The sequence below is a fragment of the Nonomuraea basaltis genome, from assembly GCF_005893125.1.
GTDB classification, from domain to species: Bacteria; Actinomycetota; Actinomycetes; order Streptosporangiales; family Streptosporangiaceae; genus Nonomuraea; species Nonomuraea basaltis.
In genome coordinates this window covers 1-54,977 of the sequence record NZ_VCJS01000037.1, presented here as the reverse complement: position 1 = coordinate 54,977, position 54,977 = coordinate 1, and the positions used below count along the sequence as shown (strand labels likewise).

At 70.2% G+C, this 54,977-nt stretch carries 60 protein-coding genes and 1 pseudogene (1 of these 61 running past the window's edge); 28 read left to right on the top strand and 33 right to left on the bottom strand.

Annotation, left to right across the window (positions count from 1 at the left end):
• The 3 genes from EJK15_RS19475 to EJK15_RS19465 all read left to right on the top strand — a co-directional run.
• Positions 1-1,005, top strand: the 3' portion of a protein-coding gene (locus tag EJK15_RS19475) for an alpha/beta fold hydrolase (protein WP_138711867.1). It extends 27 nt beyond the left edge of the window; only the last 1,005 of its 1,032 coding nucleotides appear in the window; its start codon lies beyond the left edge, outside the window; its stop codon occupies positions 1,003-1,005.
• Between the two features lie 126 nt (positions 1,006-1,131).
• Positions 1,132-1,701, top strand: coding sequence for a DUF1097 domain-containing protein (locus tag EJK15_RS19470; protein WP_138711866.1), 570 nt, complete (start codon positions 1,132-1,134; stop codon positions 1,699-1,701).
• Between the two features lie 266 nt (positions 1,702-1,967).
• Positions 1,968-2,825, top strand: a complete 858-nt coding sequence (locus EJK15_RS19465) for a glutamate ABC transporter substrate-binding protein (RefSeq protein ID WP_138711865.1) — start codon at positions 1,968-1,970, stop codon at positions 2,823-2,825.
• A gap of 34 nt (positions 2,826-2,859) precedes the next feature.
• Here the strand turns inward: EJK15_RS19465 and EJK15_RS19460 are convergent, their stop codons facing one another.
• Positions 2,860-4,317 (bottom strand): serine hydrolase domain-containing protein, encoded by a 1,458-nt coding sequence (locus EJK15_RS19460; RefSeq protein WP_138711864.1) that lies wholly within the window; start codon positions 4,315-4,317, stop codon positions 2,860-2,862.
• A 228-nt stretch (positions 4,318-4,545) separates the two neighbouring features.
• Here EJK15_RS19460 and EJK15_RS19455 point away from each other — a divergent pair, with 228 nt between their 5' ends.
• Positions 4,546-5,232: a permease prefix domain 1-containing protein gene (locus tag EJK15_RS19455; RefSeq protein WP_138711863.1), complete on the top strand. Its 687-nt coding sequence runs from the start codon at positions 4,546-4,548 to the stop codon at positions 5,230-5,232.
• A 208-nt stretch (positions 5,233-5,440) separates the two neighbouring features.
• On the opposite strand, the gene EJK15_RS19450 is transcribed toward EJK15_RS19455, so the two are convergent.
• Entirely contained in the window at positions 5,441-6,154 is a 714-nt protein-coding gene (locus EJK15_RS19450) for a spermidine synthase family protein (protein ID WP_138711862.1), read from the bottom strand.
• Positions 6,155-6,276: 122 nt separating this feature from the next.
• Entirely contained in the window at positions 6,277-6,495 is a 219-nt protein-coding gene (locus EJK15_RS19445; protein ID WP_138711861.1) for a hypothetical protein, read from the bottom strand.
• A gap of 257 nt (positions 6,496-6,752) precedes the next feature.
• Between EJK15_RS19445 and EJK15_RS19440 the strand changes: the two genes are divergently transcribed.
• Positions 6,753-7,154 carry a MerR family transcriptional regulator gene (locus tag EJK15_RS19440; RefSeq protein ID WP_138711860.1) on the top strand — a complete coding sequence of 134 codons (402 nt, stop codon included), beginning with the start codon at positions 6,753-6,755 and terminating at the stop codon, positions 7,152-7,154.
• A 266-nt stretch (positions 7,155-7,420) separates the two neighbouring features.
• Positions 7,421-8,881: a glycoside hydrolase family 6 protein gene (locus tag EJK15_RS19435; protein ID WP_138711902.1), complete on the top strand. Its 1,461-nt coding sequence runs from the start codon at positions 7,421-7,423 to the stop codon at positions 8,879-8,881.
• 58 nt (positions 8,882-8,939) lie between these two features.
• Here EJK15_RS19435 and EJK15_RS19430 read toward each other — a convergent pair whose 3' ends face one another.
• The 6 genes from EJK15_RS19430 to EJK15_RS19405 form a co-directional block, all read right to left on the bottom strand.
• The gene (locus EJK15_RS19430; protein ID WP_138711859.1) at positions 8,940-9,701 is read right to left on the bottom strand and encodes an IclR family transcriptional regulator; all 762 of its coding nucleotides are present in this window, start codon (positions 9,699-9,701) and stop codon (positions 8,940-8,942) included.
• 15 nt (positions 9,702-9,716) lie between these two features.
• Positions 9,717-10,667: a PDR/VanB family oxidoreductase gene (locus EJK15_RS19425; RefSeq protein ID WP_138711858.1), complete on the bottom strand. Its 951-nt coding sequence runs from the start codon at positions 10,665-10,667 to the stop codon at positions 9,717-9,719.
• Positions 10,664-10,888, bottom strand: a complete 225-nt coding sequence (locus EJK15_RS19420; RefSeq protein ID WP_138711857.1) for a hypothetical protein — start codon at positions 10,886-10,888, stop codon at positions 10,664-10,666. Before EJK15_RS19420 ends, EJK15_RS19425 begins: the two co-directional genes overlap by 4 nt.
• A gap of 5 nt (positions 10,889-10,893) precedes the next feature.
• Positions 10,894-11,955 carry an aromatic ring-hydroxylating oxygenase subunit alpha gene (locus EJK15_RS19415; RefSeq protein WP_138711856.1) on the bottom strand — a complete coding sequence of 354 codons (1,062 nt, stop codon included), beginning with the start codon at positions 11,953-11,955 and terminating at the stop codon, positions 10,894-10,896.
• Positions 11,956-12,057: 102 nt separating this feature from the next.
• Positions 12,058-13,164: an NAD(P)-dependent alcohol dehydrogenase gene (locus EJK15_RS19410; RefSeq protein WP_138711855.1), complete on the bottom strand. Its 1,107-nt coding sequence runs from the start codon at positions 13,162-13,164 to the stop codon at positions 12,058-12,060.
• 19 nt (positions 13,165-13,183) lie between these two features.
• Positions 13,184-14,665 carry an aldehyde dehydrogenase family protein gene (locus EJK15_RS19405; protein WP_138711854.1) on the bottom strand — a complete coding sequence of 494 codons (1,482 nt, stop codon included), beginning with the start codon at positions 14,663-14,665 and terminating at the stop codon, positions 13,184-13,186.
• Between the two features lie 146 nt (positions 14,666-14,811).
• Between EJK15_RS19405 and EJK15_RS19400 the strand changes: the two genes are divergently transcribed.
• The gene (locus EJK15_RS19400) at positions 14,812-15,288 is read left to right on the top strand and encodes a MarR family winged helix-turn-helix transcriptional regulator (protein ID WP_240777064.1); all 477 of its coding nucleotides are present in this window, start codon (positions 14,812-14,814) and stop codon (positions 15,286-15,288) included.
• Here EJK15_RS19400 and EJK15_RS19395 read toward each other — a convergent pair.
• From EJK15_RS19395 to EJK15_RS19375, 5 genes are read right to left on the bottom strand one after another with little or no spacing between them, the layout of a single operon-like run.
• Complete coding sequence (locus tag EJK15_RS19395; protein WP_138711853.1) at positions 15,285-16,805, bottom strand: acyl-CoA synthetase; 1,521 nt, start codon at positions 16,803-16,805, stop codon at positions 15,285-15,287. The genes EJK15_RS19400 and EJK15_RS19395 overlap by 4 nt on opposite strands.
• Before the next feature lie 13 nt (positions 16,806-16,818).
• Entirely contained in the window at positions 16,819-18,156 is a 1,338-nt protein-coding gene (locus EJK15_RS19390) for an MFS transporter (RefSeq protein ID WP_240777063.1), read from the bottom strand.
• Between the two features lie 28 nt (positions 18,157-18,184).
• Positions 18,185-18,643 (bottom strand): MaoC family dehydratase, encoded by a 459-nt coding sequence (locus tag EJK15_RS19385; protein WP_138711851.1) that lies wholly within the window; start codon positions 18,641-18,643, stop codon positions 18,185-18,187.
• On the bottom strand, positions 18,640-19,527 hold the full coding sequence (locus EJK15_RS19380; protein ID WP_276615407.1) for an amidohydrolase family protein: 888 nt from the start codon (positions 19,525-19,527) through the stop codon (positions 18,640-18,642). Before EJK15_RS19380 ends, EJK15_RS19385 begins: the two co-directional genes overlap by 4 nt.
• 1 nt (position 19,528) lies before the next feature.
• Positions 19,529-20,434, bottom strand: a complete 906-nt coding sequence (locus tag EJK15_RS19375) for an SDR family oxidoreductase (RefSeq protein WP_138711850.1) — start codon at positions 20,432-20,434, stop codon at positions 19,529-19,531.
• Positions 20,435-20,814: 380 nt separating this feature from the next.
• Between EJK15_RS19375 and EJK15_RS19370 the strand changes: the two genes are divergently transcribed.
• Positions 20,815-21,657, top strand: coding sequence for a PaaX family transcriptional regulator (locus EJK15_RS19370; protein ID WP_206060967.1), 843 nt, complete (start codon positions 20,815-20,817; stop codon positions 21,655-21,657).
• A gap of 36 nt (positions 21,658-21,693) precedes the next feature.
• Here the strand turns inward: EJK15_RS19370 and EJK15_RS19365 are convergent, their stop codons facing one another.
• Positions 21,694-22,158: a hypothetical protein gene (locus EJK15_RS19365; RefSeq protein WP_138711849.1), complete on the bottom strand. Its 465-nt coding sequence runs from the start codon at positions 22,156-22,158 to the stop codon at positions 21,694-21,696.
• Between the two features lie 137 nt (positions 22,159-22,295).
• Here EJK15_RS19365 and EJK15_RS19360 point away from each other — a divergent pair, with 137 nt between their 5' ends.
• The 4 genes from EJK15_RS19360 to EJK15_RS19345 all read left to right on the top strand — a co-directional run bounded on the left by EJK15_RS19360 (position 22,296) and on the right by EJK15_RS19345 (position 25,096).
• Complete coding sequence (locus tag EJK15_RS19360) at positions 22,296-22,637, top strand: BON domain-containing protein (protein ID WP_206060966.1); 342 nt, start codon at positions 22,296-22,298, stop codon at positions 22,635-22,637.
• Positions 22,638-22,664: 27 nt separating this feature from the next.
• Entirely contained in the window at positions 22,665-24,029 is a 1,365-nt protein-coding gene (locus EJK15_RS19355) for an acyltransferase family protein (RefSeq protein WP_206060965.1), read from the top strand.
• Between the two features lie 57 nt (positions 24,030-24,086).
• Entirely contained in the window at positions 24,087-24,503 is a 417-nt protein-coding gene (locus EJK15_RS19350; protein WP_206060964.1) for an SPW repeat protein, read from the top strand.
• 167 nt (positions 24,504-24,670) lie between these two features.
• Positions 24,671-25,096: a CBS domain-containing protein gene (locus EJK15_RS19345; protein ID WP_138711847.1), complete on the top strand. Its 426-nt coding sequence runs from the start codon at positions 24,671-24,673 to the stop codon at positions 25,094-25,096.
• Positions 25,097-25,189: 93 nt separating this feature from the next.
• On the opposite strand, the gene EJK15_RS19340 is transcribed toward EJK15_RS19345, so the two are convergent.
• On the bottom strand, positions 25,190-25,774 hold the full coding sequence (locus tag EJK15_RS19340; RefSeq protein ID WP_206060963.1) for a TetR/AcrR family transcriptional regulator: 585 nt from the start codon (positions 25,772-25,774) through the stop codon (positions 25,190-25,192).
• A gap of 193 nt (positions 25,775-25,967) precedes the next feature.
• Between EJK15_RS19340 and EJK15_RS19335 the strand changes: the two genes are divergently transcribed.
• The 4 genes from EJK15_RS19335 to EJK15_RS19320 all read left to right on the top strand — a co-directional run bounded on the left by EJK15_RS19335 (position 25,968) and on the right by EJK15_RS19320 (position 28,422).
• Positions 25,968-26,435, top strand: coding sequence for a CHRD domain-containing protein (locus EJK15_RS19335; protein WP_138711845.1), 468 nt, complete (start codon positions 25,968-25,970; stop codon positions 26,433-26,435).
• A 106-nt stretch (positions 26,436-26,541) separates the two neighbouring features.
• Positions 26,542-26,790, top strand: coding sequence for a hypothetical protein (locus EJK15_RS19330; RefSeq protein ID WP_138711844.1), 249 nt, complete (start codon positions 26,542-26,544; stop codon positions 26,788-26,790).
• A 93-nt stretch (positions 26,791-26,883) separates the two neighbouring features.
• Positions 26,884-28,035, top strand: a complete 1,152-nt coding sequence (locus tag EJK15_RS19325; RefSeq protein WP_206060962.1) for an alginate lyase family protein — start codon at positions 26,884-26,886, stop codon at positions 28,033-28,035.
• A gap of 6 nt (positions 28,036-28,041) precedes the next feature.
• Positions 28,042-28,422, top strand: a complete 381-nt coding sequence (locus EJK15_RS19320; protein ID WP_138711843.1) for an FG-GAP repeat domain-containing protein — start codon at positions 28,042-28,044, stop codon at positions 28,420-28,422.
• A gap of 196 nt (positions 28,423-28,618) precedes the next feature.
• On the opposite strand, the gene folP is transcribed toward EJK15_RS19320, so the two are convergent.
• The gene (gene folP / locus EJK15_RS19315) at positions 28,619-29,494 is read right to left on the bottom strand and encodes a dihydropteroate synthase (protein ID WP_240777062.1); all 876 of its coding nucleotides are present in this window, start codon (positions 29,492-29,494) and stop codon (positions 28,619-28,621) included.
• 400 nt (positions 29,495-29,894) lie between these two features.
• Between folP and EJK15_RS70700 the strand changes: the two genes are divergently transcribed.
• Positions 29,895-30,119, top strand: a complete 225-nt coding sequence (locus EJK15_RS70700; protein WP_171074409.1) for a DUF397 domain-containing protein — start codon at positions 29,895-29,897, stop codon at positions 30,117-30,119.
• Between the two features lie 14 nt (positions 30,120-30,133).
• The gene (locus tag EJK15_RS19305) at positions 30,134-30,505 is read left to right on the top strand and encodes a hypothetical protein (RefSeq protein ID WP_138711841.1); all 372 of its coding nucleotides are present in this window, start codon (positions 30,134-30,136) and stop codon (positions 30,503-30,505) included.
• Positions 30,506-30,508: 3 nt separating this feature from the next.
• On the opposite strand, the gene EJK15_RS19300 is transcribed toward EJK15_RS19305, so the two are convergent.
• The 6 genes from EJK15_RS19300 to EJK15_RS19275 all read right to left on the bottom strand — a co-directional run bounded on the left by EJK15_RS19300 (position 30,509) and on the right by EJK15_RS19275 (position 36,958).
• Positions 30,509-32,809 (bottom strand): xanthine dehydrogenase family protein molybdopterin-binding subunit, encoded by a 2,301-nt coding sequence (locus EJK15_RS19300; RefSeq protein ID WP_138711840.1) that lies wholly within the window; start codon positions 32,807-32,809, stop codon positions 30,509-30,511.
• Positions 32,806-33,774: an FAD binding domain-containing protein gene (locus tag EJK15_RS19295; RefSeq protein ID WP_138711839.1), complete on the bottom strand. Its 969-nt coding sequence runs from the start codon at positions 33,772-33,774 to the stop codon at positions 32,806-32,808. Before EJK15_RS19295 ends, EJK15_RS19300 begins: the two co-directional genes overlap by 4 nt.
• Positions 33,771-34,268, bottom strand: a complete 498-nt coding sequence (locus EJK15_RS19290; protein ID WP_138711838.1) for a (2Fe-2S)-binding protein — start codon at positions 34,266-34,268, stop codon at positions 33,771-33,773. The genes EJK15_RS19295 and EJK15_RS19290 overlap by 4 nt, the downstream gene beginning before the upstream one ends.
• Positions 34,269-34,400: 132 nt before the next feature.
• Positions 34,401-35,024: a DUF305 domain-containing protein gene (locus EJK15_RS19285; RefSeq protein ID WP_138711837.1), complete on the bottom strand. Its 624-nt coding sequence runs from the start codon at positions 35,022-35,024 to the stop codon at positions 34,401-34,403.
• A gap of 81 nt (positions 35,025-35,105) precedes the next feature.
• Positions 35,106-35,516, bottom strand: a complete 411-nt coding sequence (locus tag EJK15_RS19280; RefSeq protein ID WP_138711836.1) for a DUF6153 family protein — start codon at positions 35,514-35,516, stop codon at positions 35,106-35,108.
• Positions 35,517-35,677: 161 nt separating this feature from the next.
• Entirely contained in the window at positions 35,678-36,958 is a 1,281-nt protein-coding gene (locus EJK15_RS19275; protein WP_206060960.1) for a BtrH N-terminal domain-containing protein, read from the bottom strand.
• Positions 36,959-37,418: 460 nt separating this feature from the next.
• Here EJK15_RS19275 and EJK15_RS19270 point away from each other — a divergent pair, with 460 nt between their 5' ends.
• From EJK15_RS19270 to EJK15_RS19250, 5 genes are all read left to right on the top strand, one after another.
• Positions 37,419-38,942, top strand: a complete 1,524-nt coding sequence (locus EJK15_RS19270) for a sensor histidine kinase (protein WP_240777065.1) — start codon at positions 37,419-37,421, stop codon at positions 38,940-38,942.
• Positions 38,943-39,006: 64 nt separating this feature from the next.
• Positions 39,007-39,429, top strand: coding sequence for a roadblock/LC7 domain-containing protein (locus EJK15_RS19265; protein ID WP_138711834.1), 423 nt, complete (start codon positions 39,007-39,009; stop codon positions 39,427-39,429).
• Positions 39,426-39,782, top strand: coding sequence for a DUF742 domain-containing protein (locus tag EJK15_RS19260; protein WP_138711833.1), 357 nt, complete (start codon positions 39,426-39,428; stop codon positions 39,780-39,782). The genes EJK15_RS19265 and EJK15_RS19260 overlap by 4 nt, the downstream gene beginning before the upstream one ends.
• Positions 39,763-40,371 (top strand): GTP-binding protein, encoded by a 609-nt coding sequence (locus tag EJK15_RS19255; protein WP_138711832.1) that lies wholly within the window; start codon positions 39,763-39,765, stop codon positions 40,369-40,371. The genes EJK15_RS19260 and EJK15_RS19255 overlap by 20 nt, the downstream gene beginning before the upstream one ends.
• Positions 40,368-41,630, top strand: coding sequence for a cytochrome P450 (locus EJK15_RS19250; RefSeq protein WP_138711831.1), 1,263 nt, complete (start codon positions 40,368-40,370; stop codon positions 41,628-41,630). The genes EJK15_RS19255 and EJK15_RS19250 overlap by 4 nt, the downstream gene beginning before the upstream one ends.
• A 117-nt stretch (positions 41,631-41,747) precedes the next feature.
• Here the strand turns inward: EJK15_RS19250 and EJK15_RS72825 are convergent, their stop codons facing one another.
• The gene (locus EJK15_RS72825) at positions 41,748-42,170 is read right to left on the bottom strand and encodes an RNA polymerase sigma factor (RefSeq protein ID WP_206060959.1); all 423 of its coding nucleotides are present in this window, start codon (positions 42,168-42,170) and stop codon (positions 41,748-41,750) included.
• A gap of 198 nt (positions 42,171-42,368) precedes the next feature.
• On the bottom strand, positions 42,369-43,652 hold the full coding sequence (locus tag EJK15_RS19240; protein ID WP_206060958.1) for an RNA-guided endonuclease InsQ/TnpB family protein: 1,284 nt from the start codon (positions 43,650-43,652) through the stop codon (positions 42,369-42,371).
• Positions 43,653-43,706: 54 nt separating this feature from the next.
• Here EJK15_RS19240 and tnpA point away from each other — a divergent pair, with 54 nt between their 5' ends.
• Positions 43,707-44,138, top strand: coding sequence for an IS200/IS605 family transposase (gene tnpA / locus EJK15_RS19235; protein WP_138711830.1), 432 nt, complete (start codon positions 43,707-43,709; stop codon positions 44,136-44,138).
• A 44-nt stretch (positions 44,139-44,182) separates the two neighbouring features.
• Here the strand turns inward: tnpA and EJK15_RS19230 are convergent, their stop codons facing one another.
• Positions 44,183-44,443: a YciI family protein gene (locus EJK15_RS19230; protein WP_206060957.1), complete on the bottom strand. Its 261-nt coding sequence runs from the start codon at positions 44,441-44,443 to the stop codon at positions 44,183-44,185.
• Between the two features lie 157 nt (positions 44,444-44,600).
• Entirely contained in the window at positions 44,601-45,443 is an 843-nt protein-coding gene (locus EJK15_RS72820; protein ID WP_206060956.1) for an Rv1678 family membrane protein, read from the bottom strand.
• A 248-nt stretch (positions 45,444-45,691) separates the two neighbouring features.
• On the opposite strand from EJK15_RS72820, the gene EJK15_RS19220 reads away from it, so the two are divergent.
• Both EJK15_RS19220 and EJK15_RS19215 read left to right on the top strand, forming a co-directional pair.
• Positions 45,692-46,000: a MiAMP1 family antimicrobial peptide gene (locus EJK15_RS19220; RefSeq protein WP_138711829.1), complete on the top strand. Its 309-nt coding sequence runs from the start codon at positions 45,692-45,694 to the stop codon at positions 45,998-46,000.
• Between the two features lie 139 nt (positions 46,001-46,139).
• Positions 46,140-47,165 (top strand): hypothetical protein, encoded by a 1,026-nt coding sequence (locus EJK15_RS19215; RefSeq protein WP_138711828.1) that lies wholly within the window; start codon positions 46,140-46,142, stop codon positions 47,163-47,165.
• Positions 47,166-47,317: 152 nt separating this feature from the next.
• Here the strand turns inward: EJK15_RS19215 and EJK15_RS19210 are convergent, their stop codons facing one another.
• Together EJK15_RS19210 and EJK15_RS76330 are read right to left on the bottom strand one after the other, a co-directional pair.
• Positions 47,318-47,863 carry a hypothetical protein gene (locus tag EJK15_RS19210; protein ID WP_138711827.1) on the bottom strand — a complete coding sequence of 182 codons (546 nt, stop codon included), beginning with the start codon at positions 47,861-47,863 and terminating at the stop codon, positions 47,318-47,320.
• Positions 47,864-48,020: 157 nt separating this feature from the next.
• Positions 48,021-50,771: an ATP-binding protein gene (locus tag EJK15_RS76330; RefSeq protein ID WP_276615406.1), complete on the bottom strand. Its 2,751-nt coding sequence runs from the start codon at positions 50,769-50,771 to the stop codon at positions 48,021-48,023.
• A gap of 132 nt (positions 50,772-50,903) precedes the next feature.
• Here EJK15_RS76330 and EJK15_RS19200 point away from each other — a divergent pair, with 132 nt between their 5' ends.
• Both EJK15_RS19200 and EJK15_RS19195 read left to right on the top strand, forming a co-directional pair.
• On the top strand, positions 50,904-51,488 hold the full coding sequence (locus EJK15_RS19200) for a LysE family translocator (RefSeq protein ID WP_240777061.1): 585 nt from the start codon (positions 50,904-50,906) through the stop codon (positions 51,486-51,488).
• Between the two features lie 19 nt (positions 51,489-51,507).
• Entirely contained in the window at positions 51,508-52,047 is a 540-nt protein-coding gene (locus tag EJK15_RS19195) for a TetR/AcrR family transcriptional regulator (protein ID WP_138711824.1), read from the top strand.
• 17 nt (positions 52,048-52,064) lie between these two features.
• On the opposite strand, the gene EJK15_RS19190 is transcribed toward EJK15_RS19195, so the two are convergent.
• The 4 genes and pseudogenes from EJK15_RS19190 to EJK15_RS19175 all read right to left on the bottom strand — a co-directional run.
• Positions 52,065-53,261 (bottom strand): hypothetical protein, encoded by a 1,197-nt coding sequence (locus EJK15_RS19190; RefSeq protein ID WP_138711823.1) that lies wholly within the window; start codon positions 53,259-53,261, stop codon positions 52,065-52,067.
• Between the two features lie 9 nt (positions 53,262-53,270).
• The gene (locus EJK15_RS19185; RefSeq protein WP_138711822.1) at positions 53,271-53,651 is read right to left on the bottom strand and encodes a RidA family protein; all 381 of its coding nucleotides are present in this window, start codon (positions 53,649-53,651) and stop codon (positions 53,271-53,273) included.
• Positions 53,652-53,661: 10 nt separating this feature from the next.
• Positions 53,662-54,726 (bottom strand): alanine racemase, encoded by a 1,065-nt coding sequence (locus EJK15_RS19180; protein WP_240777060.1) that lies wholly within the window; start codon positions 54,724-54,726, stop codon positions 53,662-53,664.
• A 53-nt stretch (positions 54,727-54,779) separates the two neighbouring features.
• Positions 54,780-54,977, bottom strand: a pseudogene (locus EJK15_RS19175) (D-aminoacylase); the annotation flags it as partial.

Below are 54,977 nucleotides of genomic sequence, written 5' to 3'. Positions count from 1 at the left end.
GGCGACTTCACCACCCAGCACGGTGCCACCCTCCGCGGCGCCTTCCTGACCTACAAGACGTACGGCGAGCTCAACGAGGACAAGAGCAACGTCATCGTGTACCCCACTTGGTACTCCGGGCGGCACTGGGACAACGAGTGGCTCATCGGACAGGGCATGGCGCTCGACCCTGACCAGTACTTCATCATCGTTCCGAACATGCTCGGCAATGGCCTGTCCAGCTCGCCGAGCAACACCCCCGCCCCCTACGACCGGGCGCGATTCCCCGACATCACGGTCTACGACCAGATCGTGGCGCAGCACCGGCTGGTGACCGAGGTGTTCGGTATCGAGCGCGTGGCCCTGGTGACAGGCTGGTCCATGGGCGCGGGGCAGACCTACCAGTGGGCGGTGAGCCACCCGGAGATGGTCGAGCGGATCGCCCCGTTCTGCGGCTCACCGCGTACGAGCATCCACAACTTCGTCTTCCTGGAAGGCGTCAAGTCCGCCCTGATGGCCGACTCCGTCTTCGCCGGCGGCTGGTACGGCGAGCAGTGGCCGACCACCGGACTGCGCGCCCTGGCCCGGGTCTACGCCGGATGGGGCTTCTCCCAGGCCTTCTACTGGGAGAAGGCGTACGAGCAGCTCGGCTACACCTCCCTCGAGGATTTCCTCGTGGGCTTCTGGGAGGGGTTCTTCCTCGACGGCCGGGACCCGAACAACCTGCTCACCATGCTCTGGACCTGGCAGAACGGCGATGTCGGTCGCACCCCCGGCTTCGACGGCGACACCGAGGCCGCCCTCGCCTCCATCAAGGCGACCTCGATCGTGATGCCCGCGGAGAAGGACCTCTACTTCCCGCCGGAGGACGAGGCCTGGGCGGTGGGCCACATGACCAACGCCGAACTCCGCGTGATCCCGGGCATCTGGGGCCACTTCGCCGGCCACGGCAGCAATCCGAAGGACACCGCGTTCATCGACGAGGCCCTGCGTGAGCTGCTGGCCAAGCCGGGTGGCCTGGACTGAGGCCGGCGGCGTCGCGCGCCGCGGTCCGTGCCGGCGGCCAGCACACGCCGCCGGCACCGCCACCCCGCATCCTTGATCCACATACCTCTCCTGTACCAGCAAGCCCTCCGCATTGGAGCCCCAGTCATGCGCATCCGCCTGCCTCATGAGGTCAGTGCCTCGATCGTCGCCTTCGCCACCGTCTTCCTCGCCATGAGTCCGCTCAATCTGCCGACCTGGGCCATCTTCATCACCTGGGCCGGCACCTTCCTCCTCGGCGGCCCGACCAAGGCCAACGCGGTGAAGCTGATCAGCGCCACCACCGCCGGGGCGGGATTCGGCGTGGCCGCCATCCTGCTCAACCGCGCGACGGGTGACATGTTCGGCAGCGGGGCGTTCGGCCAGACCATAGCCCTGGGGCTGGTCATCTTCGTCGTCAACGGCACGCTGCTGGCGACCGGCCGTCTTCAGGTGCTCTCCCTCATACCCGGCATGTTCTTCGGCTTCGCGTCACTGTTCGCCACCTACTTCGGCGGGTTCGGCTTCGCCTCCGGCAATCTGGCCGCCGCCTTCGTCAGCTCTGCCGCGATGAGCGCCCTCGGCCCGCTCTGTGCCTTCCTGGGCCTGCGGCTGATGTTCGCCCCCTCCGAGCAGCCGGAAGAGCGCGAACCCCAGAGCGCATCGCCCTCGGCCTCGCAGGCCACCGCCGGCGGCTGACAGTGACCCCAGCCACATGCCCTGGCTAGGTGGATGACAGACAGAACACGATCGTCGAAGAATCGTGCGGCCGCGCCTGCGGGAAGAAGCAGCCACGCGGCCGCGAGATCGGTCGCCGGGTCGCCGGTGCAGAGCTCACCGAAGCGCAACAGGGTTGGACATAGCCATACGAACACCCAAGGTCCCGTTTACGTCATTTGTGGCACGCTCCATAGATTGAGCCTGTGGAGGGCGACTTTCCCTCGTAGATGGAGATAGAGGCCACCATGCTGATGCGTCGAACAGGGGCGGTGCTCGCCGCCGCGGCCATGACGCTTGGCCTGGCCGCATGTGCTGACGCAGGCGAGTACTCCAGCGTCGAAGAGAAGATCAAGGATGGCGGGGAAGTAACCATCGGCACGAAGTGGGACCAGCCGCACCTGAGTCTGAAGCAGGGTCCCGGCGAACCGGAGGGCTTCGACGTCGACGTCGCCAGGTACATCGTGAAAGAGCTTGCCGACGGCCAGGACGTGAAGATCACCTGGCGGGAGTCGCCGCAGGCGAGCCGCGAGGCGCTGCTCCAGAACGGCACGGTGGACATGATCATCGCGTCGTATTCCATCACCGCCGCGCGCCAGAACTACGTGACCTTCGCGGGGCCGTACGTCATCGCCCACCAGGACACCATGGTGCGCGCCGACGCCGCCCACATCGCCAAGGCGACCGACCTGATGGGCAAGCGCATCTGCCAGGTGCCGGGCTCCAACTCCTACAAGCGGATCACCGAGTCGCCCCCGGACGGCCAGCTCGGCCTGCCCGCCGTGCTCGTCGGCGCGAACAGCTACTCCGAGTGCGTGCAGAAGCTCATCAGCGGCGACCTCGACGCGGTCACGACCGATGACATGATGCTGGCCGGCCTCTCCAGCCACAACCCGGACAAGTACAAGCTGCTGAAGGACCCGTTCACCGACGAGAGGTACGGCGTCGGGCTGAAGAAGGGCGACACCGCCACGTGCGAGGCGGTCAACCGGGCGATCGCCAAGATGTGGCGGGACGGCACGGCGACGCGGCTGCTGCGGAAGTGGTTCGGCCAGACCGGTCTCACCCTGCCCACGACGGCGCCACCGGCCGAAGGGTGCAGTTGAGCGGCGCCCGGGCCTGACCATCAGGAGCCGCTGGTCAGGCGGTCTTGGGGGTGGCGCGCATGCCGACGTAGCAGACCTGGGTGCCGTTGGCCAGGGTGGAGAACACCACGGGCATGTAGTCCTCGCTGAAGGCCGAGCCGGCGCCGGAGGCGGCGAAGACGGTCGCGGTGACCGGCTCCAGCTCCGCCTCCAGGGGCGGGGAGAGGTCCTTCATGCCGTCGACGAACTCGTAGCGTATGTGCGCCTTGCCGTCGTCGTCGCAGGTGACAGTGATGACGACGCCTTCACGCCGGTACGTGCCGAGCAGCGGGGCGAGGTCGATCGCGGGCGGCTCGGCCGCCGGGGCGAAGGGCTCGGGCATCCGCACCCCGGCCAGCTCGGCCAGCAGCTCGCGGAACAGGTCGGCGTACAGCAGGCGGGCGCTGCCGCCGTTGGTCAGCAGGGCGACCGCCACGCCTGCCTGGGGGACGACGCGCAGGTAGCCGTACTGGCCGATGGCCGCGCCGTCGTGGCCGTAGCCGGCGATGCCGTCCCAGTCGTACAGGGTCCAGCCGAGGCCCCAGCCATCGGCGCTGACGGTCCACTTGTCGGGCACGTCCACCTCGCGTCGCTGCATGGCCGCGGCGGACTCGGCCGACAGTACGCGGGTGCCGTCGGCGGCGAGGCCGCCGTCCAGGTGCATCCTGGCGAAGCGGGCCAGGTCACCGGCGGAGACGATGACCCTGCCGTACGGGCCGGACGAGCGCGGCATCAGGTCCCAGGCCGGCGCCGGGTCGGGGTCCTGGCCGGGCTCGCCCAGGTGGCTCATCGCCACGGGGAAGCGCAGCGCCTCCTCGGGGAGCGTCATCGAGCGTTCGAGGCCGAGCGGCGTGAACAGCAGGTCCTTGAGCGCTTGATCCCAGGTCAGGCCGGTGAGCACCTCGACGATCCGGCCCAGCACGACGTAGCCGAGGCTGCCGTAGGAGATCGCCATCCCGGGCGGGCAGTCCAGCGCCACGTCCCTGGCGGCCTCGACGTACTTGGCCAGGCAGTCGTCGCCGCGGCCGGAGTCGTAGGTGAAGTCGTTGGTCACCCCGCCGGTGTGGCTGAGCAACTGCCGCACGGTGATCGTCTTGGTGGCCTCGGGGTCGGGCGTGGCGAACTCGGGCAGCACGCTCACGACCGGCGCGTCCAGGTCCAGCTTGCCGGCGTCGACCAGCTGCATCACCAGGGTGGCGGTGTAGACCTTGGCGATCGAGCCGGACAGGAACACCGAGTCGGTCGTCACCTTCGCCCCGGTGCCGCGGTGGAGCACCCCGCCGGCCAGCTCGTGAACATCCCCGTCGACCAGCAGGGCCAGCGACGCGCCTGGCACGTGGTGTGCGGCGCACAACTCGTCCAGGCGGGCCTGCCAGCGGGCGAGGTCGTGGGTGCGGCCATGCGAGCCCGTCGCCCCCCAGTCGCCCTTGGCCGTCCAGTCGCCCTGCTCGTTCCAGCTCATGTTCGTCGACATGCCTTTCCTTCCCTGGCGTTGTGACGCGCACAGCGCGCTCCATCTGTTAACAGCGTACGTCTTTGCGAACAGTGTGCGCAAGCTGTGCATGGTGTTCGCATCTCAGCGTGGGAACGGCTCCAGTAGGTCGGCGGCATGCGTTGGTTTTGCCGCACGGCAATCACCGGACCTGAAATATCAGGGAGCTCCCGGATCTGCCCCGAGGCCCCGCTCCCTAAACTGAGGATCGTGCTCATCGACGACTTTGTGGGCGACCTGGACCGCACCCTGGCCGGTCCGCCCGGCCTGAAACGCGACCTGGTCGTCGAGGCGCGTGACAGCCTGATCGACGCCGCTGACGCCCTGGAGGCCGATGGGCTCCACCGGGCCGAGGCCGAGCGGCTTGCGGTGGCCGAGTTCGGCGCCGTGACGCAGGTCGCGCCCGGCTACCAGGCCGAGCTGATGGCCGCGGCAGGGCGGCGGCTGGGCCTGCTGCTGCTCATCGGCATACCGATCACCGTGCTCATGTGGTCGGTGATCTGGCGCGCTTACCCGCTGGACCGTATCGCCCTGACCGACGAACCCGGCTGGTACGTGCCCCTCTCCCGGGCACTGGACATCACCCAGCTCGCCATGGGCCTGTACGGCGGACTGGCCCTGCTCGCGCTGAGCCGGGGCGCCCGGTGGATCCGCAGGCCGCAGGCGGTGACCAGGTCCCTGGGCATACTGGTCTGGGTGACGCTGCCGGCGACCGGGCTCATGAGCGTCTCGCTCTCGCTCACCCCGGGCATGGAGATCCTGCCGAACTTCCTGCCCGCCGTACTGGCCAACCTGGCGACGGCGGCCTTCTGGGGCCTGCAGGTCTACGGCGCGACCCGATGCCTGCAGATCACCCGCCGCCCGGCTCCGCACTCGCGCCCACGGCTACCCGCCTAGTCGCCATCGCCACTGTCGGGCCTGGTCGCGGGCTGGGTGGACCGCAAGCCGTCGCGCCTTGGCGACGACCCGCTGCTCGACCACCTGCTGCCGCGCCTGTTCGAGGCCCAGGGCGTGGGCCGGGTGCTGCAGCGGGAGAGGGAGCCGTGCGGGGGCCGGCTGGGGGCGCTGCTGGAGCCGGCCGAGGCGGCCCAGGAGATCGGCGGCCCTATCGCGTGGCGACGTAGATCGTATTGGCTGCTTGGCGCCGCTGGAGAGGGTTGTGGAAGGTGACCACGCACGCCCGGGCGGCGGTGAACGCCTGGCCGAGCGCGGCAAGGAACTCCTCGTCGGGCGGGTCGTTCGACCACAGCGCGAAGACGCCGCCGGGGTGCAGGTGCCGGGCGAGCCGGCGCAGGCCGTGCGGCTGGTAGAAAGCGGCGTGGCTGGGATGCAGGACGTGGTCCGGGGCGTGGTCGATGTCCAGCAGGATGACGTGGAAGCGCCGGCCGGGGGTCTCGGGGTCGAGTCCGTCCGCGGAGTCCGCCATCGCGAAGAAGTCGCCGTGTACGAACCTGCATCGGGGATCGGCGGTGAGGCCGGCGCCCAGCGGCAGCAGCTCCCGCCGGTGCCACTCGATGACCTCGGCCAGCGCGTCGACCACGACGAGGGAGCGCACCCGGCGGTCCTCCAGGGCCGACCGCGCGGTGTAGCCCAGGCCGAGCCCGCCTACGGCGACGTCGAGCTCGTCGTGGGGCGAGGCCGCCAGGCCGAGCTTGGAGAGCTGGATCTCGGCCTCGGTGAACAGGCTGGACATCAGGAAATCGTCATCGAGCTTGATCTCGTACACCTCGACGCCGAGCGACGGCTCTCGCCGTCGTCGCAGGCTGAGATCGCCCATGGGGGTGGGCCGGAAATCGAGCTCTTCGAACCGGATGCCCATCGCCTTCTCCTTCGTCCGTGCCAGCGGTGCAGGTCATTGGCAGATGGGGTTCAGGCCGGTCCTCTACCCTTACGCGAAAGAAGAAACGATATCGGCGATCAGGGCGCGCCCGTCAGGGTTGATCACGGTTGCGGCAACTCGGTGATCCACGTGCAGCGTCCGTCCGGTTCGTTGAGCCGCCGCTGCACGCGCGCCACCCGCTGCAAGGGCAGGCTCATCACCGTCGACCACCGTCCCAGGCTGCGCGTCTCCCAGTACGCGCTGGTGGCGTCGGTGCGCAGTCGTGCGGCCTGGAGCGTCTGTTCCTCGCCGTCACTGGTGTGGATGCGAAATGTCGGCATGGATCCCCCGGGAAAGCGGCGTGGTGATGGTGGCCCGGCTCACGCCTTGGGCCCGAGATCAGCTTACCTTTACGAAAGATTAGATTTGCCCGGCGGCGATCGATCGGTACGTACCGTTACGTGCCAGGGCCCCGAAGCAGGTATCTTCACGAGAATGTTGTCAGCGACTGTCACCGTACTCGCTCAACGTTAACTTAACGTGAGGGTAGAGTGTCATGTCCCTGGCAGGCGGGTGGCTTTGAGCGGTGGAGGAACGGATGTCCGAGGGTCTGGTGCAGATCGGCGAGGTGGCCGAGCGGCTCGGGCTGTCCTTGCGGACGATCCGGCACTACGAGGAGGTCGGGCTGGTGGTGCCCGAGCGCACGCCGGGCGGCTTCCGCCTCTACAGCGAGACCGACATCGGCCGGCTGGCTCTGGTGAAGCGGATGAAGCCGCTGGGTTTCAGCCTGGAGGAGATGCGCGATCTGCTCGTGATCACCGACCGGCTGGCGGCCGGGGATGAGGATCCGAGCCTGGTGAGCCGGTTGCAGCTGTTCGAGCGAGCGGTGGCCGACCGGGCCGAGAGGTTGCGTGAGCAGCTGGCGATGGCCAGGGAGTTCGCCGAGCAGTTGCGCCGCCAGCGCCTTCAGGCGGCCGCGACCTCGAACGCGGGCCGGTGAGACAGCGCTTCGACCTTGGACTGACCCCCACGTCTGACACCGCGGTGTCACCGCTGTGTCACGGCGTCGCCACACGCCTGCGCCCGCCTCCACGACACCCTCGCCGGACAGCTCACCGGCAGCCACTGAGAAATCGCCTGGCCAAGGTCCTCCGCCGGTTTACCGCAAATAGTCACGAAAGCCGCGAATCTCTGTGATATTGGATCACCCACGTGCTTTCCGGAAGCCCAGAAGGGACGCATTTCGTGCGATCGTTAACCCGCGTGATGGCGATCACAGCCTCGGCGGTTGCCGCGTTATCGGTGGTCGCCACGGCGCCCGCCGCCGCCGCACCCCAGCTGGTGGTCAACGGCACGTTCAGCGGCGGCACCGCGCCCTGGTGGAAGTCGGCGAACACCTCGATGGCCGTGGACGCCGGGCGGCTGCGCGTCAACGTGACGGGCGGCACCGCCAACCCGTGGGACGCCATGGTGGGCCAGAACGGCATCTCGCTGGTCAAGGGCAAGTCGTACACGCTCTCGTTCGACGCCTCGGCCTCCGCCGCGGTCACCGCGGTCACCACCGTGCAGCTCGCGGACTCCCCGTACACCCGCACCCTGACCAAGACGATCTCGCTCACCACGGCGAGCAAGCGCTTCAGTTTCCCCTTCACCTCCGGCGTCGGCACCTCGGCCGGGCAGGTGTCGTTCCAGCTCGGCAAGAACGCCGGCTTCAGCTTCTACGCGGACAACGTCTCGCTGACCGAGACGACGTCGTCCTCGCCGTCCCCCACGCCGACGGGGACCACCTCCCCCAAGCCGTCGCCCACGCCGACGGCGACCACCTCACCGAAGCCGGAGCAGCCGGGATCCGGGCCGATCGCCATGACCAGCGGCTTCTACGTCGACCCCGACTCCAACCCGGCGATCTGGGTACGGAACAACGCCGGTGACTCCCGGGCGGCACGCATCAAGTCGTCCATCTCGGCCAAGCCGATGGCCCGCTGGTTCGGCGGCTGGAGCGGCGACGTCCGCGCCGCCGTCTCCAAGTACGTGGCCGCCGCGGACTCCGCCGACAAGCTCCCGGTCCTGGTGGCCTACAACATCCCGGGCCGCGACGCGTGCGGCGGGCACTCCGGCGGCGGGGCCGGCAGCGAGTCGGCGTACAAGACGTGGATCTCCGCGTTCGCCGCCGGCATCGGCAACCGTCCCGCGGTCGTCGTCATCGAGCCCGACTCCCTCGGCGACTTCGGCTGCATGACCGACACCGCCATCCAGGCGCGCAACCGCATGCTGACGTACGCCGCCCAGGAGTTCCGCGACAAGGCCCCCAACGCCTGGGCCTACCTCGACGCCGGCAACGCCGGCTGGGTCGCCGCCGGGACGATGGCGACGCGGCTGAAGAACGCGGGCGTCGGCAACATCCGCGGCTTCGCGGTGAACGTCTCCAACTACTACCCGACCACCCAGTCGGCCACGTACGCCTCCTCGGTGAACTCGGCTCTCGGCGGCGGCGCGAAGTGGGTCATCGACACCAGCCGCAACGGCAACGGCTCCAACGGCGAGTGGTGCAACCCGGCCGGCCGCAAGCTCGGCACCGCCACGCAGACCGGCGGTGGCGGCGGCACCGAGATGCTGCTGTGGGTGAAGGTCCCCGGCGACTCCGACGGCAACTGCGGCATCGCCCCGGGCACGCCCGCCGGTCAGTTCAGCCCGGCCATCGCGGTCCGGCTGATCGACGGCACCTGACCCTTGGCTCAGAGGCGCCGGTGTCGGGGACGCGTGTCCCCGCCACCGGCGCCGCCGATCACGGCAGCGCGCGGGAGATGGCGCGGGCGCTGGTGCGCAGGAGCGGGGCGAGCGCGTGGGGGGAGGCGCTGCCGTGGTGGACGACGAGGGACACCGCGGCGACCACGTCCCCATGGGCGTCATGGATGGGCGCCGCGACGGACAGGGCGTCCATGGTGACCTGGCGGTCGCTGATGGCGTAGCCGCGGGCGCGGGTGTCGGCGAGCGCGGCGCGGAGCTGGTGCGGGGTGGTCATGGTGCGTTCGGTGTAGCGGGTGATGGGGCCGGCCAGGACCTGCTCCTGCACGTCGGCGGGGGCATGGGCGAGCAGGACGAGGCCGACGCCGGTGGCGGTGAGCGCGAAGCGGCCGCCGACCCGGGTGAGCACCGGTACGGCCTTGCTGCCGGCGATCCGCTCCACGAACACGACCTCGGTGCCTTCGCGGACCGCCAGCTGGACGTTCTCGCGGGTCACCTGCGACAGGTCCTCAAGGAACGGCAGGGCGCATTCGCGCAGGCCCAGGCCGCGCGGGGCCAGCGAGCCGATCTCCCACAGGCGCAGGCCGATGTGGTAGCCGGTCTGGTCCCGTTCCAGCGCACCCCAGGCCACGAGCTCCGCGGCCAGCCGGTGCACCGTGGAGACGGGCAGGCCGGCGTGCCGGGACAGCTCGCTGAGGGTGAGCGTGCGCCGGTCGGGGGTGAAGGCGGCGAGGATCTGCAGCGCGCGGGCCACGACCGGGCCGGTTCGCTCGGCCGCTTGCCGGGGTGCGGAGATCGGCATCGACGGCTCCTGGGGTCACAGTTCGAGGACGAGCTTCGGGCAGGTGGCGCGGGAGACGCAGACGAACATGGTGTCGTTCGCCGCCTGCTCGTCGAGGGTGAGGAGCGAGTCGCGGTGGTCGACGGTACCGGCGAGCACGGTGGTCTCGCAGGTGCCGCAGGTGCCCTCACGGCAGGAGGAGAGGATCTGCACGCCGGCCGACTCCACGACCTCGAGGATCGATTGACCCGGTGGCACGGTGAGGGTGCGGCCGGTGACGGCGAGCTCGATCTCGAAGGACTCCGTCCGTACCGGGTCGGCCGCCTCCTTGGGGGTGAAGCGTTCCACGTGGAGGGCGCCGCGGTCGGCGCAGCGCTGCTCGATGGCCTCCAGCAGCGGCGCGGGGCCGCAGCAGTAGACGAGGGTGTCCGGCGTCGTCTCGGCCAGCAGGGCGTCGAGGTCGAGCAGGCCGTGCTCGTCCTGCGGCCGCAGGAGCACCCGGTCGCCGTGGGCCGCGCGCAGGTCGCCGGCGAAGGCCATCGAGGCGGCCGTGCGGCCGCCGTAGACCAGCTTCCACCCGGAGTCCGCGACGGCGGTGATCATGGGCAGGATGGGCGTGATGCCGATCCCGCCGGCGATGAACAGGTAGCGGGGCGCGGGCTGGAGCGGGAAGTGGTTGCGCGGTCCGCGGGTCAGGATCGCCGTGCCGGGGTGGAGCTCGTCGTGCACGTACGCCGAGCCGCCCCGGCCGTCCGGCTCGCGCAGCACGGCGATGCGCCACGTCGTGCGGTCGGCCGGGTCGCCGCACAGCGAATACTGGCGCACGAGGTCGCCGGCCAGGACGAGGTCGATGTGCGCGCCGGGCGTCCAGGCGGGCAGCTCACCGCCGGACGGGTCACGCAGGTCGAGGGCGACGACCCCGTCGGCGGCCTGGTGGCGGGCGTGGACGACGAGCTTGCGCTCCTCTTGAAGGGCTGTCTCGGTCATGGTGCGGCTCCCGCGCCGGTCAGGACCGCCGGGTCCGGTACGTCCTCCGCGGCAGGGACGGTGTGGCCGATCGGGTGGGCGAGGAGCCATTCCCACACCTCGATGGGACCCTCGGCCACCTGCGTCGCGCCGCAGTGGCAGGTGCCCAGCAGCAGGTCGCTGCCCGGCAGCCACACCACCCGGAACACCTCGCGGCCGGTGAGCATCCGGCTGGGCTCCATGCCCGTCACGCCGGCCCGCCCGCGACCGACGGGGCGGACTGCCCCACCAGCCTGGCCAGCATCCGCCGGGCCGCCAGCCCGCCCGTGTCGATGTTGATCGACAGCTCCTGGTAGCCCGCCGGCTCGGTCGCGATCACCTGCTCCAGCACGTCGAGCGCGGTCACGTCCTGCAGGACCACGGTGCGGTTGTTCTCGGCCAGGAAGTCCGACACGCCCTGGTCGTCGAGGGCGAAGTCGCGGGCCACGGCCCAGAAGTCGTGCGTGGTGTGCTCGGTCTCGGGCGTGATGGCGTACACGACCTCGACGTGGAAGGCGTCCGGGTCGCTGCCGTCGGCGTTCGGCAGGACCCCGGGCGGCGCGATGCGCGAGTGCAGCTTGTACAGGCACGGCGGGGTGTACTCGATGTCCTGCCAGCGCATGATCCGCCCGGTCAGCCCGGTGGACTTGGAGTAGAACGGCGGGCACTCGGCGTCGTCCATGTGCCTGCTGACGTAGACGATGCCCGCCTCCTCGTCCACTTCGGTGGTGATCGGGGTGGCGGCCACCTCCGGGGTGCCGATGTAGCCGCCGTGCAGGTACGTCTCGTGCGACAGGTCGAGCAGGTTGTCCACCAGCAGCCCGTACCGGGCCTTCAGCGGCTCCATCCCCGACACGGTGGTGTAGCCGGGCGAGACCAGCCACGGCGCCCGCGGGATGCGGGAGGCGTCGGCCTTGGCCGGATCGCCGATCCACACCCAGACGAAGGAGTCCTGCTCCACGACCGGGTAGCTCTTCAGCCGGGCGGTACGCGGCACCCGGCGCTGGCCGGGAACGGCGACGCAGCCGCCGTCGGCGCCGTAGGTGAAGCCGTGGTAGCCGCACACCACCTGGTCGTCGACCAGCCGGCTCGGCGGCTGCGACAGCGGGAAGCGGCGGTGCACGCAGCGGTCCGACATGGCGGTGACGTCGCCGGCACGGGTGCGCCAGAACAGGATCGACTCGTCGCAGACGGTGCGGGAGAACAGCTCCTGGCCGATCTCGCGCCCGTACGCGGCGACGTACCACTGGTCGCGGGGGATGCTCGACATCGGTCGGCTCCTTCTCTGGTCCGGGGATGAGAACGATGGTGACGTCGATCACATGGGCTGCGGAACCGCGCTTCCCGGATGCCGGAAAACGAAATGTCCTTCTTAGAACCGGAGAACCGGCTTGATGGTGTCGCCGGAGACGATGTCGCCGACCGCGCGCTCGATCTCGTCGAACTTGTAGTGCCTGATCAGGCGGTCGATCGGCAGCCGCCCGGCGGACACCAGCTCTGCGAGCACCGGGATCAGCGACTCGGTCTCGCTGTCCCCCAGGGTCAGGCCCACCACCTTGCGGCCGGGCAGCATGAAGTTGACGTCCACGGGGATGGCGGAGCCGAAGGGCGGGGCGCCGACCAGCACCGCGGTGCCCCGGGCGGCGAGGACGCCGACGGCGGCGCCCGCGACCGCCAGGCTGCCCGTCGTCTCGACCACGCCGTCGGCACCCTGGCCGCCGGTGATCTCGCCGATCGCCTCGGCGAGGCCGGCCGTGCTGGTGTCGACGGTGTGGGTGGCGCCGAGCTCGAGGGCCAGGTCCAGCCGGGCCGGCACGCGGTCGACCGCGATGATGCGGGTGGCCGGGGTGAGCCGGGCCGCCATGATCGCGGACAGCCCGACCGCGCCCGCCCCGGTCACGACGAGGGTGGCGCCGGGGCGGGGGCGCAGGACATTCCATACCGCCCCGGCGCCGGTCTGCACGCCGCAGCCGAGCGGCGCCAGCAGCTCGAGCGGCGCGTCGGCGGGCACCTTGACCAGGCTGCGCTCGTCGACCAGGGCGTGTCCGGCGAAGGACGACTGGCCGAAGAAGTGCCCGCCGATCGCCGCGCCGCCCCTGGTCACGGTGGGCGAGCCGTCCGCGCGGGCGCCGCCGAGCAGGTTCAGCGGCAGCCACGCCGCGCAGTACGCGGGGTGCCCGTCACGGCAGTTGGTGCACCGCCCGCACGAGGTGAAGGAGAGCAGCACCTGATCGCCGGGGCTGACCCTGGTCACCGCGGAGCCGACCGCCTCCACGACGCCCGCGCCCTCGTGGCCGAGGACCCCGGGGAGCGGGAACGGCAGGCCGCCGGCGGCGACCCCCAGGTCGGTATGGCAGATCCCGGCGGCGACCATCCGGACCAGCACCTCGTCCGGGCGCGGATCGGCCAGCTCGACCTCGGTCAGGTGGAAGCCCGCGCCCGCGGACTCGACGACGGCCGCTGATGTGGTGGTGGTCATGGTGTTCCTTCTCGTGGTGTCAGGCGAGGGAGATGACGACGGACTTGACCTTGGTGTACGACTCCAGCACCTCGGGCCCGTACTCCCGCCCGAAGCCGGACTGCTTGACGCCGCCGAAGGGGATCGCCGGGTCGAGCATCGCCCAGTCGTTCACCCAGACGATGCCGGCCTCCAGCCGTGCCGCCACGCGGTGGGCCCTGGCCAGGTCGGTGGTCTGCAGGCCCGCCGCGAGCCCGTACGGCGTGCCGTTGGCCATGGCCACGGCCTCGTCCTCGGTGTCGAAGGGCTGGACGGTCAGGACCGGGCCGAAGACCTCCTCCTGCACGACGCGCGAGTCGTCGCCCAGGTCGGCGATGACGGTCGGCTGGTAGTAGTAGCCGCCGCCGAGCTCCAGGCGCTCGCCTCCGGTGACGACCCGGCCGCCCTCTTCCTTGGCGAGCCGTACATAGTCCTCGACCTTGGCGAGGTGCCGCTCGGCGGCCATGGGGCCCACGACGGTCGCCGGGTCGAAGGGGTCGCCGACCGGCACCCCGGCGACGGCTCCCGCCAGGATCTCCAGGACGGTGTCGTACAGGGAGCGGTGGACGAGCAGGCGCGGCCCGCCCATGCAGAACTGGCCGGTGTTGAAGACGAAGCCCTTGATGGCCGAGCCGATCGCCTTGTCGAGGTCGGCGTCCTCGAACACGATCTGCGCGGCGTTGCCGCCCAGCTCCATCGTGACGGGCTTGAGCGCCTCGCCGGCCGTGGCGGCCGCGTACCGCCCGATCTGGGTCGAGCCGGTGAAGGCGATCTTGTCGATCCCGGGGTGGCGCAGCAGCGCCTTCCCCACCTCCGCGCCGCCGCCGGTGACCACGTTGAGCACGCCGTCCGGCACCCCGGCCTCGGCCAGAATCTCCGCCATCAGCAGCGCGCTGAGCGGGGTGTCCTCCGCGGGCTTGTGCACCACGGCGTTGCCCGCGGCGAGCGCCGGGGCGATCTTCGAGCTGCTGAGGATCAGCGGGAAGTTGAACGGCGTGATCGCGCCGACCACGCCGAGCGGCTCGCGCCGGGTGTAGGCGTGCGCGGGGATCGGGATCTGCCGGGTCGCGCCCTGGATGGTCTGCGCGAGCCCCGAGTAGTACTCGTAGATCTCGGCGGTCGTGGCCACGTCGACGGCGCGGCACAGGCTCACCGGCTTGCCGACGTCGACGCTCTCCACCGCGACGAGCTCGTCCTCCCGCCGCCGGATGATGTCGGCGACCCGGTGCAGGATGCGCGCCCGCTCGCGGCCGGACGTCTGCCCCCACGTGCCGAACGCCTTGCGCGCCGCCGTGACGGCCGCCTCCACGTCGGTGGCGTCGGCCTCGGCGACGGTGGTGATCACCTTTCCGGTGGACGGGTCGGTGACGTCCCTCCTGCCCTTGGCGCTCGCCTCGCACCACTCGCCGTCGATGAAGAGCTTGCCGGGCTCGATGTGCGGCCGGCTCAGAGCCGGGATGTTCTGTGCCTCGGAGTCGGTCATAGCCCGCTCACCTTCCCGGTGCGATCGCTCGCCGCACCGCACTCCGTACAACCAACAGGTTTCCTGATAATTACGCCCTCATAGCATAATGCGCAAGAGGACTGCGATAATCAGGAAATCTGACTGTCGATCGCGAAGGAGACCAGGTGGGACACACAGCGAGCAGCAACGACCGCAGCACGGACGTCATGAGCCGGCGCCCGTCGCTGCTGTACGTCGTGAAGCAGGTCGAGCTCGCCGCGCGGTCCCGGATGGACGAGTTACTCAAGCCGACCGGCATCACCGCCCTGCAGTACACCGCGCTCACCGTGCTGCGCCGCCGCGACGGGCTCAGCTCCGCTCAGCTGGCCCGCAACTCCTTCGTCACCGCCCAATCCATGGCCGACATGATCACCTCGCTCGAGCGGCGCGGCCTGATCACCCGCCGCCGCGACCCGGACAACCGCCGCGCCCTGCTGATCAGCCTCACGGACGCGGGCCACGAGCTGCTCACGGCCTTCGACGAGGAGATGGACGCCCTGGAGGAGCGCATGCTCGCCGACCTCACCCAGCGACAGCGCCGCGACCTGGAGGCATACCTCAACCGCTGCCGGACGGCCCTGTCCGACGTGCCCCCGCATTAGGGCAGGGACAGGTCCCGGAGCTTGAGCTTCTGGATCTTGCCGGAGCCCGTCTTCGGCAGGTCGTCGGCGAAGGTGACGTAGCGGGGGATCTTGTACGCGGCTAGCCGGGGGCGGAGGAAGTCGCGCAACTCCTCCCCCGTGGCGGCCTGCCCGGGGCGGGCGACCACGAACGCGCGGCCGGTCTCCCCCCACGTCGCGTCCGGCACGCCGACCACCGCCACCTCGGCCACCGCCGGGTGCTCGAAGAGGGCGGCCTCCACCTCGGCGGGATAGACGTTCTCCCCGCCGGAGATGTACATGTCCTTGACCCGGTCCACGATGTACAGGTGCCCCTCCTCGTCGAGGGTGGCGACGTCGCCGGAGCGGAACCAGCCGCCCTCGGCGAAGGCCGCGGCGGTCGCCGCCGGATCGCTCCAGTACCCGGGTGTGACGTTCGGGCCCTGGATGAGGACCTCGCCGGGCTCGCCGGGCGAGGCGTCGGTGAGGTCCGGCCGGACGACCCGGATGTTGGCGAAGAAGACGGGCACGCCCGCCGAGCCGGCCTTGCGCGCGCTCTGGCTGGCCTCCAGGAAGGTCGCCCCGGGCGAGGTCTCGGTGAGCCCGTACCCCTGGCAGAACACCAGCCCCCGCTCCTGGTACGTGCGGATCAGGGCGGGCGGGATCGCCGCTCCCCCGGACATCAGCGTGCGCACCGAGGACAGGTCCGCCCCGGCCCAGCGCGGCGAGCGGGCGAGCGCGGCGAACATCGTGGTGACCCCGAACATCCACGTGACGCCGTGCTTCTCGATGAGGTCGAAGCACGTGTCCACGTCCCACGACGGCATGATGACCGAGCAGCCGCCCTTGACGAAGGTCGGCAGCAGCGTCTGGTTCAGCGCCGCGACGTGGAACAGCGGGGCGCTGACCAGCGTCGTCTCATCGCCGGCCACGTCCACCCCGATGAGCATGTTGAACGTGTTCCACACCAGGTTGGCGTGGCTGAGCGTGGCACCCTTGGGGCGGCCGGTGGTGCCCGACGTGTACAGGATGAGCGCGACGTCGTCCTGCTCCACCGGCACGTCGATCGGCGTGGGGTCGCCCTGCGCGAGCCAGCTCTCGTAGTCTCGCTCCCCCGGCGCGGCGGCCTCGAGCGCCACGATCTCGTCCAGGGCAGACGTGCCGGGAAGCGCGTGCACCACGCCGGCGCACTGCGGCGCGTAGATCAGGACCTTCGCGCCGGCGTGCCCCAGCATGTATTCGATCTCGGGTGCCGCGAGCCGGAAGTTCAGCGGGACGAAGACGGCGCCGAGCACGTGCGTGGCGAACATCGTCTCGGCGAACGCGGTGTGGTTCGGGCCGAGGTAGGCGACGCGGTCCCCGGCCCGCACGCCGCTGTCCCGCAGCCGCGCCGCCAGCTTCGTCACCCGCTCGTGGACCTCGGCGTACGTGAGGGATCTGCCGCCGAAGACGAAGGCCGTGCGGTCCGGCGTCATCAAGGCCCGCCGGGCCGGCCAGCCGCCTATCCCGGAGTTCTGCATGAGCGTGTGTCTCCTAACGTTGCGAAGGGGCTCCGGTGACGCCCGCGACCGCGCCTGGAGCCGTGTCCGCGGTGAGGTCACCGCGGCTGGTCTCCTTGAGCGCCAGCGTGCAGGCCACGGCGAGCAGGCACGCGGCGGCGATGACCGCGGAGACTATGAACGTCCCGCCGCCGCCGCTGGAGGCCATGATCTGGGCGAACAGCACCGGGGCCAGCCCGGCTCCGAGCCCGGCGAGCTGGTAGCCGAGCGACGCGCCGGTGTAGCGGCTGCGGGTGCTGAACAGCTCGGTGTAGAGCGCGGCGAGCGGCCCGTACATCAATGGGTGGATGATCGACTGGCCGAGGATGAGCGCGATGGTGAGCAGCGCAGCGCTGCCGCTGTCCACCAGCGGGAACAGGACGAACGCGTACACCGCCATGATCAGCGCGCCCGTGATGACGACCGGGCGCCGCCCGACCCGGTCCGACAGGGCCGACCAGCCGAGGATGCCGACCACGGCCAGCCCCGAAGAGAGCGTCAGCCCGTTCAGCACGGTCTGCCGCTCGAAACCGGACTGCACACCGTACGCGATGAGGAACGTGGTGAGCGTGCCCTGCGCCACGAACGCGGCCAGTCCCACGCCGACCCCGAGCAGCAGCGTCCTGGGCTGGTCGCGCAGGACGTCCATCAGCGGGGCCCGGGACACCTTCTCCTTGAGGGCGGCGCTGAACACCGGCGTCTCCTCCACCCGCGTCCTGACGAACAGGCCGATCGCCAGCAGCACGATGCTGATCAGGAACGGGACCCGCCACCCCCACGCCAGGAACGCGTCGTTGCCCAGCACGGCGGCGGTGCCGCTCAGCGCTCCCGTGGACAGCACCATGCCGAACGGAGCTCCCGCGTTGGTGAAGCTCGCCCACAGGCCGCGGCGGGCGGTGGCGTGCCCGGTGGCGTGTTCTGCCGACATCAGCACCGCGCCGCCCCACTCGCCGCCGACCGCGACCCCCTGCACGATCCTGAGCAGGACGAGCGCGATCGGCGCGAGCACGCCGGCCTGTTCGTACGTGGGCAGCACCCCGATGAGGAAGCTGGCCACGCCCATCAGCACCATGGTCATGACCAGCATCCGCTTGCGGCCCAGCCGGTCGCCGAAGTGGCCGAACACGACGCCGCCGATCGGCCTGGCCAGATAGCCGGTGGCGAACGTGCCGAGGCTGGCCACCGTGGCGACCAGGGGGTCGAGGTTGGAGAAGAAGACCTTGCTGAACACGACGGCGGAGGCCGTGGCGTACAGGAGGAAGTCGTAGTACTCGATGACGCTGCCGATGAAGCTCGAGGCCACCGCGCGGCGCAGCTGGATGGGGTTTGACATGAGTGGGGGGCTCCTCATATCCGAAGGGTCAGGCGTAGTGCCGGTAGACGGCACGGGCGACGCACGCGGGCTTGGCCGCGCCGTCGATCTCCACGGTGAAGTCGAGCAGCATCTGGACGCCGTCGCCGGGGACGTCCGCGACCTCGGCGACCTTGGCGGCCAGGCGGATCTTGCCGCCCACCTTGACGGGGCTCGGGAAGCGGACCTTCTCCAGCCCGTAGTTGATGCTCATCTTCATGCCCTGGATGTCGAGCAGCTCGTTGAACAGGGGGATGAGCAGCGACAGGGTCAGGTAGCCATGGGCGATCGGGCCGCCGAACGGCCCGTCCTTGGCCTTCTCCGGGTCCACGTGGATCCACTGGTGGTCGTTCGTGGCGTCGGCGAAGGTGTTCACCCGCTCCTGGGTGATCTCCAGCCAGTCGCTGTGGCCGAGGCCGGTCCCGGCCAGCGCCTTGAGCTCCTCCAGTCCGTTCGCGATGGTCGTCATGGCAGCTCCTTGGGGGTCAGGCCGAGCAGGCGTGCGGCGTTGTCTTTGAGGATCTTGGGGCGGACCTCTGGCTTGATGTCGAGCTTGGCGAAGTCCGCCAGCCATCGGTCCGGGGTGATCACCGGATAGTCGGAGCCGAAGAGCACCTTGTCCTTGAGCAGCGTGTTGGCGTACCGGACAAGCTGCGGCGGGAAGTATTTCGGCGACCAGCCGGACAGGTCGATGTACACGTGCGGCTTGTGGGTGGCGACCGCGAGCGCCTCGTCCTGCCAGGGGAAGGACGGGTGGGCCAGGATGACGCGCAGGTGCGGGAAGTCCACGGCCACGTCGTCGACCAGCATGGGGTTGGAGTGCCTCAGCCGGATGCCGCCGCCTCCCGGCACGCCCGCGCCGATGCCGGTCTGGCCGGTGTGGAACAGCGCCACCGCGCCGAGCTCCTCGATCACCTCGTAGAGCGGGTACGCCATCCGGTCGTTGGGGTCGAAGCCCTGGATGCTCGGGTGGAACTTGAACCCGCGCACGCCGTGCTCGGTGATCAGGCGGCGGGCCTCGCGCGCGCCCGCCCTGCCCTTCCACGGATCGACGCTGGCGAACGGGATGAGCACGTCGGGGTGTTCCGCGCAGCTCTCGGCGATCTCCTCGTTGGAGATGCGGGGATGGCCGGTGGCGTGCTCGGCGTCCACGGTGAACACCACCGCCGCCATCTTCCGCTCCCGGTAGTAGGCGGCCATCTGGGGGATGGCCGGCCGGTCATGGGAGCCGAAATACTCGCCGGAGGCGCCGAACAGCTCCGGGCTGAGCGAGCCGTGCCCGTCCTTGGAGACCTCGGCGTGGGTGTGGACGTCGATCGCGACCAGCTCGGCGGTGTCCATCTCGGGGTCCACCTCAGGCTCCCTTGGGAGCGGGGATTCCGTACGTCTCCGGCTCGGCGCCCACGCCCTCGTGCCAGGAGGCGGCGATGGCGTCGGCGCTCCAGCCGCCGTCGGCGTACGCGACGGCCTTCTCGGCGGGATGCGACCACAGCGCCAGCCGGTCGCCGCCGACGCCGACGGCCTGCCCGGTGACGCCGGCCGAGGCGTCCGAGGCGAGGTAGACGATGAGCCCGGCCACGTCCTCGACCGTGCCGAGGCCCTCGTCCTTGCGCAGCCATTCCGGCAGCGGGCGGCCGGTGCGCTCGGCCTCCTCCAGGACCGGCGCGAAGGCGGGGATCGTCTTGGTCATCTCGGTGGCCGCGACCGGCACGACGGCGTTCACGGTGACGTTCGCCCTGGCCAGCTCCAGCGCCCAGGTGCGGGCCATCGCCACGATGCCGGCCTTGGCGGCGGCGTAGTTGGTCTGGCCGAAGTTCCCGCGCTGGCCGGCCGGCGAGGAGATGAGGATCAGACGGCCGCCTTCGCCCTGCTCGCGCATGCGTACGGCCGCCGCGCGGGCGCAGGTGAACGTGCCGCGCAGGTGCACCTCGACGACCGCGTCGAAGTCCTCGTCGGACATCTTCCACAGCACCCGGTCGCGCAGGATGCCGGCGTTGGTCACCAGCACGTCGAGCCGGCCGAACTCCTTGACCGCGGTGTCGACCAGCCGCTGGGCCACCTCGGCCCCGCCGACGGCGCCGACCGCGGCCACGGCCCTGCCGCCCTCGGCGACCACGGTCTCGACGACCTGGGCGGCCGCTACGGCGTCCACGTCGTTGACGACCACCGCCGCGCCGGCGGCCGCGAGGGCCTCCGCGTACGCCCGTCCGAGACCGCGACCAGCCCCGGTGACCACCGCCACCTTGCCCGACAAATCCATCTATTCCACCCCAAACACCGCAAGACTCTGACGACTTCCGTCAATGTAGGGCACTTATATGACCCAGGTCAAAGTTTTGCCCAATATTCGAGCACCCTTCCCGCCCCACCTCACCGCGACAGGGACGGCTTGTGCGACGGCCGGGCGAGCCTGGCCGGTCGGACAACGAGGGCCGGATGCCGGCGCTCGACGCTGCCGGCAGGATCATCCAGATTCGTCCCACACGCGGACCATAAGCCGCCGTTCGACGTTCGGCAATAATCTGCCTGCCGACAAAAATCTGCACACTTTGGTGGCGGCTGACCCTCTGGACGTAGGGCACATTGGCGACTAGCGTCATGGTTTTGCCCGCCATCCCCGCTCCCTCTACTCTCTTGCCTGTGAAGCGCGAGGATGGGCAGGACCAGCCGCAGGTGCCGTCGGCGCGGCCGCAGTCCCTGATGTTCAGCTTTCTCGGCATCTACGTGCTGGGGCGCGACACCGCGGTCTACTCGGGCAGCGTCATCGACGTCTTCGCCCGCCTGGGCGTCTCGGAGGAGGCGGTGCGCTCGACGCTCACCCGCATGGCCAAGCGCAACCTGCTGGCCAGGCACCGCCGGGGCAAAAAGGTCTACTTCGGGCTCACCCCGCACGCCACCGACGTGCTCGAGGACGGGCGCAGGCACGTCTGGGAGACCGGCGCGGTCAACCGCGACTGGGACGGCACCTGGACGCTCGTCGGCTTCTCCCTGCCGGGCAGCGAACGCAGCACCCGCCACGACCTGCGCTCCCAGCTCATCTGGGCCGGGTTCGGGCTGCTGCAGGGCGGGCTGTGGATCGCGCCGGGGACGAAGGACGTCGAGGCGATGCTCGCCCCGCTCGGGCTGGGCGACAACGTCACGGTGCTCCAGGCGCGGGCGCTCAAGCCGACCGAGTCGGCCGACCTGGTCCGCAAGGCGTTCGACACCGACCAGATCGCCCTACGCTACCGGGCCTTCCTCGACCGCTGGGACACCCCGCACCCGCTCCCGTCCGCCGCCGACGACCTGGCCAGACAACTGCTCCTGCACGCCGACTGGCTCCAGCTCGTCCGCCAGGACCCACGCCTCCCGGCCGAGCACCTGCCCGCCGACTGGCCGGCGATCCGCGCCGAGAAGCTGTTCCACACGCTGGCGAGCCGCTACGACCCCAGGGCGGCGAAACTGGCCGAGGCAGTCCTCGATGAGCTCCCGCTACGCCCGTAAAGGCACGGGCCGGCCTGCTCCGGCTGAGCACGCCCGCTACAGGATGACGCGGCCGACGAGTTTCCCGCCGTCCGGCGGGATGGCCAGGCAGTACGCCGTCCTGTTCCGCGGCCAGTCCTCCTCCCGCGGAACGAGTCCGACGACGCCGACCTCGTCCTTCCTCGACGGCACATACCGCATCCTCGGCCCGCACCCGTCCTCCGCCAGCCGCCCCAGCTCGGCCACGCCCGGCCAAGGACCTTCCGGAATGACGTACGTGGTGGCGAACTCCGCCGCATGCGGCACGGCACAGGGCACCACCGTCACCATGACGCTCTCGGGCATGGGGTCGATGCAGTCGCCGGGACGCAGCTCGGTGGCGTGATACCGCTCCCCGGCAACGTTCGCCGCCTCGCCGGATGCCACGGTGGGCGCCGAAGTCCGGTCGGGAGAGCCAGGGGCCGCGGTGCAGCCCAGCAGTGCACCTGCCAGGCACACGACCGCGAGTGAGGAACGGGTCATGAGGCCGGATGATGGCGGTTGGAGATCACATGACAGTTGCGAACCAGGCTCATGAATGCCCCGGCTTACGGACGGAACAATCGGCTCAGCACCACGTGAGTGGTGATAGCGAGGCTCCTCCACGGGTAGGCGGTCCGGTGAAGCCGAGTGAGATCGTGGAGGCGACCATGTATCCGGCCCCGTTCCCGCCCTGGAGCTATCCGGTGGAGCGGTACTACTACGGCTGGTGGGACCCGCAGCAGCCGCCGCCCGAGCCGAACGACCGCGAGATCAAGTCCCAGCTGGTCGACCGGCTGCGGGACAACCCGCACACCAAGGACGCCGACATCCGGGTGGACGTCAAGCAGCGGGTGGTCATCCTGGGCGGCGACGTCGGGAGCTGGCTGGCCAAGCGTGCGGCGGGAGACGACGCCTGGGACACCCCGGGCGTGGTGGACGTCAGCAACCAGCTCGTCATCCGCCAGGGTGCCATGCCGTAAGAACGCCTGTGGGACCGTGATGGCGCCATGGACGTGCCTCCGATGCGGGCCCTGCGCGAGATGCGGCGGCTGGCCGAGCGGACGCCGACGCATCGGGATCGCCATGTCGACCTGCTCCGCGCCATCGCGATCACGGCGGTGGTCGCCGGCCATTGGCTGGCGATGCACGTCACGTACGACGGGAGCCTGCGGGGCGGCAGCGTGCTGGAGCTCGTGCCGTGGACCCGCCCGCTGACCTGGCTGTTCCAGGTCATGCCCGTCTTCTTCCTGGTCGGCGGGTACGCCAACGCCGCCTCCCTCACCGCCCACCGCGACCGCGGCGGCGATGCCACGACCTGGACGTTGCGCCGTACCGACCGGCTCGTCCGCCCCACCACCGCGCTGCTGGCCGTGCTCACCGGAACGGCCCTGCTGGCGCGGGTCTCGGGCGCCGATCCCCGTCTGATCGGCATGGGGGTGTGGGTGGCCGGGATTCCGCTGTGGTTCCTGGTGGCCTACCTGGCCGTGGTGGTCCTCACGCCGCCGATGCACGCCCTTCATCGCCGGTACGGCCTGGCCGTGCCGATCGTGCTGGCCGTCCTGGTCGGCGTCGGCGACGTGGCCACGTTGGCGCTGGGTGTTCCCGTTGTGGGACAGGCCAATTTCCTGTTCGCCTGGCTGAGCGTCCATCAGCTCGGCTTCGCCTGGCAGGACGGGCGCCTGCCCGCCCGGTGGAGCGTCGGCTTGCCCCTGGCGTTCCTGGGGCTGGCCGTCCTGGTGGTGCTCACCGTGGTGGGCCCGTACCCGATCAGCATGGTCGGGCTCACCGGCGAGGAGGTCCAGAACACCTCCCCGCCCACGCTGGCGCTGCTGGCGCTGGCCACGGCCCAGACCGGGCTGGCGCTGTCGGTCCACGACCCGGCCTGCCGGTGGCTGCGGCGGCTGCGTCCGTGGACCGTCGTCGTGGCGGTCAACTCGGTGGTCATGACGCTCTTCCTGTGGCACATGACCGCGGCCGTGCTCGGCGCGATGGCGCTGTACCCGACGGGCCTGCTGCCGGCCCCGCCGCCCGGATCGCCCACGTGGGTGCTGCTGCGGCTGCCGTGGCTCATCGTGCTGACCCTGATCCTGGGCGTGCTGGTCATGGTGTTCGGGCCTGTCGAGCGGCGCGCGGGTCCTAGTCCCGCTCCGGGAGCCGCAGCGGGGGCGATGGCGGGCGTTGTCACCCTCCTCGGCATGGCCGGCGTGCTGGGCGGGCTCCTCGGCGTCGCGATGGCCGGGCCGGGAGATCACGGCCCGGCCGGCCTGCCCACCATGGCCTTGATCGGCTACTTCGCCGGCGCCGCCGTCCTGCGTTTCGCCCGGTCGTTCGCCGCCGCCCGCCATCTGTATGCGTCAGCTCCCCCCGGGTAGAGGAATGCGGGAGACGGGAGAAGGTCCCGTCATCGCAAATGGGAGGTGATGTCACCGATGACCCGCGAAATGGAGCGGCATCCGGACATCATCCGCATGCGGGAAAGTTACGAGATAGCCGCGGCCAATCCGGCAGTTCAACTGGCGGACGGGCTGACCCTGCTGGCCGGGCTGTTCCTGGCGCTGTCGCCGTGGATCGTGGGATTCACCACCATCGAGACGCTCACCATGAACAACCTGGTCACGGGGATCTCCGTGGCGCTGCTGTCGCTGGGCTTCAGCTCGGCCTTCGGCCGCACCTACGGCATCGCCTGGACGGCCCCGCTCATCGGAGTGTGGACCATAGTGGCTCCGTGGCTGATTAGAGGTGAGGCCGATACCACCACGACGATCTACACCAACGTGATCGTCGGCGCGATCATCGTCATTCTCGGCCTGGTCACCGTGGGCATGGGCATGACAAGAAGGCGGTGAGATCAGGGTCCGGGCCGGAGAACCTCCGGCCCGGTCCCGTCAGCCCCAGGGTAACGAGTGCAAATCGCCAGGTCACAGCCGTACCACCGGGTGGCCCCAGCACTGATCCGCCATGTGTTGGGTAGGGCATTTTTGAAGGCCCATCAATCTTCTCGGGGAGGCAGAAAATGGGCATCGGCAAGACGGTTCAGGATGTGATGCACCAAGGAGCGGAGTGCATCGGCGAGCGCGACAGCCTGCGCAGGGCGTCGCAGATGATGCGCGACCTCTCGGTCGGCGCGTTGCCGATCTGCGGGACCGACGACCGGCTCAAGGGGATCATCACCGACCGGGACATCGTGATCAAGTGTTGCGCCGAGGGCAAGGACCTCGACCAGACCACGGCGGGCGAGCTCGCTCGCGGGCTGGTGTGGGTGACGGCCGGCAGCAGCGTCGAAGAGGCGCTGGAGAAGATGGAGCAGCACCAGATCAAGCGCCTGCCCGTGATCGACAACCACCGGATCGTGGGCATGGTCAGCGAGGCTGACCTGGCGAAGGAGCTCCCGGACAACAAGCTCGCCGAGTTCGTCCACCGGGTCTACGCACCCTCCTGACGCGGTCGCCGGACGCGGCCCGGAGCAGGGACGGTGATCGTATTTCCGATACGGTCGCCGTCCTCGTCTTTTGGGTGACCCCCACGGATCTGGTCAGCAGTCGTTGAGGAGGATATTGCGGAGCGTGCGGGTCAATTGGCGGACGAGATGCTCGGGGGACATCTCGGCCAGGGGCCCCTTCTTGACGACGTAGCGGCTGAAGGTGACGCCGATGAGGTGAGCGCCCAGGAGGTCGATGCGTTGTTCGGCGTCGGGGCCGGTGATGAGCGTCTTGTAGGAGTCGATGCTGCGCTGCCGCATGGCCAGGTACAGGTTCGTGGCGGCCTGCTCGTCGGAGGCGGCGCTGCGGATGAGGGCGATGAACGGGTCGGTGCCGTCGGCGTTCTCCATGCGGTCGACGTACGCCTGCGCGATGCGTTCAGGGAGGGTCTCCGGGGAGCCCGGCATCAGGTCGTCCAGATCCCTGGCACCGGGCATCGCGGCGATGAACAGCTGCTCCTTCGAGGAGAAGTGCCTCATGACCAGGCCGTGCGTGACACCGGCGCGCTGGGCGATCTCCCGGATGGTGGCGCGGGCGTAGCCGCGCTCGGCGAACGCGGCGCGGGCCGCGTCGAGGATGGCCGCCCGGCTCGCGTCCGGATCGCGCCTGCGCTTCTTGACGGTCGGTTCGGTGTTCACAGGGCTAAGCGTACATCTGGTCATTAGAGATGGAGCTGATCGCGCCGGTCCCCGGCAGCAGCGCCGCGTGCTCTTCCGCGCCATCCCGTACCGGGATCGAACGGGAGTGAGCACCGAGTGGCCTGGAAAGTGAACAGCTCGGCCCGCGATCCTCTCTTGGGCGCGCGATGGGCGCGCCCTGAGGGAGGATCTGATGATCAAGCTCAACGGATCGAGGACGACCGCCGTGGCGGCCGCCGCGATCTTGGCCGCCGGCTGCCTGGCGACGCCCGCCGCCGCCGAGAGCGGCGCGGGCGTATATCTGGCCGCGACCCTGCTCGGATCGAACGAGGTGGGCAAGGGCGACAACGACGGCGGCGCGGTCGCCATCTTCCACATCACCGGCAACAAGATCGAGTACGCCATCCAGTGGAAGGGCATCGCCACCCCGACCGCCTTCCACATCCACCAGGGCAAGGCGGGCAAGAACGGGGACGTCAAGGTCCCCTTCTTCGGCGAGAAACTGCCCGGCTCGCTCAGCGCCGTGATCGGCGTGGCCCGCGCCGACTCGGGCCTGCTCAACAGCATCAAGAACAAGCCGAAGAACTGGTACACCAACCTGCACACCGGCGACTTCCCCGACGGCGCGGTCCGCGGCCAGCTCATGAAGGGCGGCTGGTAGGAATCTACTCTTGCATCAGGCAAGGATCCTGCTACCGTCGATGGGCAGGTGAGCCGGGAAGTCTGGTCGGCACTGTTCTGCCTTACCGGCAGAAAGGCCCCGGCGGATGACCTTCTCACCGGCTCCCGAGGGCGAATCCGGCAGTCAGGACATGGCGCAGGGCGTGTCCCCCTTCCAGGCGTACCAATGGATGTGCGGGCCGGTGACGGTCCTCGACCTGGCGGGCTCCCTGACCGGCCCCAGCGTCTCCATGCTGCAGAAGTCCCTGGCGCCGGCGCTCGCCAGGCGCAGCACGCCGTTCCTCGTGGTGGACGTGACGAAGGTCCAACCGTGGGTACGGTACGCGGCGCTATAGCGGCCGATGTCCACGGCGCGAAGACGTTGACAGCTGAGTTGACAGCTGAGTCGGCGGCTGGCTGAATGGACGTCCGCGCCTGGAAGGAAACCCGTGCGTCTCGCTCGCCCTCTCGCCGCCATCATGCTCGTGGCCGCCGCCTTATCCGCCCCGCAGCCCGCGCAGGCGGCCCCGTTCAAGCATCCCGGCGTCCTGGTCAGCCGCGCACAGCTCGACTTCGTCAAAGCCAACCTCGGCAAGGAACCGTGGAAGTCTGCCTGGAACGCTCTGCAAAAGAGTTCGTACGCCTCGCTGTCCTACACGGCCAAGCCCCGCGCCGTCGTGGAGTGCGGTATGTATGGGAACCCCGACCACGGCTGCTCGGACGAGCGTGAGGACGCCAATGCGGCCTACACACACGCCCTGCGGTGGTACCTCACCAAGGACTCCCGCTACGCCAAGAAGGCGATCCAGATCATGGACGCCTGGTCAGCCGTGATCACCGAACACACCGGGAGCAACGCGCCGCTACAGATTGGCTTTGCGGGCGCCAACTTCTCCCGCGCCGCCGAACTCATCAAGCACACCTACACCGGCTGGACCCAGGCCGGCCGGTTCGCCGGCAAGCTGCGCACCGTGTACCTCCCGACCGTGATCGCCGGAAAGCCCAACAACCAAGGCAACTGGGAACTGATCATGACCGATGCCGCCATCGGCATCGCCGTGCACCTGGACGACCGCGCCTCCTTCGACCGAGCGGTCACGACCTGGCGCGGCAGGCTGCCCGCCTACATCTACCTCAAGACGGACGGCTCGCTGCCCAAAGCGCCACCGAACAGCAAGCACGACACCAAAGCCGAGATCATCGAATACTGGCACGGGCAGACGAAGTTCGTGAACGGCCTGGCCCAGGAAACCTGCCGCGACTTCGGGCACACCGGATGGGGCATCGCGGCCATCTCCCACGTCGCAGAGACGGCCCGCCACCAGGGCGTGGACCTGTACGCCGAGGCCAAGCACCGGCTGCGATTCGCGATGGAGTTCCACGCTCGCCTGCAACTGGGCGCGACGGTGCCATCGTGGCTGTGCGGCGGAAAGGTCACCCCCGGCCTCGGGCCGAACCTCGAAGTCGGCTACAACGCGCTGCACCAGCGTTTCGGATACGACATTCCCAATGCCGAGAAGTGGGTGAAGCAGAAGCGCCCGGTCGGTGCCTCGCGCTTCCTGGCCTGGGAGACCCTCACCCACGCGAACAACCCGCGCTGAGCCGCGATGAGTGGATCGGCCACGCCGGACTTCAACTCCGACGGCGTGGCCGACATCTTCTCGGCCGCCACCGGAACGCTGACTGTCTGGAACAGCGAGGGCGGCAACAAGTTCGGCCCGGCCACCGCGATCAGCTCCGGCACCAGTTCGCTCTTGGTGTGGCAACGGCCGCCCGCACACCGCACACCTACGGGCCTTGCCCACCACACCGGCCATCCACCGCCACCACCACGGCGACGGCCAGTGGGCGGGCTCGACGTGCGTCCCACGATCGACGCGGCCCTGACCGCGTTCGCGAAGCTGAAGGGCTGGCCGGTCAGGTCTTGCGGGCGACTGCGGCCACGACGTTGTACGGGTCAGGAGGGGGGCACGTTCCCCTCCACCTAGCGTCTTTTAAGGGCTCTTTTGGGAACCCCTGCGGGCCAGCGCCGCACTGCGTGCCTTCGGCCCGCTCGGCTCGCCGTAGAACCACGCTTGTTCTCTGCGGAAAATGGCCGCGCAGCCGTGGCCGGCCCAACTCGCTTAACGCTCGCCCTCCGGGCGCCTGAGGCATTAGGGGCGGGCCACGGCCGCTCCTACCGCACTACCTTTCCCTCAGGCCCAGGAGCGATTCCGCTGCTCTCATCGCAGCAACATTTCCACTGACATCATGAACACGCACGATGCGCGCCCCCTGGTATACGCAAGCGGTGTTAGCCGCAATCGTCCCGATTCTCAGCTCTTCGCTGCCCCGCTCCGCGCCGATGCTTTCCCGGATGAAATGCTTATTGCTTGTTGCGACTAGTACTGGATATCCAAGGGCCGCAATCTCTGACAGTCTGCGAGTCAGCTCGTTTGAATGTTTCGTAGTCTTATTCAGATCGTGGCCGGGGTCTATCATTATTTGCTCTGGTTTTATCCCGGACCCCACCGCGAAGTCAGCCCGCTCCCGCAGATAGTCTCTCACTTCGCCTACGACGTCGCCATACGTCGGCGCCGCTACTACTTGCCCCGGCCCTCCCAAGCTATGAGTAATCACGACGCTCATCCCTGTCTCAGCCACAAGGCCCGCCATCCCCGGCGACCGCAAGCCGTAGGTGTCGTTCAGCACGTCCGCCCCTGCCTTAAAGGCGGCCTCCGCCACCTCTGGCAGATGAGTGTCCACGCTGATCACCGCATCAGTCATTTCCCGGATGCCCCTGATCACCGGCACCACTCGCTCTATTTCCTCCAGCTCCGACAAGGGTGGCTGATCAGAGCGGAAGGCGCGGCCTCCTACGTCTATCCACTCCGCCCCTTCCCCTAGCGCCCGTTCCGCTCTCCCAATCGCCTCACTTACTTCCATCGACCTATTCGGGTCCAGCCCGCTATTCGGCGTGCGATTCACAATCCCCATCACCACTATGTGCCGCGCAAGGTCGAACGTCTTCCTTCCCACTCTCCGAACCGGCGCTATAAGCTCCGGGTAGTAGCCACGCACTATTTCTCCCTCTTTTGTAGTGTATTATCCAGCGCAGCACCACGAAGAACCCGATGAATCCCGCCCCGATGAGAACCACCGTCGTTATCGCTTGCGCCCAGCTTTCTATCCGAAAAACCGCTGGACCGCTCGTCCCCGAGCCGCCGCTACCCGATTGCGCCGCTACGTCACTCACGGTCGTAACTCCCGAGCGTGTCAGGTTCCCGCCCGTGCACCCCCGATCACTCTAACTGTGACCGTGACCTTGAGGGAGCTTTTCTTGCAGTCCCCCGATGTAGGGCGACTTCATTCATCGCCGAATTTCCCTTATGGGTATCAAGGGGCGGCGCTATGCGCCGCCCCTGCCAGCGCGGGCATGCGGCCTGGAGGCCGGTCCTGCGCTGGCAGCGACTTACCCCGCTTGAGCCCCAGTGACCTGCCCTTTTCTTGCCGCATCTCGTCGCCGGCTGAACTCGCTTTCGCTCGCCCTTCGGGCGCCTCCGAGTTCGCCAAACTCCCGCACGGCACCATCGGCTTGAGGAACAGCCGCTTCCCTCACGGACCCGTCCTGATCCACACCGCCGACGAGATCGCCGAGCTGATCGCAGAGATCAAGGCTGGTCAGCTCGATCGCCTTATTCACTAGAGCGCGGGTCCGGCATGAGCGCCTACGCCACGGTCCCGTCCACGATCGCCTACGCCAACGAAGAGGTGACGGATCCGATCTACTTCGAGTGGCACAACCACGAGTACCGGCTGACCTACGTCAGATCCCGGCGTGGCGATTGGATGCACGGGATCGTCCTCGGTCGTGTGAAGGATCTGCGGAACATGAGCCGCTGGAGTTGCATCCCTAAGGCGCTGGAGGAATGCCCCATGCTCCAGGAGGACGCCACGCTGTGCACAGTGGCATCGGTCACCAGCGCGGGCGTCTTGGCGGATCTTTACGCACCGGGGATTGATCCGATCGTGCCCGTCTTGACCCCGCCCCGGGGAATCCACCAGAGCGGAATGTCCCCGGGCGAGCTATGAGCGTCACATCACCTTGTCGGGGGTGATGGGGAGGCTGCGGACGCGCCTGCCCGTGGCATGGTAGACGGCGTTGGCGATGGCCGCGGCCGCTCCGACGATGCCCAGTTCGCCGATGCCCTTGGCGCCGAGCGGGGTCTGCCGGTCAGGCCGGTCGACGAAGCGGATGTCGATGTCCGGTACGTCGGCGTGCGTCGGCAGGTGGTAGTCGGCCAGGCTGCGGTTGACGATCCGGCCGGTGCGCTCGTCGAGCTGGGCCTCCTCGGTGAGCGCCATGCCGATGCCCATGATGATGCCGCCCCGCATCTGGCTGGTGGCCTGCTTGGGGTTGACGATCCGGCCGCCGTCGAACGCCCCGACCCACCGGGTCACGCGTACCTCGCCGGTGAGCTCGTCGACGCGTACCTCGCAGAAGTGCGCGCCGTAGGAGTAGGTGCCGCGCTTGATGGTCTGGTACGGCGGTGCCGAGCGCCCCCCGACGGTCACCGCCTCCCGTCCGGCCCGGGCCAGGATGCGCTCGTAGCTCTCGCCGCGGGGCTCGCCGCGGACGTACAGGCCGCCGTCCCGCGTCTCGACGTCGTCCGGGGACCGCCCGGCCAGCGGCGAGTCCGCGCCTCGGGCGAGCGCGAGCAGCTCGCGCACCAGCTTGTCGCACGCGGCCCACACGGCGGAGGCGAGCGTGGTCGTGGCGGCCGAGGCGCCGGGGACGCGGGTCGCGGCCACGTCGGAGTCGCCCTGCTCGAAGCGGATCCTGTCCAGCGGCAGGCCGAGGCGCTGCGCGGCGGCCTGGCTCTGCGCGGTCGAGGTGCCGGCGCCCAGCTCGTTGGTGGCGCTGCTGATGGTGACCGTGCCGTCGGCCGCGAGCCGGAGCGTGACGCCGGCGAGGAGGAGGGCGTCGGGGTTGATCGCGGCCGACATGCCGTAGCCGACGAGCCAGTGGCCCTCGCGCAGCGCCCGCGGCGAGTCCGGCCGCGCCGGCCAGCCGAAGGCCTCGGCGCCGAGCTCGTACGCCTCCCGCAGGTGGCGGCTGGTGAACGGCCGCCCGCTCGCCGGGTCGCGGTCGGGTTCGTTACGCAGGCGCAGCTCGAGGGGGTCGAGGCCGAGCCGCCAGGCGAGCTCGTCCATGGCCGACTCCACGGCGAACGAGCCGGGCGCGACTCCCGGGCCGCGGAAGAAGGCGTTCTGGATGCGGTCCAGGCGTACCACCTGCTGGCGGGCGCGGACGTTGGGGCAGGCGTACAGGTGCCGGGAGACGATGGCGGCCGCCTCGGCGAACTCGTCGCCGGTGCACGGGGCGAGCGCGTCGTGCTCCAGCGCCGTGAGCCGTCCGGTCGCGTCCGCGCCGAGCGCGACGCGGCTGCGGGTCGGGGCCCGGCCGCCGGTCATGGTGAACATGCCGGCGCGCGTGAGCGCGAGCTTGACGGGCCGGCCGGCGAGCCTGGCCGCAGCCACGGCCAGCGAGACGTGTGGCCAGGCGCAGGTCTTGCTGCCGAACCCGCCGCCGATGTACGGGGCCAGCACCCGGACGTTCTTCTTGGGCAGGCCGAACTTCTTGGCCAGCATCTCCTTGACGCCGTACGGGTACTGCGAGGCGTCGAAGACGGTGAGGCGGTCGCCCTCCCAGTGCGCGATCGTGGCGTGCGGCTCCATCGCGTTGTGGTATTCGAGCGGCGTGGCGTAGACGGCCTCCACGGTGGCCGCCGCCGCGGAGAGCGCGGCCTTGGTGTCGCCCCGCCGCGTCACGGGCTCCTCCAGCACGGCGTGCGCCGGCGTGTACGGCCTGCCCGACGGGAACGCCAGCGCGGCGGGCCGGATCTCGTAGTCGGCGTGGACCAGCGCGGCCGCGTGCTCGGCCTGCTCCAGGGTCTCGGCGACGACGACCGCGATCGGCTGGCCGGTCCAGAAGATCTCGTCGGTGTTGAGCACCGGCACGGTCATGGCCGCGGCGCCGAGCGGCCCCTGCAGGGTGGCGTACGCCGGGGTGCGTTTCATGCGCGGCGCGTTGTGCTCGGTCATCACGAGGACGACGCCGGGTGCGGCGGCGGCCTCGGCGGTGTGCACGGCGGTGACGCGGCCCTTGGCGATGGTGCTGCCGACCACCACCGCGTGGGTCAGGCCGGGGAGGTCGTGCTCGGCGGTGTAGCGGATGCCTCCGGTGGCCTTGGCCAGGCCGTCCAGCCGGTCGGCGGGGCGGCCGATCTCGCCGGGCAGCCCGGCCAGCGGGTCGGGGCGCCCGTCGGGGAGCAGGCGGGACAGCTTGCCGAGCACCGCGGAGCCGGCGGTGTAGGCGCGCGAGGTGATGCTCATGAGGTGGTCTCCTCCAGGGCGCGTCGGACCAGGCGGGTGGCCAGCTCGGGTTTGAACGCGTTGTGCGCGCGCGGCCGGGCGCCGGCCACTGAACGCTCAGCCGCGCGCCGCAGCAGGTCGTCGTCCACCGCCTCCCCCCTCAGCAGTTCCTCGGCCTCGTGGGCGCGCCACGGCTTGTGGGCCACGCCGCCCAGCGCGATCCGGGCCCCGGCCACCCGGCCGTTCTCCACGTGCACCTGGACGGCCGTGCTCACCAGCGCGAAGGCGTACGTGGCGCGGTCGCGTACCTTCAGATACACCGAGCGGCCGGGCCGGGCGGCGGGCAGGTCGATCGAGGTGATCAGCTCTCCCGGTGCCAGCACCGTCTCCACGTGCGGGGAGTCGCCGGGCAGGCGGTGGAAATCGGTCAGCGGCACGGCGGCGTCCCGGCCCGCGATGTTGACCGTCGCGTCGAGCGCGGCCAGGGCCACGCACATGTCGGACGGGTGCACCGCGATGCAGCTGTCGCTCGCGCCGAGGACGGCGTGCATGCGGTTGAACCCCTCCAGCGCGTCGCAGCCGGCGCCCGGCACGCGCTTGTTGCAGGCGGCGGCGCGGTCGTAGAAGTAGCCGCACCGGGTGCGCTGCAGGATGTTTCCGCCGACGGTGGCGCGGTTGCGCAGCTGCGGCGAGGCGCCGTTCATGATGGCCTGGGCCAGCATCGGGTAGCGGCGGCGGACGCGCGCGTCGCCGGCCACCCGCGTGTTGCGGGCCAGCGCGCCGATCCGCAGCCCGCCGTCCGGCAGCTCCTCGACGCCGTCGAGCGGCAGCCGCGTGATGTCCACCACGTGCTCCGGCTCCTCGATGCCCGCGCGCATGAGATCGACCAGGTTGGTGCCGCCGGCCAGGAACCTCACCTGCTCGGACGCGGCGAGCCCGATCGCCTCGGCCGTGCTGGTGGCGCTGGTGTAGGAGAAGGGCCTCATCGGACGACCTCCCGGAGGGCGGCGACGATCCCGTTGTACGCGCCGCACCGGCACAGGTTGCCCGCCATGCGCTCCCTGATCTGGGCCTCCGTCAGCGCCGCCGGGGCCTCGCCCAGCGCGCTCGGCACCCCGGCCTCGACCTCGGCCAGCATGCCGACGGCCGAGCAGATCTGCCCCGGGGTGCAGTAGCCGCACTGCAGGGCGTCGTGCGCCACGAACGCCTCCTGCACCGCCTTCCCGACCTGATGGGACGACATCCCCTCGATCGTCGTGACCTCCGACCCCGCGCACTGGACGGCGAGCACCAGGCAGGAGTTGACGCGCTCGCCGCCGAGCAGCACCGTGCACGCGCCGCACGCCCCCTGGTTGCAGCTCTTCTTGGTCCCGGTCAGCCGCAGGTGCTCGCGCAGGCAGTCGAGCAGGCTGACGCGGGTGTCCAGCTCCAGCTCGTGATCGCGCCCGTTCACCGACAGTCGCGTTCGCTCGGATGGCATCTCGCCTCCATATCTCGTACATCCATGTACGGGTTATGGGCCCGACTATACCCCCTGGTCGTATTGAAGGGCCTATTGCCGCCCACCGAGCCCGGTGCGGCCCGCACCGTCCGGTGCGGGCCGCACCATGCGCTACAGCCGCTCGAGGATCTTCTGCAGCTGGGCGACCTCGGCCTGCTGGGCCGTCTCGATGGTCTGGGCCAGCTTCTTGGCCTCGGGGTCGGCCCCCTGCTGCTGCTCGGTGCGTGCCATCTCGATGGCACCGTTGTGGTGAGCGATCATCAGCTGGGCGAACCGCCGGTCGAACGCGGCGCCCTTGGCGCTCTCCAGCTTCTTCATGTCGTCCTCGGACATCATCCCCGGCATGCCGTGGTCCATCCCGTCCATCCCGCCGGACGGCATCGGCCTGCCCCATGTGGTGAGCCAGCCCCGCATGGTCTGGATCTCCGGATCCTGCGCGGCCTTGATCTTCGCCGCCAGCTCCTTGATCTCCTTGTCCGACGCCCGGGTCTCCGCCAGCTCGGCCATCTCGACCGCCTGCTGGTGGTGGGGGATCATCATCTGCGCGAACATCACGTCCGCGTCGTTGAACGTCGCCCCCGGCTGGGTGGTCTCCGTCACCGTGGCGGACGCGCTGCTGGACATGCCGGACATGTCGTGCGCGCTGGTCGACGCAGTGTCGGCGCCGCCACAGCCGGCGACCAGCACGAGAACGGCCCCCGCCGCCACGGTGGCGGCCGGGATACGCATATTCATGAACATGGTGATTCCTTTGGTGATGTCGCGTTCAGGCCCATATCGCGGACCAGCCCGAGGGTCGTCCGCCGATAATTCGGCCTATATGCGCATCACCGAGAGCCGTACGAGGCTCGGCGCCACGCGGCGCGGCGGCGACCTGGCGACCCCGCCCGCCCAGCACGCTCGCACTGCCGCCCGGGTGGGCCAGCACAGCGCCGCCGCCCAGGCGGCCGCGAGCAACAGGATGAATGCCGAGGTCAGCACGGCCAGGCACATGGTGCCCGGGTCGAACCGGAACGAAACCACTGAGCCGATCACGACCCCGTCGGCCGGCGCCGTCATGAGCGGTTCCGCATGCGGCATCGACGACGATTGCGGCCGGGCGCCGTCGCCGTGAGCGGCCGCTCCGTGACCGGAGGAGAGGTGGCCGAGCGTGTGCATGCCCAGCACGCCGAGCACGAGCAGCGCCAGCAGGAAGGGGCGAAGCAGCCGCTGAGCAGGTGGCCGCACGATCCACCCCCATCCACAGGTCGCCGTAGTAATGAGGACCAGGATAGTTGGCCACAGGCCTGTCATCGCGGCAATGGCTCGACTATGCCAGATCGTACTGGTGCTGAATCGGCCCGGTCACCAGTCTCCGGCCTCCGGGCCCATTTCGTGAACGCGCTTGGTCAGCGAATGAGCGCCGCCAGCCGGGCGATCGCGGCCGTCTCCGCCTCGTAGATGGCGCCCACCCGTGCGCTGAGGCCGGCGAAGAGGGCGGCCGTGTCGGTGGCGGCGAGCGAGTCGTTCGCGGCGGCGCGTGCCTGCCACAGCAGCCGGCCGGCCGCGGCGGCCTCGTCGCCGCCCGCGCTGCCGTCCGCCATGACGCTCTCCTTGATCGCCGCGGTCAGCTCGCGGATCCGGGCGAACTCCGGCACGTCGGCCGGCAGCGCCGCCTCGGCCAGCTCGTGCCACAGGGCGTGAATCTCCCTGAACCGGCCCGCCAGCCCGGCCAGACCCGGCTCGGCCAGCAGCAGCGCGGCCTCGTCCAGCGAGTCGGCGAACAGCTCCCGCAGGTTCCCGCCGTCCATGCCGACCGGCTCCGCGCCCTCCCACACCGACAGGAGGGCGCCGGCCAGGCCGCGACCGTCGGCGAAGACCTTCGGCCAGGCCTTCGCGTTGCGGGTGTCGACCAATAGCCGCGCCCACTTGCGCCAGGCGGGCAGCGAGAACGAGTCGGAGGCCGCCGACAGGTGCGCGGCGCAGTCCCGCAGACCCTCGCGGGCCGCGCCGGCCAGCGCCGCCTCGTCCAGCTTGGCCTCGCCGAGCACGTGCGTCACATTCCGGTACGAGCCCACCCGCGCCCGCGCGGCGTCCAGCCGCTCTCTCGGGATGCGGATCGGCGCCTGGCCGCGGTCGTCGAGGTAGACGCCGCTCTCGTCGCGCCGGTAGGCGACCACGGGCCCGCCGCCGTGCCCGTCCAGCGAGGCGGGCAGCCGCCAGTAGCCGAGGTGGTAGCGGTCCGGCAGGATCACGCACGGCCGCCCGGCGTCCAGCTCTGCGGCCAGCCGGTCGCCGGCGCTGCGGATCCCGGCCGTACGGTGCTCCTCGTACGGCACCCCGAGCCGGCCGAGCGTCTTGCCCATCCACCGGTCGTGGTACTGCCACTGGTTGCGGAACCCCAGCGTCACGTGGCGGGAGTGGTCGTGCTTGAACTCCCACAGGATGTAGCCCGCACCGATGCCGCCTCCGGCCAGGAACACCAGCGGCTCGCTGACGACGGCGCCCTGGTTGACCAGGACGGCGGTGATCGCCGCGCTGGACGGATGCCGCCCGCCGACGAACCGCCAACCCGTGTCGGAGTGCGTCTCGGCCCTGCCCACGACGTGGGTGCGGGCCGTGGTGTAGCTCTCGCCGGTCTTGGCCATCCGCGCCCGGATGCGTGCCTTGAGCTGCTTCTTGCTGGTCATGACGGATCTCCCTGCGGCCGTCGCCAGGACCCGGCCCACGCCCGCGGCCCGTGGCGGCCGCGAAAGGATCGCCGGCCGGTCGAGACCACGCTCCCGAGGCCCATCGCGTCCCCTTTGCCTCCGCGGCCGGCGCATCGCGTGGGGACGCGCTCAGGAGGTTGGGCGGGAGAGCACCGCCACGCATCGGATCGTAATACACGCCGGGACGCATCGCTGCTCTCTGTTGTTATCCGTATGCCAAGTGCTACGGTTTGTCCCCTGTTACCCACGATGTCCGTGGGACGGCAGCGCAAAGTTCCCCTGCCATGCGGCGGAATGCCCCGGTTCAAGGCGGCCGCAGCATGCCTGGCCGCCACGGCCCCAAGGACCACCGATGTCAGCACCTGCACCCCCTCCCCGGCGAACGCTCACACCCAAAGAACAGGCCGTCACCGCATTGGCCTGTGCCTCATTGATCACGGTGGCCGCCTGGCTGTGGGTGACGTTAGCGGCGCCCGCCGGCGCCGAAGGAGCTGTCGCGGCCGTCGGCGGCGGCGCGGCCATCCTGCTGTCCTGCGCCGCCGCGATCGTGGCACACCAGGCCGCCACCGCTCGCCTGCTGCGCGAACGAGCCATGCAGGCCGCCCGGCTGGAGGCGGAGGCGCAGTGGCTGGCTACGGAGATTCTGCCCGCTCTCGGCCGCAGGGCCCGTGAGGGGATGCCCACGGTGGACGCGCTCGCCGGCGTGCCGCGGCCGTCCGGCGGCTCGCTCCACGAGCTGCTGAAGGCGGCCGGGCACGAGCTGGACCTGCTGGCCAGGGAGGCCGCAGACGCCAGGGCGGCCGGCGCGGTCCTGGAGGGCGAGGTCGTCAGGCTGGCCGACGAGGCGCTGCCCGAGCTGGTCAAACGCATGCAGACGAACCGGCTTCCCGCGGACGCCGCGCTGCGCGAGGTGCGGCAGCCGGTGCACGGTCCGCTGCGCGGTCTGCTGACCGAGACGGCCCGGCAGCTCAGTGAGGGCGAGCGCAAGGGCGCGGCGGCGATGCGGGCCTGTGCCGGCGCCGCCGCCCGGGTCCAGGCCCAGTCGACGAGCCTGCTGGCCCGGCTGCGCGAGCTAGAGGAGCAGTACGGCGACCACGAGGACGTCTTCGCCGACCTGCTGGACCTGGACCACCGCGTCTCCCAGCTGAGCCGCCTCGCCGACAACATCGCCCTGCTGAGTGGCGGCCGTTCCGGGCGGAGGTGGACCAGGCCGATCCCGATGGAGAGCATCCTGCGCGGCGCCATGGGCCGCATCGGCGCCTACCGGCGCATGCGGATGCACTCCACCAGCACGGTCGCGGTCGCCGGGTACGCCGCCGAGGGCGTGATGCACACGCTGGCCGAGCTGATGGACAACGCGGCCGCCTTCTCCGCGCACGGCACCGAGGTCCACGTGTACGTGGAGGAAGAGGACACGGGCGTGGTCGTCACCATCGAGGACAGCGGCCTCGGCATGCGCCCCAGGGAGCGGCAGCGCGCGACCAAGCTCGTGTCCGAGCCCCTCGACCTTCGGACGCTGTCCGGGACCCGGCTGGGCCTGGCCGTGGTCGGGCGCCTGGTCGACAAGTACGGCCTGACCGTCAGCTTCCGGCCGTCCGCCAGGGGCGGCACCGGTGTCGTGGTGCTGGTCCCGCGCCGGTTGATCACCCAGCCTGGCCCGGCCGTCGAGCCGCCCGCCGCCGAGCCGCCGGCCCGGCCCGCCCTTCCCGAGCCCGTGAACGCCGAACCGGACTCCGAGCGACCGGACGAGTCCGAGGCGACGACGCTGCCCAAGCGGCGTCGCGGCCAGACGCTCGCCGAGGCGACCAGGACCGCGCACGTGCCGGCGGCCAGACCCGTACGGGACGGGCGCGATCCGGCGGCCAGACCCGTACGGGACGGGCGCGATCCGGCGGCCAGACTGGCGGCGTTCCGGCAGGCGGGCGAGCGCGGGCGTACCGCTCCATCGAGCTCCGACTCCTGACCGGCTTTCGTTTCACAGATAGGAGGCAGGGGCCGACGCGCCATGCGCGCGCCCTCATGTTGCGATGAACACTACGGACGCGGATCGTGATCTCGACTGGCTGCTGGAGAACCTCAGGGACAAGACTCCGGGGACCAAGCACGTGCTGGTGCTGACCAGGGACGGGCTCAAGATGTGCTTCACCGGCGGGCTGGACGAGGACCGGGCCGACCAGCTCGCCGCCCTGGCCGCCGGGATCCAGAGCCTTTCCGTCAGCGCCTCCGCCGAGTTCGGCGACGCCATCGGCGCCGGGCAGGCGATGGTGGAGTTCCCCGGCGGGCTGCTGCTCATCGTGCCCGCCGGTGACGGCGCCCACCTCGCCGTGGTCGCCGACGAGAACGCCGACGTGGGCCTGGTCGGGCACAACATGAACGAGCTGGTCGAGCAGATCGGCGTCTACCTGAGCGCGGCGCCGCGGCGGCCGGCGGGCAACGGCGATCCCACATGATGCGGCGACCGGTCGACCAGGAGGTCCCGGACCGGCTCTACATGGTCACGGGAGGACGCACTCGTGCCGACGAAAGCGCCTTCGACGCGGTATCGCTCATCGTCAGCGAGTGCGAGCCCGCCCTCGGCATGCAGTCGGAGCACGTGAAGATCCTGCGGCTGACCCGGCGGCCCACGGCGGTGGTGGAGATCTCCGCCGAGCTGCGGCTGCCGGTCAGCGTGGTCAAGATCCTGCTGCGTGACCTGCTGGACACCGGCCGCATCACCGTACGCCACCCGTCGGCACTCCAGCGAGCCGGCCGGCCAGACCCCGAACTCCTGAAGCAGGTGCTCATTGCACTCGAGAACCTCTGATCTGCCCGCGCGCACGGAGCTTCGCGCCTCCGCTGTGGACGCGCTGAAGATCGTGATCGTCGGCGGCTTCGGCGTGGGCAAGACGACCATGGTCGGCTCGGTGAGCGAGATCCGCCCGCTCAGCACCGAGGAGGTCATGACCCAGGCCGGCGCCGGCATCGACGACGCCAGCCGGGTCAGCGGCAAGTCCACCACCACGGTGGCCTTCGACTTCGGCCGCATCACGCTGGACGAGAGCAAGGTGCTCTACCTGTTCGGCGCGCCCGGCCAGCAGCGCTTCTGGTACGTCTGGGACCAGCTCTTCGCCGGCAGCCTGGGCGCGGTCGTCCTGGTGGACACCCGCAGGCTGGAGGAGTCGTGGTACTCCATCGACCGGCTGGAGCACCACCGCATGCCCTTCGTCGTCGCCGTCAACCGCTTCGCCAACGGGCCGGAGCCGGACGCCGTGCGCGACGCGCTGTCGCTGTCGCCGGAGGTGCCGCTCGTCGAGTGCGACGCCCGGCAGCGGCACTCATGCAAGGACGTGCTGATCACGCTGTTGCGGCACCTCACCACCCTGTACGAGCCGGTTTCGGAGAACGCGTCATGACGGACACCCCCGTGCACCCGGGCTATCCGGACCATGTGAACGCCGTGCGCCTGTACGGGCCGATGCTCGGCGAGGACCCGGCCGAGCTCTACCAGCGCATGCGCCGTGAGGGCGGGCCGGTCGTCCCGGTGCTGCTCGACGACGACATCCCCGCGTGGTTCGTGATGGGCTACCGGGAGCTGCACCACGTCTTCAGCCAGTCGCGGATGTTCGGCCGCGACTCCAGGCGCTGGAACATGTGGGAGCACATCCGCCCGGACTGGCCCTTGATGCCGGGCGTCGGCTGGCAACCGACGGTGCTGTTCGCCGAGGGCCCAGAGCGCCAGCGGCGCAGTGGCGCGATCGGCGACGCACTGGACGGGCTGGACCGCACCGAGCTGGCCATGCTCACCGAACAGGTCGCCGACACGCTGATCGACGTGTTCGCCGGCGACGGCCGGGCCGACCTGCTCGCCCGGTACGCCCAGCTCATCCCCGCCCGGGTCATCGTCGGCCTGTTCGGGCTGCCCGAGGCCGACGCGCCGGAGCTCATCACGAATTTCAACATCATGCTGGACGCCACCAGCGAGTCCGGCGCCGCGTACCAATGGATTATCGACTATATGGGGAAGTTCATTGTCGGCAAGCGGGCCATGCCGGGGGAGGACCTGCCCTCACGGCTGATCGAGCACTCCGCGAGGCTCACCGACGAGGAGATCGCACTCGACCTGCTGGCGGTGGTCGGGTCCAGCGCCACCACCTCGAGCTGGATCGGCAACACCCTGCACCTGATGCTGGTCGACGACCGGTTCTCCATCACCCTGCAGGGCGGGCGCAGCAGCGTCGGGCAGGCGATGAACGAGGTGCTGTGGAAGGAACCGCCGCTGCGCAGCACCGCGCGCTGGGCCACGCAGGACTGCGAGCTGGGCGGGCGCCGCGTGCGCCGGGGCGACATGCTCGTGCTCGGCCTCGCCGCGGCCAACGCCGACCCGCAGGTCCAGCCGGTTGACGACGCCGACACCGGCACCAACCGGGCCCACATGTCGTTCGGCCACGGCGAGTACGGCTGCTCCTACCCCGCGCCGGAGCTCGCCGAGATCATCGCCAAGACCGCCGTCGAGGTGCTCCTCGACCGGCTGCCCGACGTCGACCTCGCGGTCTCGCCCGGCGACCTGGGCTGGCGGCGGTCGCTGTGGATGCGGACCCTCGAATCCCTGCCCGTGCACTTCGCCCCCACCGCTCCCCTCGGCCACCAGCCCACCTGGGACACCACGCTCTGACCTCGTCATCGACGTGGTCCCTGTCGGCCCGGGTGGCGTGGTACGGGTGGTACGCGTCCAGGTCCAGCTCCTCGACCAGGGCCAGCGCGGCGGCGGGGCCGCGCACCTCGGTGACGGCTACGGCGCGGTTGAGCGCCCGATGGGCGTGGGGGCGATGGCGAGCAGTTCGTCGTAGAGCGCGACGATCTGCGGCCAGTCGGTCTCCTCGATGGTCGCGGCGTCGGCGTGTACGGCGTTGACGGCGGCCTGGAGCTGGTACTGGCCGGGCAGGCCGCGACGCAGGCGGCCCCGCAGGATGGCCTGGGAGAGCCCCGCGTTGTAGACGAGGTAGACCACGGCCAGCACGGGAGGCAGGCGGTCGGGCAGCTCGTGACCGTCCGGAACGCGGTACGGGATCCGGGCGGCCTTGATCTTGCGCTTGGCGCGGACAAGCCGCTGCGCCATGGCTGGCTCCGCCACCAGGAAGGCCCGCGCGACCTCCTCGGTCGACAGCGTCGGGTGGCAGCAGGTGAAGATGAGGCGAAGCCGGTCGTCCCGCACGGGTCCCTTCCTCGGGTGATCCGGGCTCGGGTGAGGGCGCCGCCGACGCCGCTGCCGCGCCGAGCAGCTGTCGCTCGCGCGCCTCGCGGCGCAGGCGGTCGATTGCGCGGTTGCGGGCGGTGGAGGTCGGAGGAGGAGGTCGAGGTCGTGAATGATTTGACATGCTCCTCCCGTGAACGGGGAGGATTCTCATGGCCGCTACGCGGCCACCCCTTGCGGGGCGGGCGTGGTCCCACTATGAGTGGCTTGACGCTTCACAGGCCCCAGTACCGCAGGGCCTCCACGTCCGTTTACCGCCTGTCCGACGGCTGAGTTGTACCGGTACACCTGGGTGCGGGCGGCATTGGTGTCGGCGTTGCCGATCCACCCGCAAGCAGGGTTTTTGCACACGAACCTGGCCTGGGATTCCCGTGATCCCTCGATGATCGTGTGGCACTGGTGGCATTCCCGGCTGGTGTTCGCCGCCGAGATGTAGGCGACTTTTCCGCCCTTGTCGAGGGCTTTGTAGGCGAGGAACTCAGCGGTGCGCGACCATGCCTCACCGGCGATGGCCCGGTTCAGGCCGCGTTTTTGGGCGAGGTTCGTCCCCGGTTCCTCCACGGTGCCCGACGCGGAGGCCATCATGTTCTTGACCTTGAGGTCTTCGAGCACGATCACGCTGTAGCGGTCGGTGAGTTTCGCGGTGGTCTGGTGTTGCCAGTCGATCACCCGGCGCTTGGCTCTCGCGCGCAGGCTGGCGATTTGGTCATAGGTTCTCTTCAACCGGTTCGAGGTCGGCTGGCCCGGCTTGGCGGCCCGTTTCTGGCGGGCGGCCTTGCGTTCCAACCGGAGCAGACGCTCGGCCTCCTTGTGCGACAGCCACTGCTCGCGGTGGCGGATCTTCTCCCCTGAAGCCAGGGCCAAGGCGACGGTGATGCCCCGGTCGATCGCGGTCACCGGACCCTCATGCGGGGCCGGGGGCATCTCCATCGTTTGGGTGCGAAAGATGATGTGCCACCCGTCGCTCTCCTTGACCAGCCGGGCACCGGTGATCTTCCCGTCGGGGGACGATCTGGTGACGCCGGGCAGATCCTTGGTCCACCGGAACCGGACCCGGCCCAGCTTGGGGATATTGACCTCGCCCCACCGCCGATTGACCCGGGTGATGTGCAGATCCCGCCCCTGCGGAACATCCACGGCCATCCGGGACCGAAAACGCCCTTTGAACTTCGGCCGCTCAGCGGGATGGTCGGGGTTGAAGAAGTTCGCCCACGCCTGCCGATAGGTCTTGAGCACAGCTTGGGAAGCTTGCGCGGGCAGGTCCTTCAACCAGTCGATGTCCCTGCGCGCCTGCCGGATCGCCTCATCGCAGTCCTTCAGCGTGGCGAACCGGCCCTGCCGGAAGGTGTAGTACTCGTGCAGCAGGTTCCACAACGCCCGCGTGTTGTGCGCCTGGCCATCCAGGATGGCCGACTGGCGACTGTCCAGGTCCAGGCGCGCCACATGAGCGCGGTTGCGTTTCTCCAGCTCCACAAACCACACTCTATCTTTTGGTGTATGTCACCGAGGTGGGAACCAAACCCCGAAATCAGAACGGGGCGCCATTGCATTCACGAGCTCACCGTGCACTTGGTGTTCGTCACCAAGTACCGGCGCAACGTCTTCACCGGCGAGATGCTCACCCGCTGCCAGCAGATCATGAAGGAGGTGTGTGAGAAGTTCGCATGCGAACTCGCCGAGTTCAACGGCGAAGACGACCACGTGCACCTCCTCGTCCACTACCCGCCCAAGGTCGCCCTGAGCGTCCTCGTTAACAGCCTCAAAGGGGTCTCGGCCCGCTACCTGCGCCAGGAATACGCCGCCCACGTCCGCAAATATCTGTGGGGCGGGCACTTCTGGTCCCGCTCCTACTACGCGGGCTCGACCGGCGGCGCGAACCTGACCACCGTCCGCACGTACATCCAGTCCCAGGACCGACCCCAGAAATGACACAAGACCGGGCGCGTGGTTGCACTCGGTCCTAACGGTGCAGGTCAGGGCACGCTCAGCCTCAGCGGGTACTCCTTCGACTCGGCGAACGGACCGTCGGTGGTCAGCACCTGGCCGCCCGATGCGCGCACGACCGTGGCGGTGGACGGCTCATGCAGGCGCCCGGAGAAGACCCAGGCGCCGTTCGACTTCATGTCCTTCTCGATGGTGCCGAGCCGCTCGTGAGACCGGCGCATCTCCTCCTCGGTCATCGGGGCTCGCGCCTCGCCCTCGACGCCGTGCACGGACAGCAGGTAGTAGGTCATGGCTGCGCTCCTCGTGACGGCCGGGCCGTTCCCGGCTCCTCACCCCACTACGAACGGGGCTCGCCCGAATCGACACAATACGGCGATCCGGGCAAAGAAAGCTCAAGCCAGCCCTGCGGGGGCGCCGAGGCGGCGCTGACCGGCGGCACTTTGGCTCTCACCCGGCCTTCGACGGCTCGGAGGTCCGCACCGGGCTACGACGGCCCGCCGCCACCAGCCCCACGCCGAGCCCGAGCCACAGGCTGAAGACCGAGGCCGTGCCGCCGGTCAGCGAGAAGCCGAAGGCCAGCTCGGCCAGCAGCACCAGGGCCGCCAGCAGGAACAGCCCGCCGGCGGCGAGCAGGAGCGGAGGGCGGGCCAGCCGGGCGGCCACCAAGGTCACCACGCCGAGCGCCATCGCGACGACCGAGCTCGCGGCGGTCATCTCGACGAACCGCCAGTCACCGGTGGTGAACACGAACACGGCGCTGACCACCGACGCGACACCCAGCGCGAACGCGAACCGATCCGGCCCCCACCCGGCCGCAGGCGCGGGATCCCGCAGGCCGTCAGCCCCGTAGAAGCGCCCGGCCGCCGTCGCGATCAGTGTGAGGTGCACGAGGATCATCAGGAAGTACGCCCAGTGCCACTCGTTCGGCGTGTTCAGCACCGACAGCGTGATCGCCAGCGTCTGCCCGATGCCGATCAGCGCCCACAGCCTGGTCCACAGCCCCACCAGCAGGAACGCGCCCAGCCCCGCCTCCACGAGCAGCACGGCCCAGCCGAAGAACGTGAAGTTGGGCAGCACCAGGTTCTCGACCAGCCAGGCGTACGGCGCGAGCACCGGATACTCCACGGCGTAGCTGGTGAACAGGTACAGCCCGCGCGGCGGCGAGGTCTGCCCGAACCCGTCCGCGGGCGTCTTCCAGCCCGCGTTCTGGATCCACATCAGTGCCGTCACGACGCGGACGACCGCCAGGGTGGCGGGCGCTCCACGGGACAGCCCGGCGACGTCGTTCATCGGCAGCTCCTGAGAGGTCGGGTCGCTTCCGATCCAATACCGGAATGGCCATCCCGGCCATTACGGACTGCGAACGTCCGGCCATCTCTGGGTAAGACCACCGTGGCGTCACGGAGAGTGTTTGATCGATCACTCTTCGCACATGATGAGACGCGCGCCGCGGCACGGGGGCGGAAACGCCGTGAGCTACCCCTCCCCATCCCCGTCCACGGCGCGCGTCCAGTACGACTCCGTTGAGAAGGAGCATCATGAAGCGAGTCACCCTCATCCCCGCCCTGACCGCCGGCATCATCGCGCTCACCGCCGGTGCCGCCCACGCGTCGCAGTACATCGCCTACGAAGGCCCCGGGTTCACCGGAAGAAGCGTGCTCATCGACGCATGCGGCATGTCGAACATCCCCTTCAACGGGTCCTATAAGTGGTACGGGGATGGACAGTCCGGGCGAATGTACAACCAGCCCAATGCGGAAGGGCTGATGCACTTCAAGCTCCCCGCCGACAACAGCGCGGAGCAGCGGACGCCTGTCGGCTGGAAGAGCATCTTCATCGAGTGCTGATCGCGACGCTCGTCACCAGCCGAGCGTAGATGCCGGCACGGCCGTCGCCGGCGGCGGCCGTGCCGGACTCCCAGCCGCCCTTTGCCTTTTTGGTGGGGCGCTTGGGGCACATGATGATGCATTACCCCACAATGGGGTAATGGCATACCCTCCGCAGCCTCCACAGCCTCACCCGCAAGAACCGTGGGGCCCGCAGGCACAGGGAGCACCGCAGGGACACGGCCAGCCGCCGTACGGCCCGCCGCCCGGCCAAGCAACCCCGCCGCCCGGTCAGGGGCCAGGACCGTACGGACCGCAGAACCCGCCTGGGTCACACAACCCGCAGGGCCCGCAGAACCCCTACGGCCCACAGAACCCGTACGGACAGCAGAACCCCTACGGCCAAGGCACCCCGTACGGCATGCCGCCCGCCCACTACGGCCCGCCGCCCAAGCGCAACAACGCCCTGATCATCGGCCTGTCCGTCGGCCTGGGCGTGCTCCTCCTGGGCGGCGGCACGGTCGGCGCGATCGCCTACCTCAACTCCTCCGGCCCCGACCCGACCGTCGCCCTGCCGAGCACCGCACCGTCGTCACCCACGACGGCGCCCCCGCAGTCCGACCCCCCGTCGGCCGCGCCGTCGGACGAGCCCACGTCCGAGCCGACCACCACGCCCACGGACACCCCGCCCACCTCGAACCGCACCGAGCCCGGATCGCCGATCACCCACACCGAGTTCAACGACTGGGACTTCGGCCTGGGCGGCGTCAAGTTCGAGGCCAACAAGGTCGGCGGCTGGACGTACAGCACCTGCGACCCGGTGGACGGCGAGGGCGTGCTGGCCAAGAGCAACTGCCAGCGCGCCGTCCAGGTCGCCTACTCGGCGTACAGCGGGCACCTCAAGGCGGTGCAGGTCATGATGTCGTTCCCGACCGAGAAGGCCGCCAAGGCCACCGCCACGCGACTGTCCAAGCTCTCGTCCGACGCGGTGACGTGGCGCCAGGACAAAACCCACACCTCGTACGCGTACGGGAAGATCCGCTCGAGCGCGGCCAAGAACTACGTGATCGTCACGATCGTCACCGCGGACAAGACGGCCAGGTCCAAGGCCGAGAAGTTCCACGCCTTCCTGCAGTCCGACCACGCGAGCTACTTCCTGCTGCGCGACCTGACCATCACCAGCTAGCCGGCCGTCCGGCCGTAGAGTCCGCGTCCATTCGGTGCGATTATCCGCCCTGCGGCCGAGCGGTTCTGCGCAATTTTTCACGCTCGGCCGCAAAGACGGGAGGCCGGCTCTGGAACGCTCCAGGAGCCGGCCCGTCATGGGTGCGACCTTGTTCAGCCGATGCTGAAGTGGCCGCTGAAGGCCGCGCTCTTCACCCCGCCGAACATCGCCCCGGCCGTGCACTTCCCGGCGCCCTTCAGCAGGCTGGTCTCGAACTCACCGGTGAACCGCTGGCCTCGGAACGGGCCGTCCGTCACGACGCCCGAGACCCTGGCCTTGTTGAGCACGGTCTCGTCGATCGCGATGTCGACCTTGCTCGTCAGGGTTCCGGCGCCGCCGGCCGTCCACTGGATGCTGGCCGTGCCGGTGCCCGTGCCGAAATTGCTGGCCACGCAGCTCAGCTCCACGTCGGCGAAGCTCGCGCTGATGCGGGCGGAGGTGAGGCCCAGGTCACTGTGGTCGACGCAACTGCGGTTGCCGCCCTGATACGTCACTTGCTCGGACTGCGGAAGCATCTGCACGCCCGGGGAGAAGTGCGTCTGCCCGGCGGCGTCGCAGGAGATCGAGGTGGCGGCGTGCGCGGTCTGCGGGGTGGCCAGGACCAGGGAGGACATGCCGAGCGCGGCGAGGATGGGAAGGGTCTTGGAGAGAGCGGACATGGAGGTGCTCCTTTCGAGGGCAGGACGAGGCGGCGGACGGTGCACGGCCGCCGCCCTCCGTTGAGAGGGTTCTCGACCACTGAACGCTACGGACCGTAACGCAAAGGCAGCTCAAAGCGACCGCCTGTGGCGATCAAGATGTTGTGAGCGCGCCCCGCTACGCCAGCAGCCCCCGTTGACGTGCCGCGGCGGCCGCCTGGGTGCGGGTGGAGACCTCCAGCTTGGCCAGGATGTTCGACACGTGGACGCTCGCCGTCTTCTGCGCGATGAACAGCCGCTCCGCGATCTCCCGGTTGGTCAGCCCCTCGGCGACCAGCCGCAGCACCTCGACCTCCCGAGCCGTCAGCCCGCCGTCGCCCGCTCCCGCACCGCCGCCTCCGCCGAACCGGGCCCGCCGCCCGAACTCCAGCAGCGCGTTCTCCAGCGGCACCGCCCGCAGCTTGCCCGCCGCCTCCCTGGCCGGCTCCCACTCCGCCTGCGCCGCCTGCCGGTCACCTGCCGCGAGCAGCGCCTCGGCCAGGCGCCACCTGGCCCGCGCCACCTCGTAGACGAACCCGAAGTCGAACGCCGACACCACCTTCCGCCACAGCTCCACGTCGTGGCGCCCGTGGACGCGGTGCCACTCCGCCTCGACCCGCAAGGCCCATGCGAGGCCCTCGGGCCCCAGATGGCCGCGCTCGCCGGTGGGGCCGTGGTCGACGGCGAAGCGGGCGCGCTCCAGCAGATCGTCGGCACCCTCGGTGGTGCCGAGCTCGGCCAGGGCCCACAGCCCGATGGCGGCCATCCGCAGCACGCCGGCGTCGCCCGGGATCAGCGGTGCCACGGCCGCGCGCACGTGCTCCAGGGCCGTGGCCGGGTCACCGTGCCAGAGGGCGTGCTCGGCGGCCAGCCCCCTGGACATGTAGGCGGCCAACTCGTCCGACCAGAACGGCCGCAGCCAGCTGAGCCGGCTCTCGACCGCGGGCAGGTCACGCCCCACCTCGATGAAGAGCGCGAACGACGACAGGATCGCCTCGGAGATCGTGCCGACCCGCGCGCCGAAGGTGCTCGCGACCGCCTCCGCCTGGTCCCACTCGCCCGCCACGTAGTGGATGAGGAACCGCAGGAAGCGCAGGTCGGTGCCGTAGGTGCTCCACTTGAGCCCGGTGTCGAAGGCCATCCGGATGCCCTCGTCCGCCACCTCGGCGGCGTGAGCCAGCAGCCCCTGCTCGTAGTGGATGCGGGCGTGGTGGAAACGGGCGCGCAGGTCCATCGCCAGGTCACCCGTGCCCTCGGCGGAGGCGGTCTCGATCAGCTCGTGGGCCCTGGCCACGTCGCCCTGGTGCTCCACGTAGCTGGCCAGCGTGAGCATCGCGCCGACCTCGGCGTCCCTGGCCCCCACCGCGCGGGCCGTCTCCCGCGCCCTGGTGGCGAGGGCCTCCACCTCCCGGTGACGAGGGCTCCAGAGCAGCGTGCGGGCGTGGGTGGCCAGGGCGCGGGCGAGCTCGGCCTGGTCCTCCGCGCTCTCGACCGCGCGCTCGGCCGCCGCGATGGCGCCGCGCTGGTCGTCGATCTCGTAGAGGTAGTAGGCGAGGCGCTCGCTTACTTCGGACGTCGGCGGCAGGGCCCGGAGCTGGACGATCGCGCGGTGGTTGTCGCCGCTGTCGGCCGCCATGACGGCGCTGCGGAACGCCAGCTCGACGCGGCCCTCCCCGGCCAGCTCGGCCGCGTCCGCCACCCGGTCCCACAGGCCCAGCGCCTGGTCGTAGTGGCTGTGCGCCTCGGCGGGAGCGCCGAGCCGCTCGGCGAGGCGGCCCGCCTCCGTGGAGGCCCGCAGCGCGCCCGCCAGGTCGTGGCTCGCGAGGTAGTGGTGCGCCAGCTCGGCCGGCGAGGTCAGCAGGCCGGCGAAGGCGGCGTGCAGCCGCGTGCGCTCGCCGGGCAGCAGGTCGGTGTAGACGGCCTCCTGCAGCAGCGCGTGGCGGAAAGCGTAGCCGTAACCGTCGACCCTGAGCAGCCCGCGCGAGACGATCTCCCGGACCGCCTCCTCGAACTCGGCCAGCGGCAGCCCCGACACCTCCCGCAGCAGCTCGTCCTCCACCCGCCGCCCGGCCACGGCGGCGGCCCGCAGCACCCGCTGGCCGGGCTCGGACAGCACCTCGACCCTGGACATCAGCAGGCTGGCCAGCCCGTCGGGCAGGGCGTCGCCCTCCGCAACGGCCGCGAACAGCTCCTCCGCATAGAACGGGTTGCCGTCGGCGCGCGTGACGATCTCTCCCAGCTCGCGGGCGTCGACCTCGCCAAGGGTGGCGACATAGTCGGACATGTCGCCCAAGCCGAGCGGCCCCAGCTCCACGCTCGTCACCGTGGGCAGCCGCTTCAGCTCGGCCAGCACGGACCGCAGCGGGTGGCGGCGGTGGATGTCGTCGGTGCGATAGGTGCCCACGACGCAGACCTGCTCGGTCTGCACCATGCGGCTGAGGAAGACCAGCAGGTCGCGGGTGGACCGGTCGGCCCAGTGCAGGTCCTCGATCACGAACAGCACCGGCTGCGTGTCGGCCAGCAGCCCGAGCAGCGAGCCGAACAGCCGCTGCTGGGTCAGCCCGGTCGACGGGACACTCTCCGTGCCGGGCAGCAGCTGGCCCAGCATCGGATGGCCGGCGGCGGCCTCGCGCACCGCCGGCTCCGCGCCGCGCAGCGCGTCGGCCAGCGGCAGGTAGGGCAGCGCGTCGCCCAGCTCAGCGCACTGGCCGACGAGCACGTGGAAGCCGCGCCCGCGGGCCTGCGCGACCAGCTCGGTGACCAGCCGGGTCTTGCCGATGCCGGCGTCCCCGCCGACGAGCGCCACGCCTGCCGTGCCCTCGATGGCGGACTGGAGCACCCGCACGAGTCTGGCCAGCTCAACAGAGCGCCCGACGAGAAGACCGTTCACGCCAGCAACTATGCCACGTCGCACCGACAGTCCATTGGTCCAGAAAACCGAGCCGAGATTGGCCCTCATTTGCATACCAAACCCATTTTAAGCTGCTATCTCGTGATCCCTCCAACGACTTTCGTTCTCTTCGTGACCGCCTCCCTCGCCCTCGTGGTCATCCCCGGCCCCAACCACCTCTACATCACCGCCAGAGGACTGGCCCAGGGCAGGTCGGCCGGGCTGGCCAGCGCGCTGGGCGTGGAGACCGGCACGCTCGTGCACATCGCCGCCGCCGCAGCGGGCCTGTCGTACGTGATCTCGCAGTCGGCCACGCTGTTCGCGATCGTCAAGTGGGCCGGCGTCGCCTACCTCGTCTACCTGGGGATCCGCGCGTTCACCGGCAAGCAGGAGGAGGGCCGTACGCCGCCCCCGCAGCCGCTGCGCAAGGTGTTCCTCGAAGGGGTGCTGGTCAACGTGCTGAACCCCAAGGTGGCGCTGTTCTTCCTGGCGTTCCTGCCGCACTTCGTGGACCCGGGCGCGGGCTCGCCCGCGCTGCAGGTGGTGCTGTTCGGCCTGACGCTGCTGCTCCTCGGCCTGATCTCCGACATCGTTTACGCGTGCACGGCAGGCGCCCTCGCCACCCGCCTCAGCAGCCGGGCCAAGGCCATGCGATACGTCAGCGGCGTCGTCTACCTCGGCCTCGGCGTGGCCACGGCGTTCGCCGGACGGAAATGACTGGGAGAAAATGGGGCCCATGGCGCCGAGGAAGCAGCAGGAGATCTTCGATGCGACGTTGCGGCTGGTCGCGGAGAAGGGCTACGACGGCCTGACCGTCGAGGGGGTCGCCGAGCGCTCGGGCGTCAACAAGACGACGATCTACCGGTGGTGGCCGTCGAAGGCGGCGCTGCTCGGGGCGGCGCTGGTGGAGGCCGACGTGCTGGGGTTCGACACGCCCGACACCGGAAGCCTGCGCGGTGACCTGGTGGCGCTGGTGGAGGGCGTCAAGCGGCTCCTCACCGAGCCCCCGGCCAGCGACATCGCCGTCGCCGCGCTCGGCGCCGCCGTCCGCCATCCCGAGCTGGACGCGCGCCGGTTCTTCGCCGACCGGTTCGCCCGCGAACGGGAGATCTTCGAACGCGCGGTACGCCGGGGCGAGCTGAAGGAGTCCGTCGATCCGATGCTGATCGTCGACCTGCTGGCCGGGGCCGTGTGGATGCGAGCGGTGTTCAGGGGCCTGCGCGTGACGGAGGATTTCGCCGACGAGGCGGTCGCGGCGCTCCTCGACGGCATCTGAAAGGGCCTCGGCAAGATCTAAAGGGCCTCTGAGAGCGCGGCCGGGATGCGGTCGAGCACCGGATGCGGCACCAGCCCGTACGCGTAGAAGTCCACCGCCTGCGCCCCCGCCGCCTTCGCCCCGCGGGCCTTGGCCACCAGCCGGTCGGCCGAGTCGCTGTCCGGATGCCCGGGACGCAGCACCGCCCGCACCTCCCGGTCCTTGCCCACGGACCGCAGATAGGCCCCCACGTCGTCGGCCACCCGCGCCGCGTCACGCGCGTAGGCCAGCACCCCGAACGCCGGCACGAGGTCGCCCAGCGCCACCAGATCGACCCCGAGCTGCCAGGCGTCGTGCGCCGCCAGGCCGGGCGTGGGCAGCCCGTCGGCGTAGCCCTTGACCGCCCCCGTCGAGTCGATGAACACCAGCTTGGAGCCCTCCTCGGCGACCGCCGACGCCACCTCGGACACCAGCGTCGTGACGGTCTCTGACCGGGCCCGGGCGTAGGCCACGACGTCGGGTCCCGCGTACGCGGTCAGCGCCGCCCTGGTCACCTCGCCCTGCGCGGGCGGGTCGCCGTCGAACACGCGCCCCACGATCCCGGCGCACTCCTCCCGCGCCACCTCGGCGTCCACGCCCAGGTCGGTGGCCCGGCGCAGGCAGTAGTCGCAGAAGCAGAGCCCGAACAGGTACGCGTCCATCGGCCCGAGCGGCACGAACGACCGCTGCGCCTTCAGCGGCCGGAAGTGCAGCGACTCGGCCACCACGCTGTCCACGCCCAGCCTGGCCACCGCCCTGGCCAGCGCGACGGCGTACTCGCGCACCTCCGGGTGGGCCGGGCACAGGTCGGTCGGCGAGCCACGGTCGCCGAAGCAATCGCGTACCGTCACATCCGGATGCTCCATGCCGATCGTGGCGTTGCGCAGGAAGACCGTCCATCCGTGGAGCTTCATGGACCGTTTCGCACAGGCCTCCCGAAGCCCGTCGAACGCGTCCAGGTAGCCGGGAACCGGGGACAGCCGCAGCCCGGCGAACAGGTCGGCCGGCGGGGCGAAGTGCGCCCCGTCGTGCCGGACGGTCAGCCTGGACAGCCCGTGCGGGGTGACATCGCGGGAGGCGTGGTGCACGGCCCCGACGGTGACGCCGGCCACGCCGTACGCGCTGATCCTGTCGAGCACCCGCTCGACGCCCTCGCCACGCAGGTCCTCGACGAAGACGTAAACCGAACTGTCCACGAACCGACCTTATGCGCTCTTGTGCGCGACGAAGTCGATCTCCACCAGGATGTCCATCAGCTCGGACCCCACAGTGGTGCGCACGGGGTACGGCTGGTTGAAGTACGACTTGTACACCTCGTTGTACGCGGCGAAGTCGCGCTTGAGGTGCTGCAGGTGGACCGTGGACTTGACCACGTCGTCGAAGCCGAGGCCGTGCGCGGCGAGGATGGCGCCGAGGTTGCGCATGACCTGGTGCGTCTGGGCGGCGACGTCGTCGCCGACGACCTCGCCGGTGTGCGGGTCGAGCGGCCCCATGCCGGAGGTGTAGACGAAGTCGCCCACCACGAGACCCTGCGAGTACGCGCCGACCGGGGCGGCGCCCTCACTGGTCCTGAGCTCCTTTTTCACGCAATCTCCCTTAGAAGTTGGTATTTATCGTGCCAACGACACGGTAGTCCCGGTCCACCAGTGGCAGCACGCGCCACTTGTCGAACGCGGTGCAGGGGTGGGAGATGCCGAAAGCCAGCAGGTCACCGGGCTTGAGCCCGTCGGCGCGCACGATCGTGTGCTGGTCCTGCATCTTCACGACGGTGACGCCGCCGCGCCGCGGGATCGGCAGCCCCTCGTCGTAGGGCGCGTCCCGCTTGCCCATGCCGACGATCGCCAGCCCGGGCTCGGGCGTGGACAGCACGTGCGCCCACACCTCGAGCGCCGGGCGCAGCTCGCCGTCGATCCGGTTGAACGGCGTGCGCTCGCGGTAGTAGCCGTCGTCGTGGGTGACGTACGCTCCGCTGCGCATCAGGATCCTGGCCTGGGCGGCGACGAGCTCGCGCCCGATCAGGTCGAACCACTGGCTGCCGCCGACACTCAGGATGGGGTTCTTGACGCGGACGTACTCGACGGCCTCCTGCAACGAATACAGATATTTCCGGACCTCGTCGGCGCTGCCCAGCCCGCCCTCGTACCCGGCGACCCCGGCCAGCTCCACCCCGGGCGTCTCCTGCACGTGCGCGACGACCCGCAGCAGCTCGTCGAGGGTACGGCAGCCGGCCCGCCCGCCCTCGTGCCCGGCCTCCGCCAGCACCCGGAACGGCCGCGACCCGGCATGCCGGGCCAGGAGGTCCACCCCGGCCACGGAGTCGGCGAAGCTCAGGAACTCGAACGCCGGATCCCGCTCCAGCTCGCCGGCCGCCCAGGCGAGCCCTGCCGGATCGACGACCTGGTTGGCGACCATGATCCGGTCGACCCCGAACCCTCGGACCGCCTGCGCCTGCGCCGGCGTCGCCACGGTCAGCCCCCAGGCGCCCGCCTCGAGCTGCAGGGCGGCGATCTCGGCGGACATGTGCGTCTTGGCGTGCGGCGCCAGCTCCAGCCCGTGGTCGCGGACGAAGCCCGCCATCGTCGCGACGTTGTGCTCCAACGCGTCGCGATGCACCACCATCAGCGGAAAGCCGAACCCGCCGTCGAAGATCGATGCTGGCACGGCGCCCCCTTCATCCGCGTCCGACCCTATCCCAACACCCGAGATCCCAACGATCAGGAAGATCGGAGCGCACGCCCTGGCGTGGCCCCGGTCAGCTCGCCCCCGGCCAGCACGCGGATCCCTGACACCAGTACGTCGTCGACGCCGGTCGCGAGCGCGCGCGGTTCCGCGTACGTCGCCCGGTCGCCCACCACGGCCGGATCGAACACCACCACGTCGGCCGCGCACCCCGCCCGCACCAGCCCCCGGTC

Coding starts and splice junctions, on each gene's coding strand:
- EJK15_RS19395 (WP_138711853.1), bottom strand. CDS start 16,805: ATGCAGAACTCCGGGATAGGCGGCTGGCCGGCCCGGCGGGCCTTGATG.
- EJK15_RS19285 (WP_138711837.1), bottom strand. CDS start 35,024: ATGAATATGCGTATCCCGGCCGCCACCGTGGCGGCGGGGGCCGTTCTC.
- EJK15_RS19215 (WP_138711828.1), top strand. CDS start 46,140: ATGGCATACCCTCCGCAGCCTCCACAGCCTCACCCGCAAGAACCGTGG.
- EJK15_RS72820 (WP_206060956.1), bottom strand. CDS start 45,443: ATGAACGACGTCGCCGGGCTGTCCCGTGGAGCGCCCGCCACCCTGGCG.
- EJK15_RS19425 (WP_138711858.1), bottom strand. CDS start 10,667: ATGACCGAGACAGCCCTTCAAGAGGAGCGCAAGCTCGTCGTCCACGCC.
- EJK15_RS19350 (WP_206060964.1), top strand. CDS start 24,087: ATGACCCGCGAAATGGAGCGGCATCCGGACATCATCCGCATGCGGGAA.
- EJK15_RS19275 (WP_206060960.1), bottom strand. CDS start 36,958: ATGACCAGCAAGAAGCAGCTCAAGGCACGCATCCGGGCGCGGATGGCC.
- EJK15_RS19335 (WP_138711845.1), top strand. CDS start 25,968: ATGATCAAGCTCAACGGATCGAGGACGACCGCCGTGGCGGCCGCCGCG.
- EJK15_RS19435 (WP_138711902.1), top strand. CDS start 7,421: ATGGCGATCACAGCCTCGGCGGTTGCCGCGTTATCGGTGGTCGCCACG.
- EJK15_RS19355 (WP_206060965.1), top strand. CDS start 22,665: ATGGACGTGCCTCCGATGCGGGCCCTGCGCGAGATGCGGCGGCTGGCC.
- EJK15_RS19470 (WP_138711866.1), top strand. CDS start 1,132: ATGCGCATCCGCCTGCCTCATGAGGTCAGTGCCTCGATCGTCGCCTTC.
- EJK15_RS19420 (WP_138711857.1), bottom strand. CDS start 10,888: ATGGAGCCCAGCCGGATGCTCACCGGCCGCGAGGTGTTCCGGGTGGTG.
- EJK15_RS19330 (WP_138711844.1), top strand. CDS start 26,542: ATGACCTTCTCACCGGCTCCCGAGGGCGAATCCGGCAGTCAGGACATG.
- EJK15_RS19345 (WP_138711847.1), top strand. CDS start 24,671: ATGGGCATCGGCAAGACGGTTCAGGATGTGATGCACCAAGGAGCGGAG.
- EJK15_RS19260 (WP_138711833.1), top strand. CDS start 39,426: ATGATGCGGCGACCGGTCGACCAGGAGGTCCCGGACCGGCTCTACATG.
- EJK15_RS19450 (WP_138711862.1), bottom strand. CDS start 6,154: ATGGGCATCCGGTTCGAAGAGCTCGATTTCCGGCCCACCCCCATGGGC.
- EJK15_RS19230 (WP_206060957.1), bottom strand. CDS start 44,443: ATGACCTACTACCTGCTGTCCGTGCACGGCGTCGAGGGCGAGGCGCGA.
- EJK15_RS19300 (WP_138711840.1), bottom strand. CDS start 32,809: ATGAGCATCACCTCGCGCGCCTACACCGCCGGCTCCGCGGTGCTCGGC.
- EJK15_RS19460 (WP_138711864.1), bottom strand. CDS start 4,317: ATGTCGACGAACATGAGCTGGAACGAGCAGGGCGACTGGACGGCCAAG.
- EJK15_RS19385 (WP_138711851.1), bottom strand. CDS start 18,643: ATGACGACCATCGCGAACGGACTGGAGGAGCTCAAGGCGCTGGCCGGG.
- EJK15_RS19405 (WP_138711854.1), bottom strand. CDS start 14,665: ATGACCGACTCCGAGGCACAGAACATCCCGGCTCTGAGCCGGCCGCAC.
- EJK15_RS19430 (WP_138711859.1), bottom strand. CDS start 9,701: ATGCCGATCTCCGCACCCCGGCAAGCGGCCGAGCGAACCGGCCCGGTC.
- EJK15_RS19295 (WP_138711839.1), bottom strand. CDS start 33,774: ATGAGGCCCTTCTCCTACACCAGCGCCACCAGCACGGCCGAGGCGATC.
- EJK15_RS19250 (WP_138711831.1), top strand. CDS start 40,368: ATGACGGACACCCCCGTGCACCCGGGCTATCCGGACCATGTGAACGCC.
- EJK15_RS19290 (WP_138711838.1), bottom strand. CDS start 34,268: ATGCCATCCGAGCGAACGCGACTGTCGGTGAACGGGCGCGATCACGAG.
- EJK15_RS19320 (WP_138711843.1), top strand. CDS start 28,042: ATGAGTGGATCGGCCACGCCGGACTTCAACTCCGACGGCGTGGCCGAC.
- EJK15_RS19220 (WP_138711829.1), top strand. CDS start 45,692: ATGAAGCGAGTCACCCTCATCCCCGCCCTGACCGCCGGCATCATCGCG.
- EJK15_RS19415 (WP_138711856.1), bottom strand. CDS start 11,955: ATGTCGAGCATCCCCCGCGACCAGTGGTACGTCGCCGCGTACGGGCGC.
- EJK15_RS19305 (WP_138711841.1), top strand. CDS start 30,134: ATGAGCGCCTACGCCACGGTCCCGTCCACGATCGCCTACGCCAACGAA.
- EJK15_RS19445 (WP_138711861.1), bottom strand. CDS start 6,495: ATGCCGACATTTCGCATCCACACCAGTGACGGCGAGGAACAGACGCTC.
- EJK15_RS19465 (WP_138711865.1), top strand. CDS start 1,968: ATGCTGATGCGTCGAACAGGGGCGGTGCTCGCCGCCGCGGCCATGACG.
- EJK15_RS19210 (WP_138711827.1), bottom strand. CDS start 47,863: ATGTCCGCTCTCTCCAAGACCCTTCCCATCCTCGCCGCGCTCGGCATG.
- tnpA (WP_138711830.1), top strand. CDS start 43,707: ATGTCACCGAGGTGGGAACCAAACCCCGAAATCAGAACGGGGCGCCAT.
- EJK15_RS19365 (WP_138711849.1), bottom strand. CDS start 22,158: ATGACCCGTTCCTCACTCGCGGTCGTGTGCCTGGCAGGTGCACTGCTG.
- EJK15_RS19195 (WP_138711824.1), top strand. CDS start 51,508: ATGGCGCCGAGGAAGCAGCAGGAGATCTTCGATGCGACGTTGCGGCTG.
- EJK15_RS19265 (WP_138711834.1), top strand. CDS start 39,007: ATGAACACTACGGACGCGGATCGTGATCTCGACTGGCTGCTGGAGAAC.
- EJK15_RS19390 (WP_240777063.1), bottom strand. CDS start 18,156: ATGTCAAACCCCATCCAGCTGCGCCGCGCGGTGGCCTCGAGCTTCATC.
- EJK15_RS19410 (WP_138711855.1), bottom strand. CDS start 13,164: ATGACCACCACCACATCAGCGGCCGTCGTCGAGTCCGCGGGCGCGGGC.
- EJK15_RS19440 (WP_138711860.1), top strand. CDS start 6,753: ATGTCCGAGGGTCTGGTGCAGATCGGCGAGGTGGCCGAGCGGCTCGGG.
- EJK15_RS19375 (WP_138711850.1), bottom strand. CDS start 20,434: ATGGATTTGTCGGGCAAGGTGGCGGTGGTCACCGGGGCTGGTCGCGGT.